This is a genomic window from Leptolyngbya sp. FACHB-60, assembly GCF_014695775.1.
Classification (GTDB): domain Bacteria; phylum Cyanobacteriota; class Cyanobacteriia; order Phormidesmidales; family Phormidesmidaceae; genus Nodosilinea.
The window spans coordinates 1-42,175 of record NZ_JACJOX010000056.1; the positions used below are offsets into that span (position 1 = coordinate 1).

At 55.8% G+C, this 42,175-nt stretch carries 42 protein-coding genes and 1 pseudogene; 22 read left to right on the forward strand and 21 right to left on the reverse strand.

Translation table 11 applies throughout. The annotated features are described in order from the left end of the window. Positions 1–108: 108 nt before the first annotated feature. From H6F57_RS20615 to H6F57_RS20640, 5 genes and pseudogenes are all read right to left on the reverse strand, one after another. A complete protein-coding gene (locus H6F57_RS20615; protein WP_190626899.1) occupies positions 109–471 on the reverse strand; it encodes a PepSY domain-containing protein in 363 nt (120 codons plus the stop codon). 27 nt (positions 472–498) lie between these two features. After that, positions 499–1,482, reverse strand: a pseudogene (locus H6F57_RS28430) (PepSY domain-containing protein). 259 nt (positions 1,483–1,741) lie between these two features. Beyond that, positions 1,742–2,152, reverse strand: coding sequence for a DUF3037 domain-containing protein (locus H6F57_RS20630; RefSeq protein WP_190626904.1), 411 nt, complete (start codon positions 2,150–2,152; stop codon positions 1,742–1,744). Then, a complete protein-coding gene (locus H6F57_RS20635) occupies positions 2,130–2,906 on the reverse strand; it encodes a HipA family kinase (RefSeq protein WP_190626906.1) in 777 nt (258 codons plus the stop codon). The genes H6F57_RS20630 and H6F57_RS20635 overlap by 23 nt, the downstream gene beginning before the upstream one ends. A 22-nt stretch (positions 2,907–2,928) precedes the next feature. Then, positions 2,929–3,105, reverse strand: coding sequence for a hypothetical protein (locus tag H6F57_RS20640; RefSeq protein WP_190795040.1), 177 nt, complete (start codon positions 3,103–3,105; stop codon positions 2,929–2,931). A 61-nt stretch (positions 3,106–3,166) separates the two neighbouring features. Between H6F57_RS20640 and uvrB the strand changes: the two genes are divergently transcribed. After that, positions 3,167–5,170 (forward strand): excinuclease ABC subunit UvrB, encoded by a 2,004-nt coding sequence (gene uvrB / locus H6F57_RS20645; protein ID WP_190626909.1) that lies wholly within the window; start codon positions 3,167–3,169, stop codon positions 5,168–5,170. Here the strand turns inward: uvrB and H6F57_RS20650 are convergent. The 3 genes from H6F57_RS20650 to recO form a co-directional block, all read right to left on the reverse strand. Next, positions 5,167–6,324, reverse strand: a complete 1,158-nt coding sequence (locus tag H6F57_RS20650; RefSeq protein WP_190626911.1) for a glycosyltransferase family 4 protein — start codon at positions 6,322–6,324, stop codon at positions 5,167–5,169. The genes uvrB and H6F57_RS20650 overlap by 4 nt on opposite strands. A gap of 144 nt (positions 6,325–6,468) precedes the next feature. After that, the gene (locus tag H6F57_RS20655; RefSeq protein ID WP_190626913.1) at positions 6,469–7,941 is read right to left on the reverse strand and encodes an MFS transporter; all 1,473 of its coding nucleotides are present in this window, start codon (positions 7,939–7,941) and stop codon (positions 6,469–6,471) included. A 47-nt stretch (positions 7,942–7,988) separates the two neighbouring features. Beyond that, positions 7,989–8,828: a DNA repair protein RecO gene (gene recO, locus H6F57_RS20660; RefSeq protein WP_190626915.1), complete on the reverse strand. Its 840-nt coding sequence runs from the start codon at positions 8,826–8,828 to the stop codon at positions 7,989–7,991. 288 nt (positions 8,829–9,116) lie between these two features. Here recO and H6F57_RS20665 point away from each other — a divergent pair, with 288 nt between their 5' ends. The 3 genes from H6F57_RS20665 to H6F57_RS20675 all read left to right on the forward strand — a co-directional run bounded on the left by H6F57_RS20665 (position 9,117) and on the right by H6F57_RS20675 (position 11,240). Beyond that, on the forward strand, positions 9,117–9,302 hold the full coding sequence (locus tag H6F57_RS20665) for an NAD(P)H dehydrogenase subunit NdhS (protein WP_190626916.1): 186 nt from the start codon (positions 9,117–9,119) through the stop codon (positions 9,300–9,302). Positions 9,303–9,310: 8 nt separating this feature from the next. Next, positions 9,311–9,967 (forward strand): HAS-barrel domain-containing protein, encoded by a 657-nt coding sequence (locus H6F57_RS20670; protein ID WP_190626918.1) that lies wholly within the window; start codon positions 9,311–9,313, stop codon positions 9,965–9,967. A gap of 91 nt (positions 9,968–10,058) precedes the next feature. Next, complete coding sequence (locus tag H6F57_RS20675) at positions 10,059–11,240, forward strand: FAD-binding oxidoreductase (protein WP_190626924.1); 1,182 nt, start codon at positions 10,059–10,061, stop codon at positions 11,238–11,240. On the opposite strand, the gene murB is transcribed toward H6F57_RS20675, so the two are convergent. Together murB and murC are read right to left on the reverse strand one after the other, a co-directional pair. After that, positions 11,237–12,148: a UDP-N-acetylmuramate dehydrogenase gene (gene murB, locus H6F57_RS20680; protein ID WP_190626926.1), complete on the reverse strand. Its 912-nt coding sequence runs from the start codon at positions 12,146–12,148 to the stop codon at positions 11,237–11,239. The genes H6F57_RS20675 and murB overlap by 4 nt on opposite strands. 59 nt (positions 12,149–12,207) lie before the next feature. Further along, entirely contained in the window at positions 12,208–13,725 is a 1,518-nt protein-coding gene (gene murC, locus H6F57_RS20685; protein WP_190626928.1) for a UDP-N-acetylmuramate--L-alanine ligase, read from the reverse strand. A 543-nt stretch (positions 13,726–14,268) separates the two neighbouring features. Here murC and H6F57_RS20690 point away from each other — a divergent pair. Next, the gene (locus tag H6F57_RS20690) at positions 14,269–15,282 is read left to right on the forward strand and encodes a type I glyceraldehyde-3-phosphate dehydrogenase (RefSeq protein ID WP_190626930.1); all 1,014 of its coding nucleotides are present in this window, start codon (positions 14,269–14,271) and stop codon (positions 15,280–15,282) included. Positions 15,283–15,386: 104 nt separating this feature from the next. Here the strand turns inward: H6F57_RS20690 and H6F57_RS20695 are convergent, their stop codons facing one another. Next, positions 15,387–16,343: a tetratricopeptide repeat protein gene (locus H6F57_RS20695; RefSeq protein WP_190626931.1), complete on the reverse strand. Its 957-nt coding sequence runs from the start codon at positions 16,341–16,343 to the stop codon at positions 15,387–15,389. Positions 16,344–16,712: 369 nt separating this feature from the next. Here H6F57_RS20695 and H6F57_RS20700 point away from each other — a divergent pair, with 369 nt between their 5' ends. Then, complete coding sequence (locus tag H6F57_RS20700; RefSeq protein ID WP_190626932.1) at positions 16,713–18,332, forward strand: radical SAM protein; 1,620 nt, start codon at positions 16,713–16,715, stop codon at positions 18,330–18,332. Positions 18,333–18,437: 105 nt separating this feature from the next. On the opposite strand, the gene H6F57_RS20705 is transcribed toward H6F57_RS20700, so the two are convergent. Together H6F57_RS20705 and H6F57_RS20710 are read right to left on the reverse strand one after the other, a co-directional pair. Then, on the reverse strand, positions 18,438–18,893 hold the full coding sequence (locus H6F57_RS20705) for a pentapeptide repeat-containing protein (protein WP_347279978.1): 456 nt from the start codon (positions 18,891–18,893) through the stop codon (positions 18,438–18,440). 199 nt (positions 18,894–19,092) lie between these two features. Beyond that, positions 19,093–19,512, reverse strand: a complete 420-nt coding sequence (locus H6F57_RS20710) for a thioesterase family protein (protein ID WP_190626934.1) — start codon at positions 19,510–19,512, stop codon at positions 19,093–19,095. Positions 19,513–19,581: 69 nt separating this feature from the next. Here H6F57_RS20710 and H6F57_RS20715 point away from each other — a divergent pair, with 69 nt between their 5' ends. The 4 genes from H6F57_RS20715 to lnt all read left to right on the forward strand — a co-directional run bounded on the left by H6F57_RS20715 (position 19,582) and on the right by lnt (position 23,662). Next, positions 19,582–19,725 carry a hypothetical protein gene (locus H6F57_RS20715; protein WP_190626935.1) on the forward strand — a complete coding sequence of 48 codons (144 nt, stop codon included), beginning with the start codon at positions 19,582–19,584 and terminating at the stop codon, positions 19,723–19,725. Positions 19,726–19,746: 21 nt separating this feature from the next. Beyond that, positions 19,747–20,604, forward strand: coding sequence for a universal stress protein (locus H6F57_RS20720; RefSeq protein WP_190626936.1), 858 nt, complete (start codon positions 19,747–19,749; stop codon positions 20,602–20,604). 279 nt (positions 20,605–20,883) lie between these two features. Continuing rightward, positions 20,884–21,600, forward strand: coding sequence for a heme oxygenase (biliverdin-producing) (locus tag H6F57_RS20725; protein WP_190626938.1), 717 nt, complete (start codon positions 20,884–20,886; stop codon positions 21,598–21,600). Between the two features lie 430 nt (positions 21,601–22,030). Continuing rightward, a complete protein-coding gene (lnt, locus tag H6F57_RS20730; protein ID WP_190626940.1) occupies positions 22,031–23,662 on the forward strand; it encodes an apolipoprotein N-acyltransferase in 1,632 nt (543 codons plus the stop codon). A gap of 26 nt (positions 23,663–23,688) precedes the next feature. Here the strand turns inward: lnt and H6F57_RS20735 are convergent, their stop codons facing one another. Both H6F57_RS20735 and H6F57_RS20740 read right to left on the reverse strand, forming a co-directional pair. After that, a complete protein-coding gene (locus H6F57_RS20735; protein ID WP_199289702.1) occupies positions 23,689–24,441 on the reverse strand; it encodes a cupin domain-containing protein in 753 nt (250 codons plus the stop codon). Positions 24,442–24,509: 68 nt separating this feature from the next. Further along, complete coding sequence (locus H6F57_RS20740) at positions 24,510–26,819, reverse strand: NACHT domain-containing NTPase (RefSeq protein ID WP_190626942.1); 2,310 nt, start codon at positions 26,817–26,819, stop codon at positions 24,510–24,512. Positions 26,820–27,348: 529 nt separating this feature from the next. On the opposite strand from H6F57_RS20740, the gene H6F57_RS20745 reads away from it, so the two are divergent. The 6 genes from H6F57_RS20745 to H6F57_RS20770 all read left to right on the forward strand — a co-directional run bounded on the left by H6F57_RS20745 (position 27,349) and on the right by H6F57_RS20770 (position 33,209). Continuing rightward, entirely contained in the window at positions 27,349–28,476 is a 1,128-nt protein-coding gene (locus H6F57_RS20745; RefSeq protein WP_199294847.1) for a DUF2207 domain-containing protein, read from the forward strand. Positions 28,477–28,555: 79 nt separating this feature from the next. Beyond that, on the forward strand, positions 28,556–28,792 hold the full coding sequence (locus H6F57_RS20750) for a hypothetical protein (RefSeq protein WP_190626944.1): 237 nt from the start codon (positions 28,556–28,558) through the stop codon (positions 28,790–28,792). A gap of 228 nt (positions 28,793–29,020) precedes the next feature. After that, on the forward strand, positions 29,021–29,683 hold the full coding sequence (locus tag H6F57_RS20755) for a hypothetical protein (protein ID WP_190795041.1): 663 nt from the start codon (positions 29,021–29,023) through the stop codon (positions 29,681–29,683). Between the two features lie 6 nt (positions 29,684–29,689). Further along, complete coding sequence (locus tag H6F57_RS20760; RefSeq protein WP_190626948.1) at positions 29,690–31,441, forward strand: vWA domain-containing protein; 1,752 nt, start codon at positions 29,690–29,692, stop codon at positions 31,439–31,441. A gap of 102 nt (positions 31,442–31,543) precedes the next feature. Further along, entirely contained in the window at positions 31,544–32,950 is a 1,407-nt protein-coding gene (locus tag H6F57_RS20765) for a serine/threonine-protein kinase (protein WP_190626950.1), read from the forward strand. A 4-nt stretch (positions 32,951–32,954) separates the two neighbouring features. Further along, positions 32,955–33,209, forward strand: a complete 255-nt coding sequence (locus H6F57_RS20770; RefSeq protein WP_190626952.1) for a hypothetical protein — start codon at positions 32,955–32,957, stop codon at positions 33,207–33,209. Between the two features lie 170 nt (positions 33,210–33,379). On the opposite strand, the gene H6F57_RS20775 is transcribed toward H6F57_RS20770, so the two are convergent. Beyond that, a complete protein-coding gene (locus tag H6F57_RS20775; protein WP_190626954.1) occupies positions 33,380–34,282 on the reverse strand; it encodes an EamA family transporter in 903 nt (300 codons plus the stop codon). Between the two features lie 86 nt (positions 34,283–34,368). Between H6F57_RS20775 and H6F57_RS20780 the strand changes: the two genes are divergently transcribed. The 3 genes from H6F57_RS20780 (at position 34,369) to H6F57_RS20790 (ending at position 36,918) form a co-directional block, all read left to right on the forward strand. Further along, complete coding sequence (locus tag H6F57_RS20780; protein ID WP_190626956.1) at positions 34,369–35,025, forward strand: ATP-binding cassette domain-containing protein; 657 nt, start codon at positions 34,369–34,371, stop codon at positions 35,023–35,025. Between the two features lie 90 nt (positions 35,026–35,115). Beyond that, positions 35,116–35,919, forward strand: coding sequence for an iron export ABC transporter permease subunit FetB (fetB, locus tag H6F57_RS20785; protein ID WP_190626958.1), 804 nt, complete (start codon positions 35,116–35,118; stop codon positions 35,917–35,919). 222 nt (positions 35,920–36,141) lie between these two features. Continuing rightward, complete coding sequence (locus H6F57_RS20790) at positions 36,142–36,918, forward strand: SDR family oxidoreductase (RefSeq protein ID WP_190626961.1); 777 nt, start codon at positions 36,142–36,144, stop codon at positions 36,916–36,918. Between the two features lie 6 nt (positions 36,919–36,924). On the opposite strand, the gene H6F57_RS20795 is transcribed toward H6F57_RS20790, so the two are convergent. Together H6F57_RS20795 and H6F57_RS20800 are read right to left on the reverse strand one after the other, a co-directional pair. Then, positions 36,925–37,308: a DUF2834 domain-containing protein gene (locus H6F57_RS20795; protein WP_190626964.1), complete on the reverse strand. Its 384-nt coding sequence runs from the start codon at positions 37,306–37,308 to the stop codon at positions 36,925–36,927. 124 nt (positions 37,309–37,432) lie between these two features. Next, positions 37,433–37,663 (reverse strand): hypothetical protein, encoded by a 231-nt coding sequence (locus tag H6F57_RS20800; protein WP_190626966.1) that lies wholly within the window; start codon positions 37,661–37,663, stop codon positions 37,433–37,435. A 173-nt stretch (positions 37,664–37,836) separates the two neighbouring features. Here H6F57_RS20800 and recA point away from each other — a divergent pair, with 173 nt between their 5' ends. Beyond that, on the forward strand, positions 37,837–38,919 hold the full coding sequence (gene recA / locus H6F57_RS20805; protein ID WP_190626968.1) for a recombinase RecA: 1,083 nt from the start codon (positions 37,837–37,839) through the stop codon (positions 38,917–38,919). Between the two features lie 101 nt (positions 38,920–39,020). On the opposite strand, the gene H6F57_RS20810 is transcribed toward recA, so the two are convergent. From H6F57_RS20810 to H6F57_RS20820, 3 genes are read right to left on the reverse strand one after another with little or no spacing between them, the layout of a single operon-like run. Next, positions 39,021–39,110 carry a GUN4 domain-containing protein gene (locus tag H6F57_RS20810; protein WP_190626969.1) on the reverse strand — a complete coding sequence of 30 codons (90 nt, stop codon included), beginning with the start codon at positions 39,108–39,110 and terminating at the stop codon, positions 39,021–39,023. 42 nt (positions 39,111–39,152) lie between these two features. Further along, positions 39,153–39,788, reverse strand: coding sequence for a hypothetical protein (locus tag H6F57_RS20815; RefSeq protein WP_190626971.1), 636 nt, complete (start codon positions 39,786–39,788; stop codon positions 39,153–39,155). Further along, positions 39,785–39,925: a hypothetical protein gene (locus H6F57_RS20820; RefSeq protein WP_190626973.1), complete on the reverse strand. Its 141-nt coding sequence runs from the start codon at positions 39,923–39,925 to the stop codon at positions 39,785–39,787. The genes H6F57_RS20815 and H6F57_RS20820 overlap by 4 nt, the downstream gene beginning before the upstream one ends. A 440-nt stretch (positions 39,926–40,365) precedes the next feature. Here H6F57_RS20820 and H6F57_RS20825 point away from each other — a divergent pair, with 440 nt between their 5' ends. After that, positions 40,366–41,292, forward strand: a complete 927-nt coding sequence (locus H6F57_RS20825) for an ATP-binding cassette domain-containing protein (protein WP_190626981.1) — start codon at positions 40,366–40,368, stop codon at positions 41,290–41,292. After that, positions 41,289–42,062 (forward strand): ABC transporter permease, encoded by a 774-nt coding sequence (locus H6F57_RS20830; protein WP_190626975.1) that lies wholly within the window; start codon positions 41,289–41,291, stop codon positions 42,060–42,062. Before H6F57_RS20825 ends, H6F57_RS20830 begins: the two co-directional genes overlap by 4 nt. The last annotated feature ends 113 nt before the right edge of the window (positions 42,063–42,175 follow it).

Genomic DNA, 42,175 nt, shown 5'->3' on the forward strand with positions numbered 1-42,175 from the left:
ACGACATCAGGGGTGTGACACGTGGGGCAGTAAATGGGTTCGAGAACCATGAGTGGAGAGCGGGTTCGGGACTCTTCGTATTTTGTCCCAATACACAGGTCTAGAACACTACCCAACGATTGCCAATGGAATGCGCCAGTTCTGTACATGGGCAGGCATGGCGGGGGCTCCAATTAGCCCAGCACTTTGGGGTCGACGTTGCCACCACATAACAACTCCGGTGATGGCTAGCAGCATCACGATCAACGCCGCCACCAGCATGAGCAACTGATTGGCGAACCCAAAATATCTCCCCATGTGAATGGCTGTTCCCATCTCTACGGCTTTAGGAACCAGACCATAATCTTTCCAGCGCACATCCGCCAGCACGGTACCGCTGTACTGATCAACATACAGAGTCACTTCCTGGGTTGGATCAGGAGGGAAGGCCGAAATCGTAAATACCCCGGTCTCTCCTGCCGGCAACGTCACATTATAGCCAGGAGGTGTGCCTTCAGCCTACGCTAGGGCGATCACAGCATCAAGGCTAACGGGGGTGCCAGTGGCCAGCTTCTGAGTCGGTGTCGGCCCGGCATGGTGACCCGAGTGATCAGTTTGGCCCGAGGGAGCAGATTGAGGTATAGGTAGCTGTTCTACGGCCCAGGGCACCACCTGACCCCGCTGGTTGAGCGAGCCTGTCAACACAGCAGATTGAGGAATGTCGTCCCACATTTGGGCCGGAAACTGACTCGACACTTGGGCAAAGGTGTCGCCCCAAAAACCAGTCCAGGGTAAGCCGGTAAGAATCAGAAAACCAATTAGAAGAACGCCATAAAACCCCGGTACGGCATGTAAGTCTCACCAAAATATTCGTTTGTTCTGGCTCCAGAGGCGGGGAATTAATGTGCCCAAAACAGCAAACTTTTGGCGCGGCCACCACAAATAAAGCCCTGTGATTAGCAGCACTAAACCCCAACAGGCGGCTAGCTCAACTAAATAATCCCCTAGCTTGCCAATCAGTAACTCGCCGTGAATCTTTCGGGCGATCGCCTGCAAATTACTGTCCTCATCGCGATCGCCCAAAAGTTCACCGCTGTAAGGGTTAACGAACACCATGAGGTTGCGTTCGTCCGCCGTGGTCAACAGTACTTCACTACTGCGATTTGCGGCAGCAGGGGGCGTAACCTGAGTAATTACAGCTGTGGGATACGCGCTTTCGACGGACTGTACCTGCTCAACGTAGGACAGCGTCGCCAGGTCAGGCTGCACAAACATGAGGTTGTTGTACATGGCCGCATCTAGCTGGGGCTTAAACAGATAAATAATGCTCGTCGCGGCTAGAATCACCATGAAGGGAATCACAAACAACCCAGCATAGAAGTGCCAGCGCCACACCGTACGGTAAAACCGATTGCCAGGCGATAGAGCTGCTGGGGATTGATTTACGGCCAGGTTGGAGGGATTCATGCCGGTATTTGCCAAAGCCAAGACTCCGATTAACATGCCTGATGCGCAGAGATGTTGTCAAAAGACACAGCGTCAATTCGTTACACGCCATCCGACATGAGAAACCCCAATTCAAAACAGGTAGCCTGTGGGGGCATTGCACTACAATGCTCCTACCAATCAGCGGTTAGCCAGACAGGATTCGGTATTACACGTTGTTATTCTTTCAGCAGCACCTCATCGCTAAACCGCTTTAGCCCCAGCCGGAGGATGCTAAAGCTAGGCATTCACCCAAACATTCAAAAGATTAGCAGGCTCAGCTTTTCTTCAGGGGAAACTGGAGTGGACGCACCATAGTGGCCAGCAGGTGTTCGATCACAGCCGATAGATCTCTACATAGACCGGTATGCACCCGTGAGGTTTGAATGATCGTGCTGCGGGGGGCAACCAGCCAGCCAAACCGTTCTCGCTGGGGCAGTTGACCAATGGGGCCTGCCTGAATTTCGCCAGCACAAATAATCGGAATGGTGTTTAAATAACCTTCGACTGTTTCTAAATCTAGGGTAGGGTCAAGGGCGAGCAGCCGTTGCGAATTGAGTTCAATTTTGGCTTCGAGAAATTTGCGGGTGGCGCATGAAACAATCACACCTACGTTGACAAACTCTTCTCGCTCAACCTTAGGCACCACACGAACGATGGCGTAATCATAGGTGACCTGATCGTGCACGAATGGCCTCCTCTAAAAAAGCGTGGGGTGGCTCTAGCCGCTTCAGCAAATACTCAATATAAGCCTCGCGGTGGTGTTGGCTATTCGTAAAAGGAGAGCCCTCGAGCAGCCAGGGCTCTGGAATTAGGTTGACGATGCCAGTGATAACATCTGGCGTTAGCTGGGCCGTCATGGTGGCATCAATCGCTTGCAGCTGGCTAGCAAACCGCAGCAAAACGTGGTCTTTGATGCCGGGGAAGGGGGTGCGGCTGCGCTCTAAGTAGTTGTTCCAACTGTGGTGAAAGTAAAGGGCAACGCCGTGATCAATCAACCAGAGGCGGCGGTGCCACATCAGCATATTGGTGTTGCGGACGGTGCGATCGATATTGGTGACGTAGGCATCGAGCCAGACAATGGCCGAGGCCAGGGCGGCATCGGGCTGTTGGGCAACGGGGTCAAAGGTGATGGAGCTGGGCAGGTAGTCGAGGGCCAGGTTGAGGCCCACACTGGCTCGAATCAAATCTTGAATTTCGGGGTCGGGTTCGGTACGGGCCAGTTCAGCATCGACTTCGATCAGGACAATTTCGGGCACCAGCAGACCGAGGACCCGCGCAATTTCTCCAGCCACGAGTTCAGCAATCAGAGATTTGACCCCCTGACCGGCACCCCGAAACTTCAGCACATACATGCCATCATCGTCAGCTTCCACAATGGCGGGGAGAGAGCCTCCCTCCCGCAGAGGAGTGACGTATCGGGTGGCAACAACGGTTCGCAAATGGATTCTCGGTTACAAAGCCTCAGCCCATTTTAATGGAACCGACCGTCGCTATCGCCCCAGGCAGGGGCTGGCGCAAAAAGGTATTGAGCGGTTTGCTCAGGCTGAAGGGGTAACGAATGCAGGCGCTAAGGGCGATCGCCCGCTGGCTACAATCCCTACCCAGATAGCCCGGTTGGGTAACTGCCGTAACCACCATCTGGGGCAAAATCAGGCATCATGAAGAAGCGTAGTAGTGTCTTTGTACCGATTGCTGACCTATGGGCGACTTCAACATTCAGGCTCCCTTTGAACCTGCGGGAGACCAGCCAAAGGCGATCGCGGGCCTGACCAAGTTTCTGCAAGACAACACCAAGTACCAAACCCTGTTGGGGGCCACGGGCACGGGCAAAACCCACACCATCGCCCGCGTTGTTGACAACATTGGCAAGCCGGCTCTGGTGCTGGCCCACAACAAAACCCTCGCCGCCCAGCTCTGCAACGAGCTGCGCGAGTTTTTCCCCGACAACGCCGTCGAGTATTTCATTAGCTATTACGACTACTACCAGCCCGAGGCCTACATTCCCACCACCGACACCTACATCGCCAAAACCGCCTCGATCAACGACGAGATCGACATGCTGCGGCACTCGGCCACCCGCTCCCTGTTTGAGCGCAAAGATGTGATTGTGGTCGCCTCGATTAGCTGCATCTACGGTTTAGGTATTCCGTCGGAATACCTAAGAGCCTCAATTCCGCTGCATGTGGGCATGGAAGTCAACCAGCGCCAGGTGCTGCGCGATCTGGCCTCGATTCAGTACGAGCGCAACGATTTAGACCTGGGCCGAGGCAAGTTTCGCGTTAAGGGCGACGTGCTGGAGATTGGCCCTGCCTACGAAGACCGCATCATTCGCATTGAGTTTTTTGGCGACGAGATCGACGCCGTGCGCTACGTTGACCCGATCACCGGGGCCACTCTGCGAAGCATGGAAGGGCTGAGCATTTACCCCGCCAAGCACTTTGTTACCCCCGACGATCGCATCGAAGAAGCCTGTCAGGCGATTAAAGATGAGTTGCTAGAGCGTCTAGCGGAGCTAGAGAAAGAGGGGAAGTTACTGGAGGCCCAGCGGCTGGAGCAGCGCACCCGCTACGACCTAGAGATGATCCGCGAGGTGGGCTACTGCAACGGGGTGGAAAACTACGCCCGTCATTTAGCTGGTCGCAAAGCTGGCTCACCGCCGGAGTGTCTGCTCGATTACTTCCCTAAAGACTGGCTGTTGGTCATTGACGAGTCCCACGTCACCATTCCGCAGATTCACGGCATGTACAACGGCGATCGCAGCCGCAAGATGGTGCTGATCGACCACGGCTTTCGCCTCCCCAGCGCTGCTGACAACCGCCCCCTCAAGGCTGAAGAATTTTGGGACAAGGTGAACCAGTGCATTTTTGTCTCGGCCACCCCTGGCAATTGGGAGATGGAAATCTCAGGCGGCAAAGTGGTTGAACAAATCATTCGCCCGACCGGCGTGCTCGACCCGGAAATCTTTGTGCGCCCCACCGAAGGCCAGGTCGATGACTTGCTGGGCGAAATCAAGGAGCGGGCTGCCCGCCAAGAGCGGGTGCTGATCACCACGCTGACCAAGCGCATGGCCGAAGACCTCACCGACTATTTCGACGAGCACGGCATTAGGGTGCGCTATCTGCACTCCGAGATTCACTCCATCGAGCGCATTGAGATTATCCAAGACCTGCGGGAAGGGCTTTACGACGTGCTGGTGGGGGTCAACCTGCTGCGGGAAGGGCTCGATCTGCCGGAGGTTTCCCTCGTGGCGATCTTGGATGCCGATAAAGAAGGGTTTCTGCGGGCCGAGCGATCGCTAATTCAAACCATCGGTCGCGCTGCCCGCCACGTGCGCGGTCAGGCGATTCTCTACGCCGACAACTTGACTGACAGCATGGCCAGGGCGATTAGCGAAACTGAGCGTCGCCGCGCCATTCAAACTGCCCACAACGAGGCGAACGGTATTACCCCCACCTCAATCATTCGCCGCAACAGCAACTCGATTCTGTCGTTTCTCGAAGTGTCGCGCCGCCTCAACGCCCACGAGCTAGAAGAGGTCTATGAACATAAGGAAGAGCTGCCGCTGGAGGAGATTCCAGAACTGATTGGTCAGTTTGAGAAGCAGATGAAAGAGGCCGCGAAGAATTTGGACTTTGAAGAGGCGGCTAAATTTCGCGATCGCATCAAGTCACTGCGCGATCAGCTCTTGGGCAAGCGAGCTTAGGCCCGCTGCCCACACACCAGCCGTTGTTCCGCCATCACCTGACTGTACATAGTCTCTAAGGCCGAAATGTTGTCCTTTAGGGTGTAGCGCTGAAGCACCCGCTCGCGGGCCTTATACCCCAAAAGCTGGGTAATTTCGGGATGATCGCGCAAAATCGGCAGAATGGTTTGTAGCTGAGTTGACACCCGCTGGGTATCGAGCACAATGCCCGCTCCCTCTGCCAGTACTTCGCCATCGGCCCCGGCATCGGTGGCAATGCAGGCGGTGCCGCAGGCCATCGCTTCCAGCAGCGACAGCGACAGCCCTTCTACTAGGGACGGCAAAATGAACCCATCCGCTGCACGCAAGATGTCGATGCGGCGCTGCTCGTTGGCCAGATAGCCCAGCCAGATAATGTCATCCTCGTCGCCGTAGTATCGCTTGAGCGACGCCTCTAGAGGGCCGCTACCGACGATCGCCAGTTTGCAGTCTGGCCCCATATCGGCTTGACGCCAGCCCCGCAGCAGGGCTTCCACATTTTTCTCGAGCGAAATGCGCCCCTGGTAGACAAATAGCTGGCGAGCGTAGAGATCAGCCTTGACGGCCGATGGCCCCGGCGAGTAGCGGCGCGTATCGACCCCGTTGGGAATAACGACCAGCGTAGGGTCGGGCACCCCAAGCTTAGTCAGCAGATCGCGCTGCAAGTCTGAGAACACAATGACGCGATCGTAGTTAGCTAGGCAGGGAGCATAGAGCTGGTAAGTGAGGTGCTGGGTGCCCGAGGTCAGGCTGCGCACCCGGCGATCGAAGGCCGGGTGAAAGGTGGCCACCAGGGGAATATTTAGCTCGGCGCAGATCTCTGGCAGTCGAAAATCGAGCGGCGATAAGGTCAGCGACGCATGCACTACGTCGGGCTGGATGCGCTCTAAGGTCTCTGCTAGCAGCTTGCCTGACTTCAGCGAAGGAATGGTGAGAATCTGCGACTTGAACAGAAAGGGCAGCGGCACTTCCTGCGATCGCTCTGCATAGCTTCCCCGGTTGTGGCCATCCTGAGACTGGGCAAAATGGAGAAAGGTCACCCGATGGCCGCGTTCAAGCAACGCATTGGTGACCTCTCGGCCGTAGGTAACGTTGCCGCAAAAGGGCGATTTTTTGCCAAGCCACGCGATGTGCATGCAGTCTAGCGTTTATCCATAACAACCTAAACCAGCGCTAGCCGAATGCCGCCGCGATTTGCGCAGCGTTCGGGACCGACTCGGAACGAGTATCCGTTCCGGAATCGCCCAGCCCGCAGATCTGTCTTTGGTAAAAAATGAAATTTAGCTTGGGGCCTGGGTCTTTCTCAGTGCTGTATCGGCAATATACCAGGTTACAACTCCCCCTAGTCCTACCAGGGCTCCCATGCCGACAAAAACATTAGCCAAACCCAGGTGCGCTTCTATCACACTGGCCAGGGCCAGCGGCAGGCTCAGGGCAATGTTGACCATGTTGTTTTGTAAGCCAAATACTTTGCCGCGCATGGCTTCCGGCGTTTTTTCTTGAATCAGGGTTTGCATCGGTATGCCGACAAAGGCCCCACACAGTCCCAGCGTGGCAATAATCGCCATCGAGGCCCACAACTGCTTAGTCGTCCAGGCCAGGGCAATCAGGCACACTCCCATCCCCACGGCACCCCACAGGCTCAGGTAGCGCCTCGGAAAGCGCGGCCCAAAATTCCCCACTAGTACGGCTCCTAGGCCCAGGCCCAGGCCACCCGCCGCCAGCAAAAAGCCAAACTGTGACGCCTTAATGGCCGGAATCATCTCTGCTAGCCGCACCGCTAGCACGGCCAGGGCCGCAAACACCGACGACAGCAGCACCAGCTGAATAATCGCCACTCGCACCTGCACCTGCTGCCCTAGATAGCGCCATCCGTCTTTAATATCGGCCCAAAATTGAGATATATCTTCGTGGGCAGCAGATAAATTTTCTTTTCCTGGATCCATCGTCATCAGGCATAGCCCAGCCACCATGTAGCTCAGGCCGACCAAAATAGCTGGGCCATTGTTGGCTATACCCAGGGCTAGCATCAGGCGATCGGCCAGAGCCAGCAGCGGTTCCCCCACGGCAAACCCCACAATCACCGAGGCCATCATCGTCGTGGTGTAAAGCGAGTTAGCTGAAAGTAGGTCTCCTTCAGCCACAATGAGGGGAATAATCGACTGCTCTGCCGGGGCAAAAAACTGGGTCAGAGTAGAGATCAAGAACGTTGCGACCAGCAGCAACAAAAAGGCTACCGGCAGCCCCATCACTGGCCCCCAGCCCGCCGTTAGCCAAATTCCTAGGGGTAGAGCAATCACCAGACCGCCGCGCAGCAGGTTAGACCACACCAGCACCGGACGTTTGCGCCAGCGGTCTACAAACACCCCCGCCAGCGCCCCAAACAGCACCGCCGGTATGGTAAACGCAATCATCACCGCCGAGACCCAGCCGCTAATGGTCTGTCCAGGGGTCTCGAACCGGGCGGCGATGATGGCAATCATCAGCACCAGATAGACCTTGTCGGCAAGCTGAGAAAACAGCTGCCCCGTCCACAAAATCAAAAAATTGCGATTCTTAAAAATAGCCCGAAACCCATTCTCAGGCTCTGGGTCAGTGGCCTCAGCGGCAGGATCAGCGGGCAAAGTGGCGGTTTGGGATTTGGAATCTGCCCCAGCGCCTAGGTCGGTGCCGTGGCCAGACCCGCGAGCCTCTGCCTGGGGCAAATAGTTTGCCTCGGTGGCTTCTGTATTAGCTTCAAACTCACGGAGCATGGGGTAACCAACGAACCTGGGCACTGGGCGGCGCAATATCCAGCAGTTTAAAGGGTAGCTAAACAGACATCAACTAAAGCCGCCGACCGAATAGGACGTTCAAAGTAGTTCTCAGTATATTCTCGCAGAAGCCGCTCGACTCGTGCCCATAGCTGCTGGGTTTTTCGGGTCGTAGAGTCTTTGTTCTCTAGCCCCATGGATAGTGTAGATAAAATTTCCGGCTTGGTGAGCTGCTGGAGCAGGGCCACATCGGTGGCAGTGAGCAGCAGGGGTCGCTTAAGGGGTTGACCGTAGTGGCCCTGTCCTTCACCGAGCTGAGTGACCCCGTCAGTCTGCACCAGTCCCCCAGCTTCGGAACTAAATTCTACTCGCCAAGTGGGGTCGAGCAAGTTGGGCACAATCTCAGTCCGGCTGAGAGTGCAGCGATGCACCTCTGGGGCCACCCCCGCCAGGGCCAGCAGGTGATATAACCCGTGGCACAAGGCCGCCAGCACCGCCCCTGACGAGGCCGTTTCAATGCGTTCTAGATGTTCTACGAAAAGATGAAACAGCTCGCTCTGGGGAGAGTCGCTGAGGGCCATCAGCAGCACGACCTCCGCCAGATACTGGCTGGCCGTGAGCCGGGCCAGGTGCCGGCTCAGCCCAGGAAAGGTGCGCACGGTTTCGGCCTGAATGAGCTTGTCGAGCCGCTTGCCCTTCACCACCAGGCATTCGTTAATTACAAAGAGATCGCTGCGTCCACCCAGCCGCGACTGGTGCTTGCGCGACCCCGGTGCCACCGCCCGCACCAGCCCAATCTCGGGGGTAAGGATGGTGAGCAGGCGATCGGTTTCCCCCAGGGGCATGGCCTTGAGGTTGATGCCAGTGGCTTTGTAGGTTTGGCTCATGGGGCAGTATGGGGCTAGAGCCTTAGCATAACGCTCTAGCCAAGTAAGGTTTAGCCTTGGGACGATTTGGCGGCGTAGAGGGCGATCGCACCCAAAGCCAGGCTAAAACTCAGGGAAAATTCTGCCCTGGCGACGGGCTTGACCTTGCCGCTCGATCGCACCAAAAAAACTGGAAACGCCCGTGGTCTGTGGAATTAGTCGACTCTAACCACGAAATACATTGACAGGAATAGGCCAGTTCAGCACATTGCCTTAAACTGTAGGGGCAGATCAAAAGCATTAGTTATCATGATTTTTCCTGGGGCTCCGGTTAAGGTGATCAATGTCAACGATACCTACTACGGTTTTCAGGGTCTGGTGCAGCGCATTACCGACGGCAAGGTGGCGGTACTGTTTGAGGGCGGCAACTGGGATAAGCTGATTACCTTTGAAATGTCTGAGCTAGAGCCGGTGAGCTCCGGCAAGCGGCGCTAGGTACTGCCATGCGCTTACCCCTGACCCAGACCACGGCCCAGGTGCGGCAGCCCGATCACATCGCCGAGGTGATTGAAACCGCCACCACCGAATTTTTGGCCCAGTGCCTGGAACCGGAGGCGCTAGCGTTTTCGGCCATGCCCCCCTTTGGCAGCTGGGTCACCGCCCTGGATGAGGAGTCGGGCAACACAGTCTACGGGGTGGTGTACCACGCCACCACCAGCCCGATAGACTCGGTTCACCGGGCGCGGGCATTGGGGCTGTCGCTCGAAGACCTGCGCCAGCAGCAGCCGCAGATTTTTGCCATGCTCAAGACCGAGTTTAAGGCGGCGATCGTGGGCTTTCGCGCCCCCGACCTGGCGGGGCGACCCCAGGGGCCAATCTTTCAGCACCTGCCGCCCCGACCGCCCCAGGTGCATCAGGCGGTGTATGCCTGCCCTCCTGAAGTAGTGGTTGAGTTCACTGAGCAGCTCGATTTTCTAAGAACTCTGCTGGCCATGGGCAGCGCCCCGGTCGATAGCCTAGTAGCGGCAGTGCTGCGCCACGGTTACCAGCTCCGCAAGCTCGATCGCGCCTGGCTGGTGCAGGCTGGCCGCACCCTGAGTATTTTTTTGAAGGATGACTACGATCGCCTACGCATTATTTTGGGGCAGATCTACGCCTGAGGGTGTCAGGAGTAAGGTCTATGGTTTCAGGTGAGGAACCTGCTGTTCCCTTAGACCCTAGACCCGATTACCTAAACCTTTTTCATTAACTATGCAAACCTTTGACTGGATTGTGGTCGGCAACGGCTTAGTGGGGGCAGCGGTCAGCTACGAATTGACCCGCCAGGGGCTGTCCGTGCTGCTGATCGATCGCGCCTTAGAGCCCGGCAACGCCACCCGCTATAGCTACGGCGGCATTCCTTATTGGTCGGGCAGCACGACCCTCACCCAGCAGCTCTGCCAGGAGGGTATTGCCAAGCAGCGCCAGCTCAGCGAAGAACTGGAGGCTGACACCCAATTCCGCGAGCTGGATTTGGTGCTGACCCTGGCGGCGGATGGCGACCCTGATGCCGCCGCCACAGTTTATGCCCACTGCGCAACGCCGCCGAACTTTGTGTCGGCCGCCGAGGCCCAGGAGTTAGAACCACTGCTGAATCGGGATGCGATCGCCGGAGCCTTTACCGTGCGCCACGGCCATGTCTCCCCGGTAGCCCTGGTCAGTGTCTATAACCAAGCGTTTCAGCGCCTGGGCGGCACCCGCATGATTGCAGCCGTGGTAGATGTGGTGCGGATCAAAGATCGCGTCACTGGCGTTTTAACCACCGAGCAAGCTTGCCCTGCGAAGAATGTGCTGGTGGCGGCAGGGGCCTTTAGCCGATCGCTGCTGCACCAGGCCCAGGTCAATATTCCGCTCTACTACACTCACGCCGAACTGATTGAAACGCCGCCGCTCGATCTCAAGCTGCGATCGCTGATTATGCCCGCCCAGACCCAGCGCTTTACCCTGGAATCTAAGGCGAGTCAGCCCGACACCGACGGGCAGTGGGATGAGCCGGGCCACGAGCTGACCCCTGCTATTCTCGACAGCGGAGCGATTCAGTTTTTAGACGGCCATGTCTGCCTGGGTCAAATCAGCCGCACGCTGACGGATCTGGATGCAGAGCTGGATGAAGTAGAGAGCGATCGCACCATGCGGGCCGCCATGGCGGCTCAAATTCCTGCCCTGGCCGATGTGCCGGGCACCTGGCGACGCTGCCGAGTCAGCTTTAGCGGCGACGGGCTACCTCTGGTAGGTGCCATCCCTGGCGTAGACGGTTTACACGTTATGGCCGGGTTTAGCGCCCCCTTTATATATTTGCCGCCGGTCGCCCAGCGCTTTGCCCAGGCGGTGGTGGGCGAGGCGGATCCTGCGATCGCGGCCATGGCCCTCGATCGCTTTGCCCAAGCCCTTTAAAGGATCGGAAACTCCCCCACAAACCTTACTTCGGTTTGCAGACGTACGGCCCAGCGGGCTTCTACCTCATCCTGCACGTGGCGAATCAGGTGTTGAATATCTGTGGCGGTGGCACCGCCCAGATTCACAATAAAGTTGGCGTGGCGCTCAGACACCTGGGCGTTGCCGATGCGGTAGCCCTTTAGCCCAGTTTTTTCAATCAGCGTCCCGGCTGTATGTGGGTAGGGGTTGCGAAACACGCTGCCGCAGTTGGGCATGTCGTAAGGCTGAGTCGCCCGCCGCTGGTTGAGCCCCGCCAGAGTGTTGGCCATCACCACCTTGGGGTCGTGCCCCGGCTCCAGCTGAAAGGTGGTATCCAGCACCACCCGCCGCCCACCCTGGAGGATTGAGGTGCGGTACTGAAATGCCAAATCAGCGGGCGTCAAAGTCACAATGCCAATCTCTGGGTCGAGCACGCTGGCTGAAACCAGCACATCTGCTGTGCAGCCGCCGTGGGCACCGGCATTCATCACCACCGCGCCGCCCACCGTGCCGGGAATGCCTACAGCCCATTCGAGGCCGCGACAGCCGCGCTTGGCGGCCTTCCAGGCTAGGGTGGGCAGCGGTTCACCCGCCGCTACGGTGACGCGACCTGTTTCGCCAAACTCAGTGCCGCGCCAGCGACGGGTGCAGAGCACCAGGCCAGGGATGCCGCGATCGCTGATCAGCAGATTCGACCCTGCCCCCAGCGGGGTGATCTTGAGGTTGGCCGCGATCGCCCAGTCTAAAGCCTGCTCCAGTTCGCTTTGGTGATGGGGCATCGCCAGCCACTCCGCTGGGCCACCTACACGAAACGTGGTTAGCTGCTGTAGCGACACCTGTGGTTTTAGGCAGACGAAATTAGGAGCGACTCCAAGGGTTTGGTTCATGGTCCCAGCTCTCAATAGTCGTTCCCCAGGCTAGTCAACTCCGTTGCGATCGCCGGTGCCTAACAGGCCTCTTGCAGCGAGGGCACCTCAGCGTCAGCATAGTAAGCCATCACCTGAGGAATAATTTGGTTGAGGTTGCCCGCCCCCATGAACATCACTAGGTCACCGGGCCGCAGACTGTGGGCCAGAGCTGCCTGAATATCATCTAGGGTGTGGCCGTATAGAACTTTCGGGTGGGCGTGGCCTACGGCATCGGCCAGCTGGCGACCCGAAACCCCAAAAGTATTCTTCTCACCCGCGCTGTAGATGTCGGCCATAATCACCTGGTCGGCATCGACAAAGGCATCGGTAAAATCGTTCAGCAGCGCTGCCGTCCGGCTAAATCGGTGGGGCTGAAACACTGCCACTACGCGGCGGTTATCCTGACGGCTGTCGGCCACCAGGGTCTGATCGGCTTTGATGCGGGCTGCCGCCAGGGTGGCGCGAATTTCGCTGGGGTGGTGGGCGTAGTCGTCAAAAAACTGAATGCCGTTGTAGCTGCCCCGGTGCTCAAACCGACGGCGAGCGCCGCAAAACTTCTCTAGCCCCTCGGCAATTTTATCAAAAGCAACGCCCAGGTGCCGCCCGACGGCCACGGCAGCTAAAGCGTTGCTGAGGTTGTGGCAGCCCAGCACTCGCAGTCGCAGCACACCCATCGGTTGGCCCAGCTCCCAAACCAGGGCTGAGGTGCCCTCAGCCCCAAACTGCAAGTCGGTGACATGGTAGGTCGCGCCGCTGTCGGGGCTAAGGCTATAGGTGACATCGGGGTTGAGGCTGGTGCGCACGACCTCGCAGTCGGCACTGGCAACCAGCAGGCCACACTGTCGCTGAAAGGTTTGAAAGATCTGCACCACGTCCTCAAGGTCGCGGTAGTGGTCGGTGTGGTCTAGCTCGATGTTGGTGACAATGCCAATGCTGGCCGACAGCTTCGCCAGGGTGCCGTCCGACTCGTCGGCCTCGGCAACCAGGTAGGGGCCATGGCCTAGGCGGGCATTGCCGCCCCAGCTCGACACCTCACCGCCCACCACAATGGTGGGATCGAGGTTGGCATGCAACAGCAGGTGGCCAATCATGCTGCTGGTGGTGGTTTTGCCGTGGGTGCCAGCAACGGCGATGCTGCTGTACTCGTGAATTAGGGCCGCTAGCAGGTCAGAGCGGTGCAGAATGGGGCAGCCCAGCTCTAGAGCCGCTTGATATTCGGGGTTGCGGGTGTCGATCGCGGTGGAACAAACCACTTGGGGAGTCGCGTTTGAGGCTATAGCTGGCGCAGCCACCGCTACGCTAGATCCGGTTCGACCGGCGGCGGTGAGGGCTGGATGGTTGGTGGTGAGAAAATAGCTCAGGTTAGCGGCTTCTTGCTGCCAAAAGATGTGGGCACCGGCCTCTTGCAGGCGACGGGTGATGTGGGTAAGGCGCAGGTCAGACCCCGACACGGGCAGGTTTCGCTTGGTCAAGATGTAGGCCAGTGCCGACATGCCAATGCCGCCTATCCCAATGAAATGAAAGGGTCTGCCGGTAAAATCTACGGAAATCGGCATCGTTACACTCCTTACAACACCACACCACACCAAGTGTCAGGCGTAATCATAGCAAGAATTGCCGAATTGGCCTAAACATCGGTATTAGCCTGGCTGGGCGGTCGTTTGACGGGCTTTCAATTGTGATCCCCGAGGGGGATGCGTTGCGCACGATAGTCTGATTAGCTCCTGAGATGCTGCCTCACCATAGGCTTACTGATCCTCAGCAGAGGAGCATGGGCAGGCATAGGTGCGCTTAGGCCCATCCTTTTCTATATATAAAACGCTCAACAAAAGCGCCTATCAGGACGGCATATCAATTTTCTATGTAAAACGAATGGATGAAGTAGAAATACTTATGCTGCTGCTAAGAACTAATCTCTATCGGTTGCCCATGGGTAAGGCGATCGCTTCCACCTGTTCATAGAGCTTTCAAAGGTTATTCGAAACTCTAAATAGATTCAGTTCAATGGCTGACCCCTATAAAGTGGATCATGCTTTGCGATATTATGGTGTCGTCTAAGAATAGATACCTAGTTCGACTACAACAGAGGGTTAAACGCAGTGGTTAGAGTAGCAATTAATGGTTTTGGCCGCATTGGCCGTAATTTTCTGCGCTGCTGGTTGACGCGCGAGAACAGCCAGCTTGAGGTGGTCGCTATTAACGATACGTCTGATCCTAAGACTAACTCCCACCTGCTGAAGTATGACTCGATGCTGGGTCGGCTAGACGCCAATGTCAGCGCTGGCGAAGACACGCTGATCGTCAACGGTAAGACCATTAAGTGCTACTCCGATCGCAATCCCAACAACCTGCCCTGGGCCGCCTGGGATATCGATCTAGTCATTGAGTCCACCGGGGTCTTTGTCAGCGAAGAGGGTGCCTCTCGCCACATCGAAGCGGGCGCGAAAAAAGTGCTGATCACCGCGCCGGGCAAGGGCGGCGGCATTGGCACCTACGTTATGGGCGTCAACCACCAAGAGTACACCCACGATCGCCACAACGTGGTCAGCAACGCCAGCTGCACCACCAACTGCCTGGCCCCCGTGGTCAAGGTGCTGAACGACACCTTTGGCATCATCAAAGGCACCATGACTACCACCCACAGCTACACCGGCGACCAGCGTCTGCTCGATGCTAGCCACCGTGACCTGCGCCGGGCTCGTGCCGCCGCGCTCAACATTGTGCCTACCACTACTGGGGCAGCTCAGGCTGTGGCGCTGGTGATTCCTGAAATGGCGGGCAAGCTGAACGGGATCGCCCTGCGCGTGCCCACCCCCAACGTGTCGGTGGTCGACCTCGTGGTTCAGGTAGAGAAGTCCGCGATCGCTGATCAGGTCAACCAGGCGCTGAAGTCCGCTGCCGAAGGCCCCATGAAGGGTATTCTGGCCTACAGTGACCTACCTCTAGTCTCCAGCGACTACCGCAAGACTGACGAGTCTTCGATCGTTGACTCTAGCCTGACCATGGTGATGGGCGGCGACATGGTGAAAGTGGTGGCCTGGTACGACAACGAGTGGGGCTATAGCCAGCGCGTAGTTGACCTGGCTGAGATGGTAGCGGCCAACTGGAAGTAGACAGCGGGGCTCCGCTAACTAAATTCCCTAAACCATTATAAAAAGGGGACCGCGATCGCGGCCCCCTTTTGTGTTCTAGAGAGGGAGATTTTAAGCGTGGTGGACTACATTGAGGTCAGCTCGGGCCGCAGCACCGCCACCCGCGCTTCGCTGAGGGCAACATAGCTGCGCTTGAGGTCATCGATCAGAACAGCGGCCCCTTTGGTGTCACCCAGGGCACAGGCGATCGACAGGTGGTGTTGGAGGTGCACGATCGCTCGGTTGTGGTCACCCATGGCAATGCTAGCCAGGGTGAGCTGGGTGAGAATGCGACGGTTGGTGCGGTTGTCGGTAGCTCCCGCGCCGCTTTCGCTGATGGCCAAAAAGCGCTCGTAGCAGTCGATCGCTTGGGGATGCTCTCGCAGGGTGAGATAGGTATTGCCCAGGTTTTGCAAAATCTGAAGCTGGGTGCTGCGATCGCCTAGGCCGGTGGCCATCATCAGGCTAGCTTCGTAGAGGGTGGCGGCCTGACGAGTGAGCCCCTTGGCGCGGTAGACCATAGCCAGGTTGTTGAGCGATCGCATTTCGCCGGGGCGATCGCCGACTTTCTTCGCTAGGGCCAGGCTTTGGCCCATGTACTCCAGCGCCCGCTGCAAGTTGCCTAAGTGGCGATAGCAGTTGCCCAAATGGCCTAGAGTCTGCTGCATGATGGCATCGTCGCCCAGTTCGCGAGCAATGCGCAGGCACTGCCGCCCGTAGTCTGCCGCCCACAGGTAGTCTGCCACCCGATAATACAGGCTGGCCAGAGTCAGCAACACCTTCGCCTGACGCTCTTTGTCGCCCAGGTTGCGGTAGCTCTGAAGCGCCTGCTGCAACAGAGATAGGGCCGGAGTGTATTGCCCTTTTTGCAGGTGGGCTAGCCCCTGCTTCAGCCACTGGGACGCTTCCGCCGCCTGGCACTGGTGGTAGCCCTCAGCAATGCGCTCGGCCTGGGCTAGCAGCGATGGATCTCGGGGCACGCTCACCGTAGTCTCGTCGGCAAGAATATAGGTGGGGCGAATGGGAGGCATAGAGGAAGTCATAGGCCGAAGCCGCAGTGCTGCGGTAGCGTTTAACGAAGTGTTATCACGGTAGGAGAGTCGGGTAGATCGCGTTGTCTTAATCGTAGGTTTATAGATCCTGAGTTGACACCGTGCTTTTACGACATCTTGGCTTGGGAAGACCTCACCTCCTGCGCAAATCAACTGATCTAAGCCGGGGTTTAGGGGAGCAGACGTATTGTTTTCTAACCTCACTTGGTCAATTAGTGGCTGTGTCGCTCTGGGCCTTGATAAAGCGTTGTTGTGCGGTCTGTAATTCTACCGATAGCTCTTGCCAATGCCTCTCGGGCTGGGTGAAGACGGCGGCCACTGATTACACTGGAGAAGCCTTAATTTGTAGTAACGTTGCCCGTGCCCTCCCTTCCCCTTCAGGATGAAACTCTGCTGTTTGAGCCCGTCACTCCCCAGGAGGGCGCGCTGGCGGTGGTGTTTGCCTTCCCCAACGAGTACAGCGTGGGCATTACCAGTCTGGGCTATCAGGTGGTGTGGGCCACCCTGGCCCGACGGGGCGATGTTCAGGTGAGCCGGCTGTTTACCGATGGTCATGAGCCGCTGCCTGCGGTGGTGGATGTGCTAGGTTTTTCGCTGTCTTGGGAGTTAGACTACGCCAACCTGCTAACGCTGCTAGAGCAGCTCGATATTCCATTGTTTGCAGGCGATCGCACCGCCGATCACCCTCTGATCTTTGGCGGCGGCCCAGTGCTCACGGCCAATCCTGAGCCCTTTGCCGACTTCTTTGACGTCATTTTGCTGGGGGATGGCGAGACTCTATTAGATGATTTTTTTGATGCCCTGATTGAGCTAAAGTCTGCCTCTCGCACTGAAACCCTGCGGCATCTGGCTACGGTGCCGGGGGTCTACGTGTCGTCGCTCTATACCGTCAGCTATGACGGCCCGACCGGCAGTGTGCGGGCAATTCATCCCGTCGATGTCGATATCCCCGCTGCGGTGCAAAAGCAAACCTACCGAGGCAACGTGTTGTCGGCTTCGACGGTGGTTACCCCCCACGCCGCCTGGGAAAACATTTTTATGGTGGAGGTGGTGCGCAGCTGCCCGGAGATGTGTCGCTTTTGCTTGGCCAGCTACCTGACGCTGCCCTTTCGCCCCGCCAGTCTAGAGGAATCCTTGATGCCTGCCATTGAGCGGGGGCTTGCGGTGACTAGCCGGCTGGGATTGCTCGGGGCCTCAGTCACCCAGCACCCAGAATTTGACACGCTGCTTGACTATTTAAATCGGCCCCAGTTTGACGATGTGCGGATCAGTCTTTCCTCAGTGCGGACGAACACCGTCACCCCCAAGCTGGCCGAGACCCTGACCCGCCACGACAGCCGCTCGATCACCATTGCGATCGAGAGCGGGTCAGAACGGGTGCGCCAGATCGTCAACAAAAAGCTCGAAACTGATGACATTGAGCGCGCTGCCATCAATGCCAAAGCCGGCGGTCTCAGCGCCATGAAGCTCTACGGCATGGCGGGCATACCCGGCGAGACCATGAACGACCTGGAGCAAACCGTCGCCCTGATGCTGCGGCTCAAGAAAGCTGCCCCTGGGCTGCGGCTCACCTTTGGGTGCAGCACCTTTGTGCCCAAAGCTCATACCCCTTTCCAGTGGTGCGGAGTCAACCGCGAAGCCGAAAAGCGGCTCAAGTATCTGCAAAAGCACCTGCGCTCCAAAGGCATTGACTTTCGGCCCGAGAGCTACAACTGGTCGGTAATTCAGGCGTTGATCTCGCGGGGCGATCGCCGCCTCGGCCCCCTGCTTGAACGGGTGCGCCACTATGGCGATAGCTTAGGCAGCTACCGCCGCGCCTTTAAAGACTTCCAGGGCCAGATTCCGCCGCTGGAATACTACGTCCATGAAGACTGGGATCTCGATCAACCCCTGCCCTGGGATCACCTGCTGGGGCCGCTGCCTAAGGCCACTCTGCAAAAGCACTTTGACTCGGCCGGGGTAGGGGCGATCGCAGTCTAAGGCGACCTTTAGAAAACTTTTTTCCTAATGGTGGGCAGTGCCCACCCTACGGTGGCTCCTTCGCTCTACCCATCCACCCATCCACCCGCCCACTCATCTACTTCTCTACCGGCAACCCAAGCTATCCCTAGTCGCCACCCCGGTAGTCTCATTCACCCCGTCGGCGTGCTTGCACATCTGCGCGGTCTGAAAGCGATCGACAATCGCCCCGGAGAAGTCAGCCCCAGTAATATTGGCATCGCCAAAGCTGCTGCTGGTCAGCAGAGCGTCGATGAACATGGCATTGGAAAGGTCGGCCCCGTCGAAGATGACGCGATCGGCAAAGGTGCCTGTCAAGTTAGCCCCCGCTAAATTAGCCCGCAAAAATGACGCCTTAGTGAGAATGGTTTTACTCAGGTCGGCTTTCTCAAAGTTGGCCTCCCGCATTTCTGCCGCCGCAAAAGAGGTGCCCGAAAGCTGCTTGCCCGAGAAGTCGCGGAAGCTGAGGTCGGTAAGGGTGTAATCGACCGTGTTGTCTTGGGCCTGGGCGGTGGGGGCAACGCCGAGCCACCCGGCAATCATGACGAGCAGGGCACAGACGACAGCAAAGGCTTGGGGGAGAGGAAGGAACATATCCGAGGCAACCGTAGGGTGGGCAAAGGACGCTAGCGCGTACCCATCAGATCTGAGATCGAGGGCTTGATGGGTACGCTGCGCTTTGCTCATCCTACAAAAGTTTTGAGTCAAAGGTTTGGGGCTGTGCCGCAGGGGAGTTAGGGCCTCAGAGCATAGAATCCAGGGCAGTCTGTAAGTGTTCGGGCAGGCGGCGCAGTATGCGGCGGGTTTTGAAGTCTACTGGAGCTAGCGTGACGGTGCCCTCGATGCAGGTTTCCTGGGTAGCGGCGTTTTGAATGTCGTAGTGCCAGAGAATGCGAACTCCCTTAGCCGGTTCAAGGCGGGCTTTGACTAGGGCCGTGTCGCCTAGGGTGAGCGATCGCCGATACTTTAGCCCCAAATTGACCACAGGTAAATCCACCCCAGCCTTGACCCAGTCGGCAAAGGTGAGCCCGCAGCCGCTGAGGTAGTTCACCCGAGCTTCCTCCATCCAGGCGATGTAGGTGCCGTGCCAGACAACGCCAGAATAGTCGGTGTGGTGGGGTTGCACAATGACCCGGTGCTCATACCAGTGGGACTGTTCCATTTAGGGCCGCCAAGCAGCGGGCAGACTCTACTACAAATTATGAATCGGGCCAAAATAGGCTCAAACCCGATGCCTATGATGATTGAGAACACCTTAGCTCAGTTTTATACCCCGTTGAGCCGATGGTTTGAGACGGGTGGGAGAAGGCCTCGCCTCAGTATTTCTAAAGGGGCCTTGGCTCTGGATGACATTCCCATCGTTCTCAACCCCTAAGCGCAACCACACGAGGACACCATGATCGAAAAAATTCTTTTGGCCGACTCTGGCATTGGTAACACCGAAGCCATGATGAAAGCACTGATGGAGATTCCCTTAGTGCAGCGAGCTTCGGTGACGGTGCTCCACGTAGTGCCATCCCAGGTGTCTGCCGAAGCCATGGCCGCGAAATGGGAGGCCGGCGGCCGCACCCTGGCCACCGCCATTACCAACCTCAACCTCGACCCCGGCCGAGTTAACGCTGTGCTGCGGGAGGGCGACCCCAAAGACGTGGTCATTCAAGTGGCGGAAGAAGTCGATGCCGACTTGATCATCATGGGCTCGCGCGGGTTGCAGGGGCTCAAGGCAATTCTCGAAAATTCTGTTAGTCAGTATGTGTTTCAGCTGTCGTCGCGGCCTATGTTGCTGGTTAAAGACGACCTCTACAGCATTCGCCCCCTGAAGCGGGTCATGGTCGCCATGGATAAGTCTGACTCGGCACGTGAAGGGCTAAACATCGCCATCTCTCTGCTGCGCGATGTTAAGGGTAGTGAGCTCACCCTGGTGCACACGGTTTCTAGCCTCAAGACCAAGCCCTTTGATGTGGTCAGCACTGACCCCAACCAAGACCCCATTTTGACGGCGGCGGCAGCTGAAGCGAAAAAGTACGGTATTGCCTACAAGTTATCGGCCCCCGAGGGCAAGCCGGGTCGCCGCATCTGCGAATTAGCCGAGGAGCGTAACGTAGATCTGATCATTCTGGGCTCTCCCGATCGCCGTCCCACCATTGCCAAGGGCCTGCCCGACCTAGATAAGGTGCTGGGCGAATCGTTAACCGACTTTGTGCGGGTATCTGCCCCTTGCCCGGTGTTATTAACCCGAATGGCAGCTAAGTAGCGTCCACCGTTGTGTCCCTGCCCTAGGCGGTAAGGACACAACAGTACATTTCCTGATCAATTTTGAAAAGGGCCTGAGAAGGACATGGCGTTGAGTAATTGCCTGTAAAAATTCGTAATGCAAACGATCGTCAAATAGGTCTAAGTTAAACAAACGTGCCTTTGTCATGGCGTGTTACGGCTTTGATAATTAGAAGTCGATGTGTCTGGCCAAGCATTGTCTAACCGAAACTCCGTTTAAACCTCACCTTTTAATTCACCCTAGAGCGAGATAGTCAGCATGAGCAGTAACCTATCCACCGAGCTGCGCGAAGGCACCAAGAAAGCCCACACCATGGCTGAAAACATGGGCTTTGTGCGCTGCTTTTTGCGGGGTGTGGTTGAGAAGAACTCTTACCGCAAGCTGGTGGCCAACTTCTACTACGCCTATGCGGCGATGGAAGAAGAGCTAGAGCGTCACAAAGATCATCCGGTTGTCTCTAAGATTTACTTTCCTGAGCTACACCGCAAGGCATCTCTAGAGTCTGACCTGGCCTACTACTACGGCCCTAACTGGGCGAATGAAATTTCGATGACCCCCGGTGGCAAGCGCTATGTCGATCGCATCCGCGAGGTGGGCAACAGCGCGCCTGAGCTGCTGGTGAGCCATTCCTACACTCGCTACATTGGCGATCTGTCGGGTGGGCAAATTCTCAAGGGCATTGCTCAGCGGGCGATGAACCTTTCTGAGGGCGAGGGGACTGCGTTCTACGAGTTCCCCGAAATCTCGGATGAGAAGGCGTTTAAGGCCAAGTATCGCGAGTCGATGGATGCGGCCCCGGTGGATGATGCCATGGTGGCTAGCATTGTGGAAGAGGCCAATGATGCCTTTGGCGTCAATATGCAGATGTTCCAGGAGTTGGAAGGCAATTTGATTAAGGCGATCGGTCAGATGCTGTTTAACACGCTGACCAGCCGCCGTCGTCGGGGCAGCACTGAGTTGGCTACCGCCGAGTAGAATCTCGGGTTTATTCCAGACCACTGGTTCTGGTTTTCAATTACCGTATTGAGGAAGTGACTTACCGTCGCTTCCTCAATTTTTTGGGGCGTAGGGTGCATTCGCGCAGCGATAATCGATCAGGTGATTTGCCGTTGAGCGATAACCCTGCGGAGTCGGCATCAAGTTAGCGAAAAAAGCCAGATCTGCCGCTGGGGGCGTTTCGATTGCCCCCAGACCCCGTCGACCAGGGCCGTGCCGCCGCCCTGGACCCAACGGAAAGGATTGATCTGCCATCGGTTTAAACCTCTGTATTGCCAATTGATCAGTTAGGTGATTCAAAGGGGTTTAAAGAAAGGAGAAGTTTCGTAGGGTGGGCACTGCCCACCTTCTAAAAAGGCATGTTTATAACAATCCTATGGTCGGGTTGGAGGAATAGCTGAGGTTGAGAATGAAGGTGGCAGCAACGTTTTTGCGAAATCTTAGCTCTGGCTGGAGTTGGCAACAGGCAGGTCTAGTTGCCCTCAGCGGGATTTTGATGGCTTTGGCGCTGCCGCCGTGGAGTCTTTGGCCGCTAGCGTGGGTGGGGCTGGTGCCGCTGTGGTGGGTAGTGTTGGCAACGCCGCAGGTGGGGTTGGCCGCCGCCTATGGGCTGCTGTGGGGGCTGGTGTATTACGGCATTTCGCTGGCGTGGATTACCCACCTGCACCCGCTGATGTGGATGGGGGTGCCCTGGGGAAGTAGCGTTGCGATCGCCCTTTCTTCCTGGCTCTTTATCGTTTTCTGGGGTTCCGTCTGTATCGCTGTCTGGGGCGGAGTGACTGCCTGGGCTGCCCATCGCTGGCCCAAGCGCTCATTTTGGCTGGTGCTGGCTGGTACTGCTCTGTGGTGCCTCCTTGAAGCGCTACGCAACCACAGCCCCCTTGACTGGTCGCCCCTTAGCCTCACCCAAAGCCCCAACAACCTGTGGATTTTGCACCTGGCTCGCCTATCGGGGCCAGGTGCCATCACCGCTATTCTGGTTGCCACCAACGGCCTCTTCGCCCTCGCCTTTTCCCCAGTCCCCAAGCCACTGGGCAGCCCTCCCCTATCTTCCCCATCCCCCCATCTTCCCCATCTCCCCATCCCCTCATCCACCCGCCGCACCCTCGCCCTTACAGCGATCGCGCTGATACTGCTAGGGCATACCCTCGGCGCTATCCTCTACGCCCGCACCGAGGCCGTTTCCGCTAGCCAGACCCTCACCCTGGGCCTTATTCAGGGCAATGTGCCCACTCGCGAAAAGCTGACGCCCCAGGGGGTCAACCAGGCGCTAGAGGGCTACATCAACGGCTACCGAGCCCTGGTGGCCCAGGGGGTAGATGCGGTGGTGACGCCGGAAGGGGCGCTGCCACAGTTGTGGAATCCAAATGCGCCTCAAATTGCAGCCATCATTCGCACGGTGGAGCAAGCCGGGGTGCCCCTGTGGTTGGGTACCTTTGCGCCGGTGCCGGGGGAAGGGCGATCGCAGTACACCCAGAGCCTGCTTGAACTGCGGCCCGACGGCCAAACCTACGGGCGCTACGACAAGGTCCAGCTAGTGCCTCTGGGAGAATATGTGCCCTTTGAGGCGGTGCTGGGCCGCCTCATTAGCCGCCTGTCGCCGCTGGATAGCTACCTGGTGCCAGGAACATCCGACCAGCGCTTTGAGACCAGCGTTGGCCAAGGTATTGTCGGCGTGTGTTACGAGTCGGCCTACAGCCGTCTGTTTCGCCAGCAGGTGAAAAGCGGCGGCGAGTTTGTGGTCACCGCCTCCAACAACGACCCCTACCCAGTTTGGATGATGATGCAGCACCACGGGTTTGACGTGCTGCGGGCGGTGGAGAGCGATCGCTGGGCGCTGCGCGTGACCAACACGGGCCTCTCTGGCCTGGTCGACAATCACGGTCGCACCCTCTGGCTGGGGGAGCCTCACACTTACCTCACCCACCGCGCTACCCTCGATCGCCGCCAGACCCTCACCCCTTACATTCGCTGGGGCGACTGGCTGACGCCGCTGTTGTTGGGCTTGACCCTGATGCTGGGGTGGCGAGGTAATCGTTGATGAATGGCCCTGGAGGGCGATCGTCGCTACTCAGAGCCTGGGCTCGATAACAGAAGTTCGACTGGGGTTTGAATCTTAGGCAGCTCTGCCGCACTGACGCCATCTACCAGGGTACGCCGCAGCATCGGGTTGTCGCGGTGGGTAAAGCCTCCCTCGCTGTCGGGGTGAAACACCACTATGGTCAGGGGACTGTCGGCCGTGCAGAAGCGGTGCAGTTGGCCCGCCGAAATCCAGAAAATATCGCCGACTGTGATACCAGTCGTGGTTTCTGGCGTTTCAACCATACCGGCCCCGGCAACGACCAGACCCAGGCGATCGCTCGGGTGGGTGTGCATGGTCTGCTCTACCCCAGATGGGAAGTACATGGCGTTTAAGCAGGGGTCGCCCACAATCACCGGGGGAATCAGCAAACTGCTGGTGCCGCCATCGATATAGGCCAATCGCCCAGCGGGCTCCAGGGGTCCACCGAGGCTAAACATGCCTCGGTAGGTCGGGCAAGTGATGACTAAGCCAGTAGCACCTTGCCCCTTAAGCTGGCCCGTTCCAGGCAGACAAAAATACATACCTTGGGCCAGTCCAAAGGTCTGGGCGGTTTTGCCCTGAACTTCGTCCCCTTGCCGTTCTAAGGTTGGTGATCCGGTGTAAATGAATCCGAAGTGCGTACCGGGGCCAGCTAGTGACAAAGCGCCGCCCTGCCAAGTACTCACGCTGCCTGGATAACCCTCAGGCCCCAGGTGTTTGACCACAGGTGTTTTAACGGAATAAAGGGCGAAGGTCATTACAGGTAGGTGATGAATTAGCGCGGGGTTTAACTTATCGAGTCGCTAGCTCAAGCCCCACCTCTATGCTAGGGCAAGGGCAAAAATAGAGACGCTTGAAGCGATTGGCGCAGCTGGGGCGACAGCATACAGCCATCGCTATTCAGACACTCGACGAGCAGCAGCGTTGTGGTGTAGTAGTGCTTGAGCCGAGTTTTTTCTGACGGCGTGAAATGCCAGTCCTGGCCAATATGGTGGCGACGTTTGGCCACTTCCCGGGCCTGGTCGGCTACCTCCCGCACGGTGTCATCGTCATCGGCGGCATGGCCTTTGAGCCGCTGCCAGAGAGTTTTGAGGGTTTGGCGGGCTGGGGTGTCTAAACTACCCGAATCTAGAGCAATTTGAATGGCAATTAGCATAACGGCATTGGCTGAACCAGCCGCGATGAGCTGAGCCCCGGCATTGGCCTGAGCATCGTAGGCTTGGGCCACGGCAATGGCCTCGGCCAGGCTCAGATCCTCCATCATGCGGGTGAGAAAGCTGGCGCAGACTAGCAGGTTAACGGTTTTATCTAAGGCCAGGGCCACGGCACGGTTTTCGTCGATATCAAAGTCAATATCGAAGCAGAAGGCGCGGGCAGCAGCGGGTTTGAAGAGGGTAAATTCTGGAGCGGTGGCGCGATCGCTCACTTCTTGCAAAAACTGCTGTAGCCTGGGCGAATCGGCCAGAAGTTGGTCAATGGTCTGCTTCAGCGGCAGCAGCAGCAGCGAGGCATCCCGCAGCATTTCTGTGGTGAGTAAAATCACCTCTCGCCAGCGTTTGTCTGCTCCATGGTTCGCCAACTCTCGAAGAGCCTGTTCCAGCGCAAGGCTATTTATGGCGATCTCGCGGGCCACAAAAAACTCGTGAAACGTGAGGTGCGAAAAGGAGTAAATGCCCTTCGCCCGCTCGATCAGTAGGCCATGCTGAGCCTCAATAGACCGCAAAATAACCTCGCTATCGATTTGCAGAGCTTCGGGAGCAGCATCGACCTCAGATAAGTTGCAGATGTAGTCGGCAATATGTCGTTCAGCAACACTTTCTTTAAAGAACAGATCTCTCCCCTTAAACGTAATTAGCGCCAGATAACTCAGTAAATCTTTTTTGCGCAGATGAGATAAGTTTTTGTAGACCTGATCACGCTGAATACCGCGTTTCGCATCCCACTTTTTTAGCAGGGCATCGATGCCCTCTTTATAGAGTTCGGAACGGCTGCTAGGGAAGCCACATGACTCTTCGAAGGCCAGACAAATCAATGTCAGTAGTAGGGGACTTGTCGCTAGTTGTTTAAGGCGAGGACGCTGGTTAAGCTGCCTGAGAAATTGAGCTGACTTGACTGATTTTTGGCTAAACCATTTAGACGCAAACGCTTCAATTTGATCCCAATCAAAATCGGCAACTTCAACCTCAGTAAATTTTTCAAATACATAATCCCATGACGCAATTCGGCAGGTTATAATAAACTGATTTTGCCGAAAACATTCTGAAAAAGCCCTGATTTCTTTGATAACACGCTGGTGATCTTCTCCTCTAACTTCATCCAGCCCGTCGAGCAACAGTAGCGCCTTACCAGCAGCAAAAAGCTGGTGAAAACTGTCGACTAAGTTTAAATTAACGGTTTCAATAGAAGGGTAGCAATCAGCGATATAGCCTAATAGGCTTGGTTCATCCTCTGCTTCAGCAAAATCTTTAAGTGTGATAAAGATAGGCACGTAGTCTGATTCAAACTTTCCTTCATTACACTGAATAGCCAGGTGTTTCAGAAAAGTAGTTTTGCCTGCCCCAGGCTTACCTAGGATGATTAATTTTCTATAGGTTTTAACGGCATCTAAAGCGGGCATGCGTTCTTCGGCAATAGCCCCTAGGCCAAGACGTTCAAAATCACTGGCGTCACAACTGTGCAGCAACTCTTCTACGCGCCGGTAGCGACGACCGGAAATTTGTTCCAGGATATTGACGCTGGCATAGATGTCGTTGACCGCCACGGGATGAGACATGTCGAGCACCCGCATAGTGTCGCAGCGCTCGCGAATGCTGGGGTAGACCTGTCGCCGCAGGGTTTGCACTAGGGCATCAAGACTGGGTTGGGTAACGGTAGGGGGTGGTGCTGCTGGTGGATTGGGGGCTCTCGAGATAGGGGCAGCCAAGCCTGCGATCGCTTGCCAGTCGAGGCCCAAGCGCTCGCAGATCTGCATAAAAATCGCTTGAGAAATCGCCTCTCCCTTAAAGAAATTGGTGATTGGCTGACGACTACAGCCTACCTGCTCAGCTAGGCGAGCCTGAGTTAAGCCCATGCGGGTGAGAGCCTGACCGGCCATCTCAACCCCCTGGGATGTAGCCCTGAGGGAGGGCTTTGCCATCACAAAATTCCTAACCTACAACGCCTCCATTCTACTTAACCCAGGCAAAACCCAGGCAAAACCCAGGCAAAACCCAGGCATTACCCTGACAAAAGCTTAGCCTTACAGCCCTTTTTAGGATTTAATCAAACTTTACTTTACTTTTACTCAGCATTTAAGTAGGATTTACCTCATCAGTTCCACAGACCCTATGGGCAGAACCTCCAGTAAGACCTGCTGAAACGCGATCGGCCTCGGAGGGCATTGCTCGTCTGGTTGAGTCGCGTATTAGTAGTCAACTCTTGCTTGACATTGCTCGTTCTGCGGTGCCTAACCATGCTCAATCTACCTGCCAGCACACAGGGGCGATCGCCCACCCCGTGGCGTAGGTTGTTTGAACCAGTTGTTAGACGGCTTAGGTTATGGGTTGGGAAAGACTTGCAAGGTTACTGGTTAGCATCCAGCTTCTTGTAAAAAATAGATTTCATACATAGTTGAGTTTCTTCAGGAGATAGACCACTAGAAGCAACTTTTCTCAGAGGTAGGGTTTATGGATAACCGATTAATGAAGATGAACTCTCGACAGATAGAGTTATGCAAACGAATTCACGCATTTTCGTTGAACCAGCCAGATACTCAATGCGCGAATCACTTCAGGTTTAATTCTCAAAAATTTTGCCGAATTGCAGCTATATTTACTGCAATTTTGGTGACTATTCTGATTTTAATTACTCATGTTAGTGCATCAAGTGTTCCATTCTACTGGAATTTCATTCAGGTAGAAATGGATGTTCAACCTAATGGTGATATGTGGGTAACAGAAACACAGCATTATGTCTTCACAGCCAATTATGCGAACGAACGCTATCGCTACATTCCTTTGGGCAAGGTGGACAACATTACGGATGTCACGGTGACAGAAAATGGACAGCGAGTTGATGCAACGACAGGAACCCAAAATAATCAACGGTGGATTCGCTGGCAGCATTCTCTGAACCCGCCTGAATCCCATGTGTTTGTGCTTAAGTATCGGGTTGTCGGCGGGCTACACATTAACGGTGACGAAACTCAGGTTTATTGGAAAGCCATTTTTGCCGATCGCGAAGCCCCTGTCCTATCTAGCGCTGTTACTGTTCACTTACCCGATGTTCTGTCAGGTCAAGTCCTCGGCTACAGTGCCTATGGAGTTCCTGCTACTAGCCGAACGATTGATGCAACAACTTTTGAATTCGTTGCAAATCAGGCATTGCAACCTGGAGATGAATTTGAAGTACAGGTTGTCTTTCCTTCATCAATTTTGCATCTGTCTCAACCGCAATGGCAGCAGGTCGGGTTTGATGAATTTGACGAATTTCAATTTTATTTAGATGCCTTCCCCGTCTTAATAGGCTTACTAAGTCCCTTCTTCCTTGTGAAGATGATTATCGCTCGTCGTTGTCCACGTTGTAGAAAGTTTACGCTCGAAACTCAATCTAAAGTCTTGTTTTATCCAACATCTCAATTCAATGGCACTAGGCGAGTCATTCAACACTGCAACAATCGTGAATGTTCTTACCATCGCGAGTTTGAAGAAACTATTTTCTATAGTGATGGTGGCGACGGTGGTGGCGACGGTGGTGGCGGCGGTGGCGGTGGTGGCGGTGGCGGTGGTGGCGGTGGCGGTGGTGGCGGTGGTTGATTGAAAGCCCCCAATAGCCGTTACCTGTGAGCCACTGGCCTCTGGCCAGATTGGCTGCACCCCCACCTATCGAGCCCTGTTGCTGTTGTGGGACTGGGCGATTCCGGCAGTTGACGCTGTCCAGGTTGTACCTCGCATCTACACCACAGACGACGGCGGCCAAACGGCTTGTTACCTGGCGATTTTACAAGCCCAAGATGAGGAATATCTGATCAAAGCCTATGCCCGCAACACTGACCCAGAGCTAGAAATTCTGCAACATCGCATTTATCAATTCAACCAAAACCGTGATGGTAGTCTAGCGGTCTTCTGTTGATTACAATCCCTGGCAGCCCGTCATCAGTGTCCTGGCGAACTTAGGGATACTTTTGCTGCCGATAATTCAATTCTTAGCAGTTGTTGGGCATTAATACTCTACTTTTCTGATTGGTTTGGCGATCGCTCAAGAGCCGCCAACTCTCGACGCTCAGCAGCTAATGCTTATCGTACCTGCCTCAACGCTCTAGCTTCAGGCCGATCGTTTGCAGGCCTCAAAATTCGTTATTTGGGACTTCCCGCTATGGCTATCTATTCCCGACAGTATAGGTATCATCTCCCCCATACACTGATTTTATTGGTAGCTATAGCTCTAGGCAGTTTTGGGATAGTGCTGTGGCTGGGATTGCGTTGGATTGTGGTCGCGATTATTAGCACGGCAGCGATCGCAGCTTGGCAGCGAAAACTCGACCGGCACAGGCAAATACTTTCGACAACTAATGCGACTGATCTCTTGCAAAAAGACGTTTTTCTAAGCCACCTAAATCATGTAGAGCACCAATATTCAGATATTCCTCACTCGTTCTGGGCATTGGCTCGGCAACGAGCAGAAGCTATCCAAGCCGTTGCGGACAAAATTGCAAAAAAAGAGTCAGCCTTTATCCCTGATTTGCTAGAGATCCTGCACACCGTATTGGATTTAGTCGAACAGTTGGCCCAGGCTCTGAGGGCCATTCGGGAGGTAAAAACCTACCACTATCAACAGCTCGCTCAGCAGCAGTTATATAGCAGCCAAAAACGACTTGAGCAAACCCACACCCAACTGCAAGAACTGCGCGACCAGATGATTTTAGATACCTTGCAGCAGCCATCGTTGACGTCGTCGGCTGGAATTACAACCTGGCTACAAACCCTGATCGCAGAGAACGAAAACGGCCTTTTAGGAGAGTAGAGCACGATGAAACGACTACGCTTTAAACTTTGGTTAGGGGTGGGGCTATGCCTGAGTGGGCTATGGGCCTGTAGCTCTCTGCCGCCAATCCCTGGTAGGTCAATCCAGTCCTTTGAATCTGCCGATCGCTACCTGCACCAAAGACTTTTGCCTAAGGTTCAGGTCGAGTCTCAGCTCGTCTCAGATACATCTGCCTACAGTGCGGTCATTCCGCCCTTGGCCGACGCAGTGCCCGACCCCAACACCTATCCGCTGCACGGGGCGCAGCCCACCAGCAATGCCGAGGTAGTCTACATCGAGATCTACAGCTCTGCCGAAAAGGCCAACGGCAATCGCGCCGATGAGCGCTGGCTCGTAGATGTGGCTGAGGCGTTTAATCAGCGGCGGCAGACGCTTCCCTCCGGGCAGGTGATTCAGGTGGGGGTGCGCAACATTCCATCAGGGTTGGGGGCACAAATAATAGCCGCGAAGAAAGGTAAGCCCGCAGGCTATACCCCAGCCCACGAGCTGTGGCTAGAATTGCTCAAGGCCGACGGGGTAGCGGTGACCCCAATCGCACCAGCGTTAGTCGCAAATCAGGCGATTTTTGCCCTCCAGCCCCAGGTGTACGAAACCCTGTTTGAGAGGGGAGAGGTAACCTTCGATCGCGTGGTTGCGGCTATCTTGGCAGGAGAGTTTGAGGTGGGCTTTTGCAACCCTTACATTGCCTCTCCGGCGCTTAATTTTCTGCATACGCTGCTCTGGCGAGCGGCGGGACATGACCAAACCGGTGCCCCGTTGCAGGTAGAGGATTTAGATAATCCAGCGGTGAACTCAGTGTTTGCTGCCTTTCAACAGCAGATTGCCCTGACAACCCCCACCTACCTCGATTTAAAGCAAATTTGGCGGCAAGACCCCGATGCCTTTCAGGCCATTATTATGTCGCGCCAGAGCTTTGTGAACTTAAAAAAGGAGCCGGAGTTTGCTCACCTGGTGGAGATTCCTTTTGGAGTACCTGAAACCTCGCCGCTAGTCGCATTTGATTGGACAAGCCCAGCCGAACGTGAAGCCTTAAAAGCTTTTGCCGCCTTTGCCACCGCTGCCCCTATGCAGGAACAAGCGATTCAGCAGGGTCACGTGCAGACCGACTATCTCAAGCAGGGCAACTTTCCACCGCTGCCCTCTGGGGAGGTGCTGAAGGCGGCGCAAGCCTTTTGGAAGCAGCGCAAAGACGGAGGTCGCACTGTTTACATGGAGCTGGTGGTGGATACCAGCGGCTCGATGGATCAAAATAACCGACTCAAGGCTGTGCAGGAGGCACTGCGGTTCGCCAGCCAGCAGATTAACCCCGGCAACCAAATTGGGTTGGTAACCTTCAGTGATCGCGCCATTCGTCGCATTCATCTGGCTCCCTTTAATGAGCTAGAGCAAAAGCGGCTGTTTACCGCTATTAACCAGCTTCAGCCCGATGGCGCTACGGCCCTATACGACGGACTGGCGGTGGCCCTAGCCGAGTTGATGGAAATGCAAAAAACAGATCCCGACGGCCAGTTTTGTCTGCTGTTGTTGACAGACGGCGATCGCACCGACGGCCTCAAATTCAACCAAATTAAGGAGGTGATCCGGCAGAGCGGTGTGCGCGTGTATCCCATCGCCTACGGCGAGGTCAACCATCGGGAACTAGCGGCGATCGCGGCCATCCGAGAAAGCGCCGTCTACGAAGGCACCCCTGAAAAAGTTCAAGTTTTACTCAGAGATCTGTTTCAAACCAACCTGTGATCGCGTCGTTATGGGCTAAGAGGGCAAACCCTGGTGCGAAATACGGCAATGCTTTCTGACAATCCTTGGTTAATGTTCCGACAAACAACTCCTGGTAAGACCATGGAATCACTTATTGGCCACACCCTACATAACCGTTATCACGTTCAGAGATTACTGAGCCGACAAATTGGGCGCAGAACCTTTTTGGCAACTGATTTAGAAACTCAATCGCCCGTTGTTGTCAAGGTACTGCTGTTTGGCCCCGACTTTACCTGGGACGATCTCAAACTTTTTGAGCGCGAAGCCGAAACTCTGAAAGCTCTTGATCATCCGGCTATTCCTAAATATCTTGACAGCTTTGATGTCAGTACTGACCTAGGTCAGGGGTTTGCCCTGGTGCAGAGCTATATCGATGCGGTGTCTCTTGAGGTAGCGGCACAGGCAGGGAGACGGTTTTCTGAGGCAGAAATAGTAGATATTGCCAAGCAATTGCTCACGATTTTGGTCTATCTCCACGAACATGCTCCGGCAGTCATTCACCGCGATATTAAACCCAGCAATGTCTTGCTTTCAGATCGATTTGGGCATCGCGCGGGCAATCTCTATTTAATAGACTTTGGCTCGGTACAAACCGTTACCGACAAGAAGAATGGCACCATTACGATTGTTGGTAGCTATGGCTATATCCCTCTGGAGCAGTTCACCGGACAAACCATCCCAGCTTCAGACTTATACAGTCTCGGGATGACCCTAGTTTACTTAATTGCGGGTAAGCATCCAGCCGATCTAGGCCAGGTCAATGGCAGAATTCAATTTGACAGCACTGCTATTAGCAAGCGGTTTGCTCGATGGCTCGAAAAAATGACCCACCTACAGCTAGACAAACGGTTTGAATCAGCTCGGGCAGCGCTGACAGCGCTCGAATCTGAGGATGGTAGCTATTGTAGCTATCCCAATTTAAAGCCCGAGAAGAGCCAGATTGAGATTTTTCGTGATCGCGATCGCATCGCAATCAAGATTTTACAACCATTGCCTTCAATCCCCTCTTCTGCAAGTTTGAGTTTTATTGCTGCTAGCTTCTTCGCTTTAATGACGATTAGCGCGAGCGGGGTGCTGATCATGACGGCGATTATTTTCTTAGTCATATATGCCGTTCAAAAAACACCTTTTTATTCAGTTATAACCATTGAACGCAACGGGAAAATTAAAAAATTTCTGAAAATCAACCAGATTCAATGGGATGTTCAATCGTTGGTAGGAGGGAACGTCAACCTTTTGACCTATAGCCCCGGATATACGTTTGATCGCTACATCAATGAGCGTGGGCGCACCATTAGGGGCGGCGAGGTAACTATTTCTCCTAAACTGACTATTTTTGTAGGCAGAATTGAATGCGTGGTAGGACATTCACTCCTCTCCCATGCTGAACTGTGGTGGCTAGGGCAAGAACTCAGCGACTTTCTAGATCTAGAACTGCAAGTTGTCTACTCTACCCCCAAGCTTCCTGAGAACAGGGAACATTATTAACCTTTTGACCTACAGCCCCGGATATACGTTTGATCGCTACATCAATGAGCATGGGCGCACCATTAGGGGCGGCGAGGTAACTATTTCTCCTAAACTGACTATTTTTGTAGGCAGAGTTGAATGCGTGGTAGGGCATCCACTCCTCTCCCATGCTGAACTGTGGTGGCTAGGGCAAGAACTCAGCGACTTTCTAGATCTAGAACTGCAAGTTGTCTACTCTACCCCCAAGCTTCCTGAGCAAGACGGCGGTGGCGGCTAACGTTTAAGGACTCATTCTCATGACCCCAGAGCAGAAAACTCTATCCGCAAACATTTGTCAGTTTGAATTGAATGACTCGGCAGCAGATTTCCCGTTTTCTGCTCGATTGGCGTAGGAATATCAGCGGACGGCCATCTATACCTATCGGGCAATTCAAGAGTATAAAAGGTTCACTGAGTGGGAGTTTCCCCGGCCCGAGGCCTCAAGAAATCGAGCGTGGCTAACACGGCCCCACCAACGATCAGCGCACAGGCCAACCCCACCGCCGCTGTGGCTTCTGCCCGGCCAGAGACAATCAGCAGCAGCGTCGAGAGTAAGGGAGCCGCGTAGGATAACGCCCCGAGCACGCGAATATTGCCGCGTTTTACCCCATAATCCCAGGTAAAAAAGGCTAGCCCCACCGGCCCCAGCCCCAGGGCGAGAATAGCGGCCCATTCCCACCCTATAGGCACTACCGTTGGTTCAAATAGGGCGTGACAGATCCATGCCAACAAGGCTGTGGCCCCACAAAAGCCCCCCACGGCATTGGTCGGAATCGCTCCAAAATATCTGGAGAGAATTGAGTAGCCCGACCAAGTGAGGGCGCAGACCAGGGCCGCTAGATATCCGGTGGTGTATTGGGCATCAAAGCTGAAGCTCTGACCCTTGGTGACCAGCAGACCCGCGCCGAGAAAGCCTGCGATCGCCCCCGCCCCATGAAACCATCGCAGCCGCTCACCGGGCAGCAGCGCCGAAAAAAACACAATCAGCAGCGGCCACAGGTAGGCGATTAAACTCGCCTCCACCGCCGGGGCGTGGCGCAGCGCCATGAAATAGAAAAAGTGGTAGCCAAACAGCCCAACGATACCCAATGCCCAAACCCGCCAGGGCAGCCGCAGGTGGCGCAGCACATTGCCCCCCGCCCGTACCCAGGCTACCAGGCCAATGAAGAATGCGATTGTGAATGCCATCGCCGTCAGCTGAAAGGGCGGCACCGTGCCGCTCAGATCAGTCAGCAGGGCTAGGGTGGCCCACATGAGCACCGCTGAAAATCCGATGATGGTCGGCTGTCGTTGATCATGGGCTGGTTCCACGGCGATCTCTCTAGCACATCCCTTAGCTGTGTATTGTAGAAAAGTCGTGGCCGTAAACGATTTCGGGGCAGAATTTACAGGTAACGATGGCGCAGAACCAACCCCTGTTGTCGGTTGAAAATTTAGCTCGCCAACTGTCAGAGCGGTGGCTGTGGCGAGGGGTGAGTTTCAAGTTAATGGCTGGCGACTGTGTGGGTTTGGTGGCCCCTTCCGGCGCGGGCAAAACCTTGCTGATGCGCAACCTGGCGCTGCTCGATCCAATTCAGCAGGGAGAAGTCAGGTTTGAGGACAAAACCCCGTCTGAGTGGGGGCTACCCGCCTACCGTAGCCGAGTGATGGTTGTACCCCAGCGGGCGATCGCCCTCGACGGCACCGTACAGGACAACCTCGAACAGGTGTTTGACCTCGGCATTTACAGCGATCGCCGCTTTGACCCGACCATCATTCAAACTTGGCTGCAAAAGCTCGGGCGAAACCCAGAATTCCTCAATCTACAGGGCTCTCGGCTCTCGGGCGGCGAAGCGCAGATCCTAGCCCTGTTGCGAGCCTTGCAGCTCGATCCCCAGGTGCTCTTGCTCGATGAGCCAACTGCCTCCCTCGACGGGGCGACCATGGCCCAGGTAGAAGCCTTGCTGCACGACTGGCTCCAGCATTCCAACCGCGCCTGTCTGCTCACCAGCCACGACACCGAGCAAATTCGCCGAGTCACCCATCGCCAGCTCAACCTAGGGGAATTTGTGTAAGCGGCTGTAGGGTGCAAGGTGTAAGGTGCAGGGGGCAGCCCTGAACCCTATACCTTGCACCCCCTAAACCCTATACCCGCTCCCCGGCCTATGGAAACCGATTACATTGCCATTAGTTACGGGCAGTTGGCCCTGGCAGCGCTGCTGATTGTGGTGAATGTAGGTCTATCGGCGGTGTTGCGGCTCGGGCTGGGTCAGTCGCTGCTGATCGCTGCCCTACGCATGGTGGTGCAGCTGTTGCTGATTGGCTTTGTGCTGGAGTGGCTGTTTACCCAAGACAATGCCCTAATCATTCTGGCGATCGCGCTAGTGATGACGGCGATCGCGGGCGTCTCGGCCGTCAACCGCACCCAGCGCCGCTTTGTGGGCATCTACTGGCACAGTCTGCTGTCGGTGCTGGCGGCTTCGGCGCTGGTGACGGGCTTTGCCATGGTCGGCATCATTCGGGTACAGCCCTGGTACGACCCGCAGTACCTGATTCCGATGCTGGGCATGGTGCTGGGCAACACCCTCAACGGCATCTCCCTGGGGCTAGACCGCTTTATGGAAGGGCTCACCACCCAGCGCGACCAGGTCGAAACCTTACTGGCCCTGGGGGCCACCCGTTGGGAAGCCGCCCATCCTCAGGTGCGCAACGCTATTCGCGTCGGCATGATCCCTACCATCAACTCGATGATGGTGATGGGCTTGGTCAGCCTGCCGGGCATGATGACCGGCCAAATTTTGGCTGGGGCTAACCCCATTGACGCGGTGCGCTATCAGATTGTGATTATGTTTATGATCGCCGCTGGAGCCGCCCTGGGGATTTTTGGCGTGGTGCTGCTGGCTTATCGCCGCCTGCTCAGCCCCGACCACCAGCTCCGGCTCGACTATCTAGAAAAAACTTGGCAGTAGCTAGCAGAGGCGATCGCCCGTCAACGACCCGTCCACCAGCGAATTCACCGTCAAGTTTCAGGCTGAAGTAACCACGGGGATCTGGTTAGGTTAAATGGGATCATAGTGAACGTATCTATATAGTCAAGCGCAGCTTCTTGGGGGCAACGGCAAGACAGCGTGCAATCTCGGGTTTACAACACCGTTAGAACCTCCATTACCCATTTGTAGAAGAACCGTTCTATGACTACTCCCCTCCATGTTTTAGTCACTGGTGCCACGGGGCGCACCGGAGCGATCGCTGTCCAAAAACTTCAGCAGCGGCCAGAGCAGTTTGTGGCCAAAGGCTTTGCCCGCTCTGAGGCGAAGGTGCAAGAACTGTTTGGCACAACAGACGGGTTTTACTTGGGGGATGTGAGCGATCGCGATCGTCTCCAAACCGCTCTAGCAGGCTGCGATGCCCTAGTTATTCTCACCAGCGCCGTACCCCAAATGAAAGCTCCACCAGAACCGGGGCAGCGGCCAGAGTTTACCTATCCCGAAGGGGGAACCCCTGAGCAGGTAGACTACCACGGTCAGATCAACCAAATTGAAGCCGCAAAAGCCGCCGGAGTCAAACACATCGTCCTCGTCGGTTCCATGGGTGGCACCAATGAGCAACACCCCCTCAACCGCATGGCCAACGGCAACATTCTGATCTGGAAGCGCAAGGCAGAAGCCTACCTAATCGACTCCGGCCTCGACTACACCATCATTCGGGCAGGGGGGTTGCAAGATCAGCCGGGGGGCCAGCGCGAGCTGATCGTCGGCAAAGATGACCAGTTGCTGGCCAATCCTCCTGACGGCATTCCTACCTCTATTCCCCGTGCTGATGTGGCAGAGGTGGTGGTGCAAGCGTTGCTAGCGCCCGCCGCCCGCAATAAAGCCTTTGATGTGATCTCTAAACCAGAGGGCACGCCTGGGGCCGTAGTCACCACAGATTTTGACGCTCTCTTTGCCCAGACCACACCAGGTTTCTAGCAGGCCTCAAGTCGTGGGGTCAGAAACCGCTGTTGCAGCCAGCTTTCGCTCACGCACAAACATAAATAGCGCAAAGCCAAAGGCAAAGGAGATAGCAAACATCAGAGCAATATAAATGCCCCAGAGCCTGAGTTTCAGCCGCCGCCCCTCCGACACAATGAATGTGATCACCAGCAGCAGCGCAATGGTGAGATCGACGGCGACAAAGCTAGAGGCTGGGTTAGCCCAGACTTGCTCAATAAAGGCAGATAGGTCAAAGTTCAGTAGGTTGGTGGCGGTGAACTCACCCTTGGTGGCAATGGTGAACTGTACCAGGTAATAGTTTGTCCAGACGAAGCCGATCAGGGTCAGCACGGCATAGATAGCTTGACGAATGAGGGTTCCAGGCATGGGTAAAACTCGGTAAACTTGGCCTGTTTATTGTCTCAAGTGATGGCTCTAACAGGGCTCTGCGAGTTACGTCAACTGCTTAAGTCAGGCGGTGGGTCTCAGACGTGCTCTATACCTGCGATCGCTACTCTGAAAGGCGGCAGCGGCTAAAATCGATTTGGGGCCCGGTGGAATACTGCACTAGACTGCGCCCGGCAGCCAGGGCCGCACTGCTGGTGGCATAGGTTTCGCCATCGTTGAGGATCGACAACTCAGGCGTTATCACCCAGCAGCAAAAGCCCGTCGAATGTCGATGAGTCACAGCCACAAGCCAATCTGCCAGGGCAATTAGAGTGTTGAGTTGTTCAGGTGCCATAACTAACCTCCTCCATCGGTTTGGGAGGCTTAACTACAGGAAAACCGAGTTCAGAAATGCTGGACGAACTAGATAGCTACCTATTGCGATCTAGGTCAATTGTACTATAATGGTTGTCGTGAAGACAACTGTTCTGGGGTTCAGGCGTCTTGTCCTAAAGCATTGAGGCGACTATGGCGGCAAAGAAAGGCGGAAGCAAAGAGCAAAGCGAAAAGGAAAAAGCCCTCACCATGGTGCTGGGCCAGATTGAGCGCAACTTTGGCAAAGGCTCCATCATGCGCCTAGGCGATGCTGCCCGCATGAAAGTTGAAACGATTCCCACTGGCGCACTAACCCTCGACCTAGCCCTGGGTGGCGGCCTGCCCAAGGGACGCGTCATTGAGATTTATGGCCCTGAGAGCTCGGGTAAAACCACCGTGGCTCTGCACGTGCTGGCCGAAGTGCAGAAAACGGGTGGCGTAGCGGCCTTTGTGGATGCTGAGCACGCCCTCGACCCGATCTACGCCGCCGCCCTAGGGGTCAACGTCGAAGAGCTGCTGGTATCTCAGCCCGACACGGGTGAGATGGGGCTTGAGGTGGTGGATCAGCTGGTGCGATCGTCGGCTATTGATGTTGTTGTGGTTGACTCCGTAGCCGCCCTCGTACCCCGAGCTGAGATTGAAGGCGAAATGGGCGATGCCCACGTAGGTCTTCAGGCGCGACTCATGAGCCAAGCCCTGCGGAAGATCACCGGCAGCATCGGCAAGTCGCAATGCACAGTCATCTTCTTGAACCAGCTGCGCCAGAAGATCGGCATCTCCTACGGCAACCCCGAAGTTACCACCGGGGGCAACGCGCTGAAGTTCTATGCCTCAGTACGCCTCGACATTCGCCGCATTCAAACCCTAAAGAAGGGCACTGAAGAGTACGGTATTCGCGCCAAGGTCAAAGTGGCTAAAAACAAGGTGGCCCCACCCTTCCGCATTGGTGAGTTTGACATTCTCTTTGGCCAGGGCATTTCGACCATGGGCTGCTTGGTTGACCTAGCGGAGCAACACGGCGTGATCGTCCGGAAAGGGGCCTGGTACAGCTATGAGGGCAACAACGTTGGCCAGGGGCGCGAGAACACGATTCAGCGCCTGCAAGAGGATGCTGAGTTCGCCGCCAAGGTTGAAGCCCAGGTGAGAGAAAAGCTCGAAATTGGTGGCTCGGTGGCTGATATAGCCGACGTGGAGATCGAGGTCGAAGACGAAACCTACCTAGATGAAGACGAGTAAACTCGGCATCATCCCAGGCAGTACTCCAAAAAGCCCAGCTTCTCAATGGTGAGGATCTGGGCTTTTACCTTACACTCGGCTTGGGCTAGAGCCTCCATTAGCTAGCCCATAAGGGTGGTGTCGTGCTGCACGCTGAAACCAAACCGTTCACCGCTGGCATCCACCCACAGCCGATTGAGGGTTTGCAGCACCTCGGGTAGAATATTGGTGGCCAGCAGAGTGCCCCAAACCTTTTATACCTGCTCCTTTAGGGGGGAATAAGGCCCCACTAACCAAAGTCCTGTGATCAAGCCATAGGCGGCCAAGCCTAAGCCATGGACCAAACCCATCAACGTCTGCGGCAGGCTCTGACATAGGGCTGCGCACAACGTTGCACTAACACCGCCGCTCACCGCGATACCGAGCAGGCTGACCCCCAGCCAGCCCCATATCTGGCGATTTTCCTGGGCTAAAACACTGCGCCCGGTGCGGTGGCTCAAGATCAGCATTTGGGCGATCGCCATACCCCAAATCATCAGTGGCCCAGTTACTACAAGCAGCCAAAACACCTCCCACAGGCCAAAAGTGCGCCATAGGGCATTGGCCACCGGGTTATAAATACTCTGCATCAGCGATTGCAGCAAGGTGCTAACGATCCAGCCCAGGGTACTCGCCAGGGGCCACCAGCGAAAGCCACCCATGGGCCTTAGTACAAACCACTGCACCGTCCCCACAATGGCTCCAGTCAGAATTAAGGTGGCTATAAATTGCGGGCCGTTGTTTTCTAAAAAGCCGACAAAAAAGCCGCCCACCAGGTTGGCCAGCACCCAGGCCGGCAGAAATATAGCCGCCCGAGACCTGGAGGCGATCGCTCGATTAGACGCGTTCATAACTGCAACCCCTCAATAATGGTGTCTAGATGAGGCTCAAACGCCCCTACCGCCGCCTCGTCCGAAAAAGACCCGCTGGGGTAGCCGCTAATGACCCCAGTGACAAACACGTGCACCAGGTTGCCGTCGGTAGCCACATAGCCTATCCCCCGGTCAAACAATGCCCCGTTGGGGTGGGTGATGGTGTAGCCGAGGTATGACAGAATTTTGTGTTGTCCGTCTCTATGATCATCTGGTGCTTGACGTAGTCGGGGATGGTTACCAGAACTGAAACGCGAGACCCCAAAATCGGCCCTTTAGGGGCGAGAGGCGATCGCATTGGCTCAACGAGAAGCGCGATCCGACGGCAGAAATTGTCTCTTGCCAGGCAACGAAATTTGATCAGCCCATAGGGTGGGCACTGCAAGCGATTCATCCCAAGCTTGTGCTGAGTCAATCGCGCTCAGACCACGCCGACCAATCGGCAAAAAACTTTAAGATAAGTAAAGACTCTACCTATCGCTGAGAGCTTAATCCTGTCGTGCAACTTGCTCATCGTCCAACCGATGGTTGGGCTGAAAATTCCTCATCGGGCTCCATCGTGCTAGATACCCGCGATCTCTCCAAGGTCTATGGGCGGGGCAAACAGCGGTTTGAAGCGGTGAGGCATGTCTCCTTAGCCCTGCACCAGGGAGAGGTGCTGGCCTTTTTAGGACCCAACGGGGCCGGCAAGACCACCACCATCAAGATGATTGCGGGCCTGGTGCGTCCTACCCAGGGGCTGGTTACCGTGGTCGGAGAAGACCCCCACCGCCAGCCTCGGGCACTGCGCCACATTGGTGCAGTGCTGGAGGGCAACCGCAATTTATACTGGCGCTTAACCCCGGAGGAAAATCTGGAATATTTCGGCGTCCTGCGGCAGGTGCCTCGCAAGGTGGCCCATCGCCGGGGACTGGAACTGCTGGCCCGGTTTGGGCTGGAGGAAAAGCGCCAGACCCCGGTGCAAAAGCTCTCTCGCGGGATGCAGCAAAAGGTGGCGATCGCCGTCGCCCTGATCCACAATCCTAAGCTGCTGCTGTTGGATGAACCCACCCTGGGGCTGGATGTGGAGGCCAGCGAAATGGTCAAAGCCCTGGTGCGCCAGATTGCCCAGGAAGGCCGAGCCGTTCTGTTAACCACCCACCAACTCGATGTGGCCGAAGAACTTTCTGACCGGGTGGCCATCATTCGCCGGGGACGCATCATTGCCGAGCAGTCTACTGAAGCATTACTAAAAGAATTTTCTAGTTCCACCTATCACCTGGAGGTGGAAGGCGATCTTTCCCCTCAGCAGATCCACACGGTGACTCAGTTGGGGGCGACGGTTCAGGGGGCGCAGATTACCTACGCTGGCACCCCGGAAAATCTCTATGCGCTGCTGGGGGCGCTGAGTCCTGTGCCGCTAATTTCGGTGCAGCGCGATCGCGCCGATCTCACCCAGGTATTTCTCAAACTGGTTAAAGACCAACCGGATACTTCTCTATGATCGATCTGCTTTACGCCGAACTCAAGCGCACCTGGATTCAGTTCATCCGCTACCCCACGGAGGTGATCTCTGGGATCGTCATCATCCTGGCCGTCTTCTATGGTCTGTTTACCAGTGCCCAGTACATTGCCGGACCAGGGTTTGCCTTTGGCGATCGCCTCGATGCCGTGGTCCTCGGCTACGCCATGTGGACCCTGATTATTTCTGTCAATAACGACATTGCCATTAATCTACAGATCGAAGCCGAAACCGGCACTCTGGAGCAGGTCTTTCTCTCCCCCTATGGGGCACCGCGAGTATTTTTGGCTAGAGCCTTTGCCAGTCTGGCCCTGCGGTTGCTCATTTTGGTTGTCGTGTTGCTGCTCCTGATGGGGCTCTCCGGCAGTCGCCTGGCATTTCCCCCCATGCTGTTGCTGCCGCTGGCTTCGTTGCTGATGGCCGGTTACGGTCTGGCTTTTTTGCTGGGGGCGGTGGCGCTGGTGTTCAAGCGGGTGCAGCAAATTTTGGGGATTTTTCAGTTCTTGCTGCTGTTTCTGCTGGCGGCCCCCCTGGAGGAAGCTACCGGACTGATGCAGTATTTGCGGTTTGTGCTGCCCATGCTGCCCAGTACCGGCCTGCTGCGCGACCTCATGGCCCGAGGCATGGGGCTAGACTGGTTTACCTACGGTCTAGCCTTGCTAAACGGGATGGTCTATTTTGCCCTTGGGATATTCGTTTTCCGCTGGGCCGAAGCCACTGCTAAGCAACGGGGTTCCCTGAGCGGGTATTAGCCCTCTTTAGTCACTATTGACGAAGTAAACTAAAGCTAAAAAGTATGGAAGAGGGCTGTATCTATGGTGACACCTCGACTTGCTGTCCGTACCGTGGGCTTCGTTGATGAGTA

Excerpts from the sequence above, each read along its gene's own strand:
- recO (WP_190626915.1), bottom strand. The coding sequence starts at position 8,828 with ATGAGCCAAACCTACAAAGCCACTGGCATCAACCTCAAGGCCATGCCC.
- H6F57_RS20790 (WP_190626961.1), top strand. The coding sequence starts at position 36,142 with ATGACTACTCCCCTCCATGTTTTAGTCACTGGTGCCACGGGGCGCACC.
- H6F57_RS20740 (WP_190626942.1), bottom strand. The coding sequence starts at position 26,819 with ATGGCAAAGCCCTCCCTCAGGGCTACATCCCAGGGGGTTGAGATGGCC.
- H6F57_RS20720 (WP_190626936.1), top strand. The coding sequence starts at position 19,747 with ATGATCGAAAAAATTCTTTTGGCCGACTCTGGCATTGGTAACACCGAA.
- fetB (WP_190626958.1), top strand. The coding sequence starts at position 35,116 with ATGGAAACCGATTACATTGCCATTAGTTACGGGCAGTTGGCCCTGGCA.
- H6F57_RS20725 (WP_190626938.1), top strand. The coding sequence starts at position 20,884 with ATGAGCAGTAACCTATCCACCGAGCTGCGCGAAGGCACCAAGAAAGCC.
- murC (WP_190626928.1), bottom strand. The coding sequence starts at position 13,725 with ATGCCGATTTCCGTAGATTTTACCGGCAGACCCTTTCATTTCATTGGG.
- H6F57_RS20655 (WP_190626913.1), bottom strand. The coding sequence starts at position 7,941 with ATGCTCCGTGAGTTTGAAGCTAATACAGAAGCCACCGAGGCAAACTAT.
- murB (WP_190626926.1), bottom strand. The coding sequence starts at position 12,148 with ATGAACCAAACCCTTGGAGTCGCTCCTAATTTCGTCTGCCTAAAACCA.
- H6F57_RS20765 (WP_190626950.1), top strand. The coding sequence starts at position 31,544 with ATGGAATCACTTATTGGCCACACCCTACATAACCGTTATCACGTTCAG.
- recA (WP_190626968.1), top strand. The coding sequence starts at position 37,837 with ATGGCGGCAAAGAAAGGCGGAAGCAAAGAGCAAAGCGAAAAGGAAAAA.
- uvrB (WP_190626909.1), top strand. The coding sequence starts at position 3,167 with ATGGGCGACTTCAACATTCAGGCTCCCTTTGAACCTGCGGGAGACCAG.
- H6F57_RS20830 (WP_190626975.1), top strand. The coding sequence starts at position 41,289 with ATGATCGATCTGCTTTACGCCGAACTCAAGCGCACCTGGATTCAGTTC.
- H6F57_RS20675 (WP_190626924.1), top strand. The coding sequence starts at position 10,059 with ATGCAAACCTTTGACTGGATTGTGGTCGGCAACGGCTTAGTGGGGGCA.
- H6F57_RS20650 (WP_190626911.1), bottom strand. The coding sequence starts at position 6,324 with ATGCACATCGCGTGGCTTGGCAAAAAATCGCCCTTTTGCGGCAACGTT.
- H6F57_RS20715 (WP_190626935.1), top strand. The coding sequence starts at position 19,582 with ATGCCTATGATGATTGAGAACACCTTAGCTCAGTTTTATACCCCGTTG.
- H6F57_RS20800 (WP_190626966.1), bottom strand. The coding sequence starts at position 37,663 with ATGGCACCTGAACAACTCAACACTCTAATTGCCCTGGCAGATTGGCTT.
- H6F57_RS20705 (WP_347279978.1), bottom strand. The coding sequence starts at position 18,893 with ATGATTGCCGGGTGGCTCGGCGTTGCCCCCACCGCCCAGGCCCAAGAC.
- H6F57_RS20640 (WP_190795040.1), bottom strand. The coding sequence starts at position 3,105 with ATGGTGGTTACGGCAGTTACCCAACCGGGCTATCTGGGTAGGGATTGT.
- H6F57_RS20710 (WP_190626934.1), bottom strand. The coding sequence starts at position 19,512 with ATGGAACAGTCCCACTGGTATGAGCACCGGGTCATTGTGCAACCCCAC.
- H6F57_RS20735 (WP_199289702.1), bottom strand. The coding sequence starts at position 24,441 with ATGACCTTCGCCCTTTATTCCGTTAAAACACCTGTGGTCAAACACCTG.
- H6F57_RS20670 (WP_190626918.1), top strand. The coding sequence starts at position 9,311 with ATGCGCTTACCCCTGACCCAGACCACGGCCCAGGTGCGGCAGCCCGAT.
- H6F57_RS20815 (WP_190626971.1), bottom strand. The coding sequence starts at position 39,788 with ATGAACGCGTCTAATCGAGCGATCGCCTCCAGGTCTCGGGCGGCTATA.
- lnt (WP_190626940.1), top strand. The coding sequence starts at position 22,031 with ATGAAGGTGGCAGCAACGTTTTTGCGAAATCTTAGCTCTGGCTGGAGT.
- H6F57_RS20780 (WP_190626956.1), top strand. The coding sequence starts at position 34,369 with ATGGCGCAGAACCAACCCCTGTTGTCGGTTGAAAATTTAGCTCGCCAA.
- H6F57_RS20745 (WP_199294847.1), top strand. The coding sequence starts at position 27,349 with ATGGATAACCGATTAATGAAGATGAACTCTCGACAGATAGAGTTATGC.
- H6F57_RS20760 (WP_190626948.1), top strand. The coding sequence starts at position 29,690 with ATGAAACGACTACGCTTTAAACTTTGGTTAGGGGTGGGGCTATGCCTG.
- H6F57_RS20695 (WP_190626931.1), bottom strand. The coding sequence starts at position 16,343 with ATGACTTCCTCTATGCCTCCCATTCGCCCCACCTATATTCTTGCCGAC.
- H6F57_RS20665 (WP_190626916.1), top strand. The coding sequence starts at position 9,117 with ATGATTTTTCCTGGGGCTCCGGTTAAGGTGATCAATGTCAACGATACC.
- H6F57_RS20795 (WP_190626964.1), bottom strand. The coding sequence starts at position 37,308 with ATGCCTGGAACCCTCATTCGTCAAGCTATCTATGCCGTGCTGACCCTG.